55 protein-coding genes and 2 other RNA genes (2 of these 57 cut by a window edge) are annotated in these 55425 nt (G+C 64.9%); 38 read left to right on the top strand and 19 right to left on the bottom strand.

Features of this window, described 5'->3' with window-relative positions:
- Positions 1 to 779 carry the 3' portion of a polyhydroxyalkanoate depolymerase gene (locus tag ABQU90_RS03540; protein WP_005993627.1) on the top strand. The gene continues 565 nt to the left of window position 1, outside the view, so the window shows 779 of its 1344 coding nt (coding positions 566-1344); the start codon falls outside the window, past its left edge; it ends in the stop codon at positions 777 to 779.
- 132 nt (positions 780 to 911) lie between these two features.
- On the opposite strand, the gene ABQU90_RS03535 is transcribed toward ABQU90_RS03540, so the two are convergent.
- Positions 912 to 1829, bottom strand: coding sequence for a sensor domain-containing protein (locus ABQU90_RS03535; protein WP_407078737.1), 918 nt, complete (start codon positions 1827 to 1829; stop codon positions 912 to 914).
- Positions 1826 to 2188: a PadR family transcriptional regulator gene (locus ABQU90_RS03530; protein ID WP_055845177.1), complete on the bottom strand. Its 363-nt coding sequence runs from the start codon at positions 2186 to 2188 to the stop codon at positions 1826 to 1828. The genes ABQU90_RS03535 and ABQU90_RS03530 overlap by 4 nt, the downstream gene beginning before the upstream one ends.
- A gap of 378 nt (positions 2189 to 2566) precedes the next feature.
- Here ABQU90_RS03530 and ABQU90_RS03525 point away from each other — a divergent pair, with 378 nt between their 5' ends.
- From ABQU90_RS03525 to ABQU90_RS03505, 5 genes are all read left to right on the top strand, one after another.
- On the top strand, positions 2567 to 4120 hold the full coding sequence (locus tag ABQU90_RS03525) for an alginate export family protein (protein ID WP_055845180.1): 1554 nt from the start codon (positions 2567 to 2569) through the stop codon (positions 4118 to 4120).
- A 225-nt stretch (positions 4121 to 4345) separates the two neighbouring features.
- Positions 4346 to 5020 (top strand): DUF502 domain-containing protein, encoded by a 675-nt coding sequence (locus ABQU90_RS03520; RefSeq protein WP_055845184.1) that lies wholly within the window; start codon positions 4346 to 4348, stop codon positions 5018 to 5020.
- 4 nt (positions 5021 to 5024) lie between these two features.
- On the top strand, positions 5025 to 5801 hold the full coding sequence (locus ABQU90_RS03515) for a queuosine precursor transporter (protein ID WP_055845187.1): 777 nt from the start codon (positions 5025 to 5027) through the stop codon (positions 5799 to 5801).
- A gap of 60 nt (positions 5802 to 5861) precedes the next feature.
- Positions 5862 to 5938: non-coding RNA, sX9 sRNA (locus tag ABQU90_RS03510), on the top strand.
- A gap of 218 nt (positions 5939 to 6156) precedes the next feature.
- On the top strand, positions 6157 to 8106 hold the full coding sequence (locus tag ABQU90_RS03505; protein ID WP_323522004.1) for a DUF885 domain-containing protein: 1950 nt from the start codon (positions 6157 to 6159) through the stop codon (positions 8104 to 8106).
- A 205-nt stretch (positions 8107 to 8311) separates the two neighbouring features.
- Here the strand turns inward: ABQU90_RS03505 and mmuM are convergent, their stop codons facing one another.
- Together mmuM and mmuP are read right to left on the bottom strand one after the other, a co-directional pair.
- Complete coding sequence (gene mmuM / locus ABQU90_RS03500; protein ID WP_323522003.1) at positions 8312 to 9274, bottom strand: homocysteine S-methyltransferase; 963 nt, start codon at positions 9272 to 9274, stop codon at positions 8312 to 8314.
- Positions 9271 to 10668: an S-methylmethionine permease gene (gene mmuP / locus ABQU90_RS03495; RefSeq protein WP_323522001.1), complete on the bottom strand. Its 1398-nt coding sequence runs from the start codon at positions 10666 to 10668 to the stop codon at positions 9271 to 9273. Before mmuP ends, mmuM begins: the two co-directional genes overlap by 4 nt.
- Positions 10669 to 10807: 139 nt before the next feature.
- On the opposite strand from mmuP, the gene ABQU90_RS03490 reads away from it, so the two are divergent.
- The 19 genes from ABQU90_RS03490 to ABQU90_RS03400 all read left to right on the top strand — a co-directional run bounded on the left by ABQU90_RS03490 (position 10808) and on the right by ABQU90_RS03400 (position 30900).
- Positions 10808 to 10978: a hypothetical protein gene (locus ABQU90_RS03490; protein ID WP_323521999.1), complete on the top strand. Its 171-nt coding sequence runs from the start codon at positions 10808 to 10810 to the stop codon at positions 10976 to 10978.
- Complete coding sequence (gene gloA2, locus ABQU90_RS03485) at positions 10975 to 11364, top strand: SMU1112c/YaeR family gloxylase I-like metalloprotein (RefSeq protein ID WP_323521997.1); 390 nt, start codon at positions 10975 to 10977, stop codon at positions 11362 to 11364. The genes ABQU90_RS03490 and gloA2 overlap by 4 nt, the downstream gene beginning before the upstream one ends.
- A gap of 151 nt (positions 11365 to 11515) precedes the next feature.
- Positions 11516 to 12409 (top strand): ABC transporter ATP-binding protein, encoded by an 894-nt coding sequence (locus ABQU90_RS03480; RefSeq protein ID WP_323521995.1) that lies wholly within the window; start codon positions 11516 to 11518, stop codon positions 12407 to 12409.
- Between the two features lie 12 nt (positions 12410 to 12421).
- A complete protein-coding gene (locus ABQU90_RS03475; protein WP_323521993.1) occupies positions 12422 to 16012 on the top strand; it encodes an ABC transporter permease/M1 family aminopeptidase in 3591 nt (1196 codons plus the stop codon).
- Between the two features lie 395 nt (positions 16013 to 16407).
- Positions 16408 to 16857 (top strand): DUF2147 domain-containing protein, encoded by a 450-nt coding sequence (locus ABQU90_RS03470; RefSeq protein WP_055845208.1) that lies wholly within the window; start codon positions 16408 to 16410, stop codon positions 16855 to 16857.
- A 258-nt stretch (positions 16858 to 17115) separates the two neighbouring features.
- The gene (gene metG / locus ABQU90_RS03465) at positions 17116 to 19206 is read left to right on the top strand and encodes a methionine--tRNA ligase (protein WP_323521992.1); all 2091 of its coding nucleotides are present in this window, start codon (positions 17116 to 17118) and stop codon (positions 19204 to 19206) included.
- A gap of 477 nt (positions 19207 to 19683) precedes the next feature.
- Positions 19684 to 20274, top strand: a complete 591-nt coding sequence (locus ABQU90_RS03460; RefSeq protein ID WP_323521990.1) for an HAD family hydrolase — start codon at positions 19684 to 19686, stop codon at positions 20272 to 20274.
- 6 nt (positions 20275 to 20280) lie between these two features.
- On the top strand, positions 20281 to 20700 hold the full coding sequence (rnfB, locus tag ABQU90_RS03455; protein ID WP_323521988.1) for an Rnf electron transport complex subunit RnfB: 420 nt from the start codon (positions 20281 to 20283) through the stop codon (positions 20698 to 20700).
- A gap of 340 nt (positions 20701 to 21040) precedes the next feature.
- Positions 21041 to 21829: a hypothetical protein gene (locus ABQU90_RS03450; protein ID WP_323521987.1), complete on the top strand. Its 789-nt coding sequence runs from the start codon at positions 21041 to 21043 to the stop codon at positions 21827 to 21829.
- Positions 21830 to 21914: 85 nt separating this feature from the next.
- The gene (locus tag ABQU90_RS03445; RefSeq protein ID WP_055845219.1) at positions 21915 to 22280 is read left to right on the top strand and encodes a hypothetical protein; all 366 of its coding nucleotides are present in this window, start codon (positions 21915 to 21917) and stop codon (positions 22278 to 22280) included.
- A gap of 58 nt (positions 22281 to 22338) precedes the next feature.
- Positions 22339 to 22902 (top strand): sigma-70 family RNA polymerase sigma factor, encoded by a 564-nt coding sequence (locus ABQU90_RS03440; protein ID WP_055845222.1) that lies wholly within the window; start codon positions 22339 to 22341, stop codon positions 22900 to 22902.
- Positions 22899 to 23735, top strand: coding sequence for an anti-sigma factor (locus ABQU90_RS03435; RefSeq protein ID WP_323521985.1), 837 nt, complete (start codon positions 22899 to 22901; stop codon positions 23733 to 23735). The genes ABQU90_RS03440 and ABQU90_RS03435 overlap by 4 nt, the downstream gene beginning before the upstream one ends.
- 339 nt (positions 23736 to 24074) lie before the next feature.
- Positions 24075 to 25070 (top strand): acyl-CoA desaturase, encoded by a 996-nt coding sequence (locus ABQU90_RS03430; RefSeq protein WP_082473372.1) that lies wholly within the window; start codon positions 24075 to 24077, stop codon positions 25068 to 25070.
- Positions 25067 to 26317, top strand: coding sequence for an NAD(P)/FAD-dependent oxidoreductase (locus ABQU90_RS03425; protein ID WP_323521984.1), 1251 nt, complete (start codon positions 25067 to 25069; stop codon positions 26315 to 26317). Before ABQU90_RS03430 ends, ABQU90_RS03425 begins: the two co-directional genes overlap by 4 nt.
- Entirely contained in the window at positions 26317 to 27201 is an 885-nt protein-coding gene (locus tag ABQU90_RS03420; protein WP_161963872.1) for a DUF1365 domain-containing protein, read from the top strand. Before ABQU90_RS03425 ends, ABQU90_RS03420 begins: the two co-directional genes overlap by 1 nt.
- Positions 27198 to 28484 carry a class I SAM-dependent methyltransferase gene (locus tag ABQU90_RS03415; protein WP_323521982.1) on the top strand — a complete coding sequence of 429 codons (1287 nt, stop codon included), beginning with the start codon at positions 27198 to 27200 and terminating at the stop codon, positions 28482 to 28484. Before ABQU90_RS03420 ends, ABQU90_RS03415 begins: the two co-directional genes overlap by 4 nt.
- Before the next feature lie 3 nt (positions 28485 to 28487).
- A complete protein-coding gene (locus ABQU90_RS03410; RefSeq protein WP_323521981.1) occupies positions 28488 to 29033 on the top strand; it encodes a DUF2878 domain-containing protein in 546 nt (181 codons plus the stop codon).
- A complete protein-coding gene (locus tag ABQU90_RS03405; RefSeq protein WP_323521979.1) occupies positions 29030 to 29812 on the top strand; it encodes a DUF1295 domain-containing protein in 783 nt (260 codons plus the stop codon). Before ABQU90_RS03410 ends, ABQU90_RS03405 begins: the two co-directional genes overlap by 4 nt.
- A gap of 17 nt (positions 29813 to 29829) precedes the next feature.
- Positions 29830 to 30900, top strand: a complete 1071-nt coding sequence (locus ABQU90_RS03400; RefSeq protein ID WP_115553347.1) for an SAM-dependent methyltransferase — start codon at positions 29830 to 29832, stop codon at positions 30898 to 30900.
- Positions 30901 to 31275: 375 nt separating this feature from the next.
- On the opposite strand, the gene ABQU90_RS03395 is transcribed toward ABQU90_RS03400, so the two are convergent.
- Positions 31276 to 31623 carry a RidA family protein gene (locus ABQU90_RS03395; protein ID WP_115527410.1) on the bottom strand — a complete coding sequence of 116 codons (348 nt, stop codon included), beginning with the start codon at positions 31621 to 31623 and terminating at the stop codon, positions 31276 to 31278.
- 10 nt (positions 31624 to 31633) lie between these two features.
- Positions 31634 to 32341 carry a DUF998 domain-containing protein gene (locus ABQU90_RS03390; RefSeq protein WP_323521977.1) on the bottom strand — a complete coding sequence of 236 codons (708 nt, stop codon included), beginning with the start codon at positions 32339 to 32341 and terminating at the stop codon, positions 31634 to 31636.
- Between the two features lie 261 nt (positions 32342 to 32602).
- On the opposite strand from ABQU90_RS03390, the gene mprF reads away from it, so the two are divergent.
- Positions 32603 to 35167 (top strand): bifunctional lysylphosphatidylglycerol flippase/synthetase MprF, encoded by a 2565-nt coding sequence (gene mprF, locus ABQU90_RS03385; protein ID WP_323521976.1) that lies wholly within the window; start codon positions 32603 to 32605, stop codon positions 35165 to 35167.
- A gap of 266 nt (positions 35168 to 35433) precedes the next feature.
- On the opposite strand, the gene ABQU90_RS03380 is transcribed toward mprF, so the two are convergent.
- From ABQU90_RS03380 to ABQU90_RS03350, 7 genes are all read right to left on the bottom strand, one after another.
- On the bottom strand, positions 35434 to 36807 hold the full coding sequence (locus ABQU90_RS03380; protein ID WP_115561676.1) for a virulence factor: 1374 nt from the start codon (positions 36805 to 36807) through the stop codon (positions 35434 to 35436).
- A 69-nt stretch (positions 36808 to 36876) separates the two neighbouring features.
- Positions 36877 to 37059 carry an oxidoreductase-like domain-containing protein gene (locus ABQU90_RS03375; protein ID WP_115512170.1) on the bottom strand — a complete coding sequence of 61 codons (183 nt, stop codon included), beginning with the start codon at positions 37057 to 37059 and terminating at the stop codon, positions 36877 to 36879.
- A 64-nt stretch (positions 37060 to 37123) separates the two neighbouring features.
- Complete coding sequence (locus tag ABQU90_RS03370) at positions 37124 to 37729, bottom strand: HD domain-containing protein (protein ID WP_055845253.1); 606 nt, start codon at positions 37727 to 37729, stop codon at positions 37124 to 37126.
- Between the two features lie 47 nt (positions 37730 to 37776).
- Positions 37777 to 38379 carry a 2'-5' RNA ligase family protein gene (locus ABQU90_RS03365; RefSeq protein ID WP_323521974.1) on the bottom strand — a complete coding sequence of 201 codons (603 nt, stop codon included), beginning with the start codon at positions 38377 to 38379 and terminating at the stop codon, positions 37777 to 37779.
- A 278-nt stretch (positions 38380 to 38657) separates the two neighbouring features.
- Positions 38658 to 39113 carry a PA2169 family four-helix-bundle protein gene (locus ABQU90_RS03360; protein ID WP_055845257.1) on the bottom strand — a complete coding sequence of 152 codons (456 nt, stop codon included), beginning with the start codon at positions 39111 to 39113 and terminating at the stop codon, positions 38658 to 38660.
- A gap of 213 nt (positions 39114 to 39326) precedes the next feature.
- Positions 39327 to 39503, bottom strand: a complete 177-nt coding sequence (locus tag ABQU90_RS03355; protein ID WP_115514409.1) for a hypothetical protein — start codon at positions 39501 to 39503, stop codon at positions 39327 to 39329.
- Between the two features lie 269 nt (positions 39504 to 39772).
- Positions 39773 to 40981 carry an MFS transporter gene (locus ABQU90_RS03350; RefSeq protein ID WP_323521972.1) on the bottom strand — a complete coding sequence of 403 codons (1209 nt, stop codon included), beginning with the start codon at positions 40979 to 40981 and terminating at the stop codon, positions 39773 to 39775.
- Between the two features lie 244 nt (positions 40982 to 41225).
- On the opposite strand from ABQU90_RS03350, the gene ABQU90_RS03345 reads away from it, so the two are divergent.
- The 3 genes from ABQU90_RS03345 (at position 41226) to ABQU90_RS03335 (ending at position 44579) form a co-directional block, all read left to right on the top strand.
- Positions 41226 to 42320 carry an alkene reductase gene (locus tag ABQU90_RS03345; protein WP_323521970.1) on the top strand — a complete coding sequence of 365 codons (1095 nt, stop codon included), beginning with the start codon at positions 41226 to 41228 and terminating at the stop codon, positions 42318 to 42320.
- Positions 42321 to 42554: 234 nt separating this feature from the next.
- Entirely contained in the window at positions 42555 to 43604 is a 1050-nt protein-coding gene (locus ABQU90_RS03340; RefSeq protein WP_323521968.1) for a L,D-transpeptidase, read from the top strand.
- A gap of 174 nt (positions 43605 to 43778) precedes the next feature.
- Positions 43779 to 44579, top strand: a complete 801-nt coding sequence (locus ABQU90_RS03335) for a hypothetical protein (protein ID WP_323521966.1) — start codon at positions 43779 to 43781, stop codon at positions 44577 to 44579.
- 115 nt (positions 44580 to 44694) lie between these two features.
- Here the strand turns inward: ABQU90_RS03335 and ABQU90_RS03330 are convergent, their stop codons facing one another.
- Positions 44695 to 45030, bottom strand: a complete 336-nt coding sequence (locus ABQU90_RS03330) for a zinc ribbon domain-containing protein YjdM (protein WP_311239362.1) — start codon at positions 45028 to 45030, stop codon at positions 44695 to 44697.
- 114 nt (positions 45031 to 45144) lie between these two features.
- On the opposite strand from ABQU90_RS03330, the gene ABQU90_RS03325 reads away from it, so the two are divergent.
- The 5 genes from ABQU90_RS03325 to ABQU90_RS03305 all read left to right on the top strand — a co-directional run bounded on the left by ABQU90_RS03325 (position 45145) and on the right by ABQU90_RS03305 (position 49027).
- The gene (locus tag ABQU90_RS03325; protein ID WP_407078736.1) at positions 45145 to 46191 is read left to right on the top strand and encodes a cation diffusion facilitator family transporter; all 1047 of its coding nucleotides are present in this window, start codon (positions 45145 to 45147) and stop codon (positions 46189 to 46191) included.
- A gap of 166 nt (positions 46192 to 46357) precedes the next feature.
- Positions 46358 to 46434, top strand: a non-coding RNA gene (locus ABQU90_RS03320) — sX9 sRNA.
- Positions 46435 to 46679: 245 nt separating this feature from the next.
- On the top strand, positions 46680 to 47153 hold the full coding sequence (locus tag ABQU90_RS03315) for an FKBP-type peptidyl-prolyl cis-trans isomerase (protein ID WP_055845266.1): 474 nt from the start codon (positions 46680 to 46682) through the stop codon (positions 47151 to 47153).
- Positions 47154 to 47276: 123 nt separating this feature from the next.
- Positions 47277 to 48653, top strand: a complete 1377-nt coding sequence (locus ABQU90_RS03310) for an Hsp70 family protein (RefSeq protein ID WP_115561669.1) — start codon at positions 47277 to 47279, stop codon at positions 48651 to 48653.
- Positions 48654 to 48841: 188 nt separating this feature from the next.
- The gene (locus ABQU90_RS03305; protein ID WP_010366034.1) at positions 48842 to 49027 is read left to right on the top strand and encodes a hypothetical protein; all 186 of its coding nucleotides are present in this window, start codon (positions 48842 to 48844) and stop codon (positions 49025 to 49027) included.
- Between the two features lie 120 nt (positions 49028 to 49147).
- On the opposite strand, the gene ABQU90_RS03300 is transcribed toward ABQU90_RS03305, so the two are convergent.
- The 3 genes from ABQU90_RS03300 to ABQU90_RS03290 are packed head-to-tail and all read right to left on the bottom strand — an operon-like array spanning position 49148 to position 51176.
- On the bottom strand, positions 49148 to 50038 hold the full coding sequence (locus tag ABQU90_RS03300) for a DUF4097 family beta strand repeat-containing protein (RefSeq protein WP_323521962.1): 891 nt from the start codon (positions 50036 to 50038) through the stop codon (positions 49148 to 49150).
- A gap of 11 nt (positions 50039 to 50049) precedes the next feature.
- Entirely contained in the window at positions 50050 to 50595 is a 546-nt protein-coding gene (locus ABQU90_RS03295) for a hypothetical protein (protein WP_323521960.1), read from the bottom strand.
- Positions 50592 to 51176, bottom strand: a complete 585-nt coding sequence (locus ABQU90_RS03290) for an RNA polymerase sigma factor (RefSeq protein WP_323521958.1) — start codon at positions 51174 to 51176, stop codon at positions 50592 to 50594. The genes ABQU90_RS03295 and ABQU90_RS03290 overlap by 4 nt, the downstream gene beginning before the upstream one ends.
- A 1075-nt stretch (positions 51177 to 52251) precedes the next feature.
- Here ABQU90_RS03290 and ABQU90_RS03285 point away from each other — a divergent pair.
- Entirely contained in the window at positions 52252 to 52845 is a 594-nt protein-coding gene (locus tag ABQU90_RS03285) for a mechanosensitive ion channel domain-containing protein (RefSeq protein WP_115527397.1), read from the top strand.
- Between the two features lie 148 nt (positions 52846 to 52993).
- On the opposite strand, the gene ABQU90_RS03280 is transcribed toward ABQU90_RS03285, so the two are convergent.
- Complete coding sequence (locus ABQU90_RS03280; protein WP_055845280.1) at positions 52994 to 53260, bottom strand: DksA/TraR family C4-type zinc finger protein; 267 nt, start codon at positions 53258 to 53260, stop codon at positions 52994 to 52996.
- Positions 53261 to 53391: 131 nt separating this feature from the next.
- Between ABQU90_RS03280 and ABQU90_RS03275 the strand changes: the two genes are divergently transcribed.
- Positions 53392 to 53646, top strand: coding sequence for a DUF2789 domain-containing protein (locus ABQU90_RS03275; RefSeq protein ID WP_115561666.1), 255 nt, complete (start codon positions 53392 to 53394; stop codon positions 53644 to 53646).
- Between the two features lie 145 nt (positions 53647 to 53791).
- Here the strand turns inward: ABQU90_RS03275 and ABQU90_RS03270 are convergent, their stop codons facing one another.
- Positions 53792 to 53965 (bottom strand): DUF1328 domain-containing protein, encoded by a 174-nt coding sequence (locus ABQU90_RS03270; RefSeq protein WP_003489471.1) that lies wholly within the window; start codon positions 53963 to 53965, stop codon positions 53792 to 53794.
- Positions 53966 to 54360: 395 nt separating this feature from the next.
- On the opposite strand from ABQU90_RS03270, the gene ABQU90_RS03265 reads away from it, so the two are divergent.
- Both ABQU90_RS03265 and ABQU90_RS03260 read left to right on the top strand, forming a co-directional pair.
- A complete protein-coding gene (locus tag ABQU90_RS03265) occupies positions 54361 to 54888 on the top strand; it encodes a M48 family metallopeptidase (protein ID WP_055845286.1) in 528 nt (175 codons plus the stop codon).
- 35 nt (positions 54889 to 54923) lie between these two features.
- On the top strand, positions 54924 to 55425 hold the 5' portion of the coding sequence (locus ABQU90_RS03260; protein WP_323521954.1) for a 2OG-Fe(II) oxygenase. Its footprint extends 755 nt past the window's final position; only the first 502 of its 1257 coding nucleotides appear in the window; the start codon lies at positions 54924 to 54926; the stop codon falls past the right edge of the window.

Below are 55425 nucleotides of genomic sequence, written 5' to 3'. Positions count from 1 at the left end.
TGCATGTGGTGAGCGTGTGTCAGCCCACCGTGCCGGTGTTGGCGGCGGTGTCGTTGATGGCGACCAACGATGAGCCCACGCCGCGCTCGTTGGTGATGATGGGCGGTCCGATCGATGCACGCCGCAGCCCCACCCAGGTCAACAACCTGGCAACGGAAAACGGCATCGAGTGGTTCCAGAACAACCTGATCCACACCGTGCCGTTCCCGTATCCGGGACATGGCCGCCAGGTGTATCCAGGCTTTTTGCAGCACGCCGGTTTCCTGTCGATGAACCCCAATCGGCACGTGATGTCGCACTGGGATTTCTACACCGATCTGGTCAAGGGCGATCTGCAGGATGCGCAGGCGCATCGGCAGTTCTACGACGAGTACAACGCCGTGCTCGACATGCCGGCCGAATACTATCTGGACACGATTCGCGTGGTGTTTCAGGACTTCTTGCTGCCGCAGGGCAAGTGGAAAGTGGACGGCCAGCTGGTCAAGCCGTCGGCGATCCGCAACACCGCCTTGTTGAGCATCGAGGGCGAACTGGACGATATCGCCGGCCTCGGCCAGACCGAAGCGGTGCACGATCTGTGCACCGGTATCGATGCGGCGCACCGCCGCCATCTGGTGGTGGAAGGTGCCGGTCATTACGGCATCTTCAGCGGCCGTCGTTGGCGCGAAGTGGTCTACCCGCAGGTGCGCGAGTTCATTGCGCGCTATGACGCAGACCCCGTCGGCAGCCGCGACCCGGCCACCGTCACTCCCATCCGCAAACGCGGCAAGCGCGCCTGATCTGCACAACAAAAAATCCCCGGCATGTCCGGGGATTTTTTTTATGCTGAAAAATCGAGAGGCAATTTAAACCGTGTCATGCAAAGTGCGCTGCGCTAAGGCCACGCGGGTGTTGCACGCCACTCTCGATCATCACGCCTCCGCATCACCACTTTTGACCAGCAGATGCTTGGCCAGCATGCCGTGCAACGTGCCTATCCCGCGTGCCGCATGCAGGGTGACGAACAGCAACAGCACCCCCAGTAGAGACAACGGCACCACCATCAGCGGCATCACGATCACCTGTCCGTCCCAGGTGATGGACATTCCTTGATCGAAGAACAGCGCCAGCGGCGCAGCAGTGAGCGTCAACGACACGCTTAGCAGAGTAGTAAACAGCGTGAAGTAGACACTGCCCAGCGGCAGCATCAACACGAAGTACAGCAGCGTGCTCCAGGTACGCAGGTCGGTAAACATCGCAGCGATGCGCTGTAGCCAGCCGCCTTGCACGCCCGGATGTTGCGGGCGACGCGGCATGCGCACCCCGAGCAGGGTTTCCACCATGCGTCCTTCCACCAGCGACAACACGCGCACCGAGCCGAAGAACAGCACCAGCAGCGGAACGCCGATGATCAGGATCAACAGGCCCAGCGACAGGCTGACCCCGGTGACCACCCAGGTGAAATAGAACACGCCGGTGAGTAGCGACAGCAACATGTAGAACAGTGCGCCATAGGTGCGCGGGTCAGCGGCCACGCCAAAGAACTTGCCGATCAATGAAGGACGCTTGGGCGGCAGTGGCGGGCGCAACGCGCGGCTGACCGTGACCTCGGTTTCGCGATAGATCTCGGCCACTTCATCGGGCGCACCGTAGCTGGCGGCAACCCCTGCAATGACGTCGGCTTCGCTCTTGCCGCTCTGTTCGGCAAGCTCGGCGCGCAGATACTCTTCGGCGTCGTAAAGCGCATCCTGGATCATCGCCGGGTCGGCACCCACCAGCGCCTGCCGCAGCTGCAGCAGGTAGTCGGCAATGGTGGTCGGCAACGGACGTGTCGGTACGGTCGTCATCATGGGTGTGTCCCCTGCAGCACTGAATCAACGGAATCACGGGTGGCGCGCCAGGCGGCGGTCCATTGGCGCAGGCAGTCACGCCCGCTGTCGGTAATGCGGTAGTAGCGGCGTGGCGGCCCCGATGCGGACGGCTCGATATGGCTGTGCAACAGTCCCGCCCCTTCCAGATTGCGCAACACCGGATACAAGGCGCTCTGCTTGCCGCTCAGCACGCCTTCCAGATGCTCGAGCCGCTTGGCAATCAGATAGCCGTACAGCGGTTCGTCGGCCTGGGCCAGCACCGCCAGCAAAGCCAGCGACACGGTGCCGGCGCTCAGCTCCTTCTGAAATTTGCGTAGGTGGACATCCGGCTCGGTCATCGGTCATCTCCGCTAGGTCGAAGGTGATGCTATGTAGAACCTAGCTATAGCGAATGTGCCGGTAGTCATGGGCGGGGTGTGGGGAGTCGGCAGTGGGGATTCGCAAAGGCCAAGGCCGAGGCTTGGTCGGCCAGCCACGCTTGAGCAATTGTTGGTATCGCAATGAAGTCACCGCATCCCGCATCGCCGCCGTTGCGAATCCCCACTGCCCAATCCCCAATCCCCGCTCCACTAGCGCTCGCCTGCGCAAACCCTAGTGCGTTCATGAGCTTAGAACCTTTGGGTTACTGCCTTTCTGGCGCGGCTTTACTACAGTCGACGTCCCCCGTGCCGATAAGTTTCGCTCAGGGGTTTTTCACTTTTCGATGGGGCAACACGATGCAATTGACACGCTTGGCGCAGCCGGCCATGGCTGAAACTTCTTTTGGAGCCACCCGGCGCCTGTGCCTTGCGATCGGGTTGGCGCTGCCGGTACTGGGCTTTGCGCAAACACAACCGGCGCCAGCCAATGCCGAACAGACCCAGCCGGAACCCGCCAAGCCGCCGGTCACCGCCGCGCCCGCCACCGCCAAGGGCTATCCGCTCGAAGCGCAGGGCTGGGGCGCCAAGCAGGGCGGCAACATGTGGCAGGTGCGCTGGGCCGAAGACTGGTCGTATCTGAAGGATCCGTCCAAGCGCAAGAGCCCGTTCGACCCGCTCAAGTACATCCCGCTCAATGCGTCGGGCGATGTCTACGTCTCGCTCAGCAACGAGCTGCGCGTGCGCAGCAATACCATCACCAATCCCGGTCTGATTCCCGGCAGCCATTCGCAGCAGCAGTACCTGTTCCGCGCGTTCTTCGGTGCGGACCTGCATGTGGGCGAGCACTTCCGTTTGTATACGGAACTGGCGCACGGCAGCCTGGATGGACGCAACGAAGGCGCCAAGACCGGCACCCAGGAAAACAACGCGATCCTGCAACAGGTGTTCTTCGACGTGAAGGGCAACATCGGCGGCGCCGACACCGGCCTGCGTGTCGGCCGTCAGGTGTTCGTCGACGGCCCGACCACATTGATGGCGCTGCGCGACAACACCGATATCTTCGTGACCTTCAACGGTGTGCGCGCCTGGGCCATCGGCGAAAAGACCCGCGTGGATGTGTTCGATTTCAACTTCAACCTGGATGGCACCGAAGGATTGGGCGACGACCGCATCGACCGCTCGCGGCATTTCCGCGGCGTGGTGGGTGGCTATCGGTTGCCGACCGCCAAGCCGATGTATCTGGAACCGTTCTTCTACCAGTTCCGCAACGACAATCAGCTCTGGGGCCGCCAGACTGCCGAAGAAAATCGCAACTACTACGGCCTGCGGTTGTGGGGCAACGTGGGCAAGCTGCGCACCGATTCGTTCGTGACCGTGCAGCGCGGCAGTTTCGGCGGACGCGACCTGCGCGCCTACATGGCCAGCACTTCCAATGCGTGGACGCTGAGCGACAGCGGCTGGAAACCGCGCCTGGGCTTCCATAGCGAAATCGCCTCCGGCGGCGGCGGCACGTCCGGCACTGGGACGCTGCGCAATAACAATTTCCTCTATGGCAACACGATCTACTTCAGCTGGGCCACGTTCTTCGGCCCGGTGAACCTGGTCACTGCCGCGCCGACATTCACGTTCTCGCCCACCTCCAAGCTCACCGTGAATTTGGAATGGGAAACCCTGTGGCGCCAGACCACCAGCGATGCGATCTACAACAACCAGGCACGCGCCTACGCACGCACCCAGAGCACCGGCGAGCGTCGCATCGGCACCATGCCGCGTATCAACGCCACCTGGAACATCGATCCGAACTGGTCGGTAACCTTCCGCGCCGAGCACCTGATGGCCGGTCCAGCGCTGGAAAAAGCCGGCTACGGCGATTCGACCTTCGTGATGGGGTGGTTGAACTTCCGCTTCTAAACACGGTGTTTGGTCAGCGCGCTGCACTGCGCTGACTCGATGTGCCTGCGTTTTGTTTTAAAAAGTCGTTGCTCGATCACATGCCGCGTCCCGCAAGGACGCGGCATGTTGGTTTTCAGCGCTGGTGTGTCTGATGACCACGCAGTTTTTTACCAATCCCCACTGCCCAATCCCGAATCCCGGCCTCCCCTGCACCGGACGCGGCCGAATGCCTACACTACGCAGATGTCTGAATCCCCCACTCCGCACACCCGCCCTTCCCTGCAACGCGTGTTTCTGACCGGGTTGCTCACCCTGCTGCCGGTCTGGCTGACCTGGGTGGTGGTGAAGTTCGTCTTCTCGCTGCTCTCTGGCATCAGCAGCCCGTGGGTGGTGCCGCTGTCCGGGCGCATCGCCGCCTCGTTTCCGGATTACCTGGGCTGGATCAAGGCGCTGTGGGTGCAGAACACCATCGCCTTGGTCGCCACGGTGGCGGCGATCCTGTTCGTGGGCATCCTGAGCCGGCGGGTGATTGGCCAGCGTCTGCTGCGCTGGTTCGAGGCGATCATGCGGCGCATCCCGCTGGCCAGCGTGGTCTACGACAGCGCGCGCAAATTGCTCGACATCCTGCAGACCCAGCCCGGCAGCACACAGCGCGTGGTGCTGATCGACTTCCCGCATCGCGATATGAAGTCGGTCGGCCTGGTCACGCGCGTGATCAAGGAGCAAGGCACCGGCCGCGAGCTGGCGGCGGTATATGTGCCGACCACGCCCAACCCCACCTCCGGCTATCTGGAAATCGTACCAGTCGAGCTGCTCACGCCCACCGACTGGACTGTGGATCAGGCAATGAGTTTCATCATCTCCGGCGGCGCGGTTTCGCCGGAGTCGGTTCCCTTCACCCGTACTGCGGATCGCTGACGCCATGACACACACGCGTACCCTCGACGATCGTGCGGTCCGCCTGTTCATTGCCTTGGCGGCGTTCTTCTGCGTCAACGCGGCGCTGGCCGAGTTCATCGGCGTCAAGATCTTCGCGCTGGAAGACACGCTCGGCATCGCACCGCTGAACTGGAACCTGTTCGGCCAGACCGGCTCGCTCAGCTTCACCGCCGGCACCTTGTTATGGCCGGTGGTGTTCATCATGACCGACACCATCAACGAGTTCTTCGGTAGCCGCGGGGTGCGTTTCATCTCGTGGGTGGCGGTGGCGCTGATCGGCTACGGCTTCGTGTTTGCGTTCGCGGCGATTGCCCTGGCACCGGCCGGCTGGTGGGTGACCGCAGCACAGAGCCAGGGTGTGCCGGACTATCAGGCTGCATTCGCCGCGGTGTTCGGGCAGGGCTTGTGGACGATCGGCGGCTCGCTGGTGGCGTTTCTGTTCGGCCAGTTGATCGACGTGTCGGTGTTCCATCGCATCCGCAAGGTCACCGGCGAAAAACACGTGTGGCTGCGTGCCACCGGCTCCACCGCGGTGTCGCAGTTGGTGGACAGCTTCGTGGTGATCTACATCGCCTTCGTGCTTGGCCCGCAGCATTGGTCTATCGACCAGTTCCTGGCGGTGAGCACGCTCAACTACATCTACAAGATGGGCTTTGCGATCGCCCTGATTCCACTGCTGTACGTCGCGCGGCGCGCCATCAGCGCGTATCTGGGCGCCGATCGCGCCGAGCAGCTGCGCGAAGAAGCCGCTGCCGATTAAGCGCAGCTAGCAAAGCAACTGGGCAGCCACCAGGCGGGCGCGGCCGGTGTTCGGTGCGGCATGGACCACGCGTACATGCCGCTTCTGAGCGCGACGTCCACACCCACCTGACGACTGCTCGCTAGGTTTTGTGAGCCGTTCTTAAGGCGGCAACTCGCCCACCCACTGCCTGCCCGTGGCCGGCAGTGCCCGTTGCAGCACGCTGCGCGGTGCGTTATCGCAGCGCACCATTCCAGCGATGCACTGCGCCTGCCCGTGCCGCATCTGAATTGCATGTGCGCCGCATGCCCCGGATAGCTGGCCGTAACGGTGCGGATCGGGCAAGCTCCCCGCTCGCTTGTTTCCGGAGCCGGTAATGCCCCTCAGCTTTTCCCGCCTGCTGTCGCTGGTCCTCGCCGCTGTGTTGAGCCTGTCAGTGGCAGCGCCCGCCGATGCGGCCAAGAAAAAGACCGCCAAGGCACAGACCTCGCAAACGCGCGCGAAGGCGAGCAAAGGCAAGAAGACCGCTAAGCCGGCGGCCAAGGCCTCCAGGACCGCCAAGGGCAGCAAGGCCGCCAAGGCCAGGCCACGCGCGGTCGCCGCGCCAGTGGTGCTAACCAAGGCCCAGCAGCTCAACCTGCTCTACGACCAGTACTGGGACGCCTCGCTCAAGCTCAATCCGCTGCAGGCCACCTTCCAGGGCGAGAGCCGCTACAACGACCAGCTGCCCAACTTCCTCTCGCCAGCGTTCCGCCAGCAATCGCATGATTTCACCGTGCTGTGGCTGGGCAAGGCCGAAGCGCTGGGGCCGGACGGCCTGAGCGGGCAGGACCTGCTCAGCTACCAGATCTTCGTGCGCGATGCGCGCAGTGCGCTGGCCGCCGAGCAGTTCCCCAGCTGGATGCTGCCGATCAACCAGTTCTACAACATCGCCAGCATTGCGGTGGTGCTCGGTTCCGGCACCGGCGCGCAGCCGTTCAAGACGGTCAAGGATTACGACAACTGGTCGCGGCGTGCGCTCGGCATTCCCGACCTGTTCGACCAGGCCATCACCAACATGCGCGCCGGCATGCAGGCCGGCGTGGTGCAGCCCAAGGTGCTGATGCAGAAAGTGCTGCCGCAACTGGATGCGATCATTGCGCGCAGCGCCGAAGACAGCCTGTTCTGGGGGCCGATCCGCAACCTGCCGGCCGATATGCCCGAGGCCGACAAGCAGCGCCTCACCGCCGAGTACAAGCGGATGATCGAGGTGCGCATCCTGCCGGCGTATCGCGCGCTGCGCGGCTTCATCGCCACCGAATACCTGCCCGCCTGCCGCGACACCGATGGCTTGGCGGCGCTACCCAACGGCGCGGCGTGGTACGCCTACGACGTGCGTCAGAGCACCACCTCCGACCTGAGCCCGGAGCAGATCCATCAGATCGGGCTGGACGAGGTCGCGCGCCTGCAGGGCGAGATCGCCGCGCTGGCCAAGCAGGTCAAGTTCCGCGGCAACCTGCCCAAGTTCTACAAGTTCATGCAGACCGACAAGCGCTTCAGCTTCCGCAGCGAGACCGAGCTGCTGGGGTATTACCGTGGCCTGCAGGGACGCGTGCAAGGCGCGGTGCCGCGCCTGTTCGCCAGCCAGGACATGCCGCCGCTGGAAGTGCGCGCGGTGGAACCGCAGCGCGCGCAAGCGGCGGCCAGCGGCTCGTACATGCGCCCCAGCGTCGGTGGCAGCACTGGCGCCACGCCGGGCATCTTCTACGTCAATACCTCCGACCTGCCCTCGCGCAAGACCTGGGAAGCGGAGAGCCTGTACCTGCACGAGGCGATTCCCGGCCACCATTACCAGCTTGGGCTGCAGCAGCAGCTGACCGACCTGCCCAAGTTCCGTCGGCTCGGGGGCGAGACCGCCTACATCGAAGGATGGGGCCTGTATGCCGAGTCGTTGGGGCGCGAGCTGGGGCTGTATCAGGACCCGTACAACACCTACGGCTATCTGCAGAATGCGCTGTGGCGCTCGATCCGGCTGGTCGCCGATACCGGCCTGCACAGCAAGGGCTGGACCCGCACCCAGGCCATCGACTACATGCTGGACAACTCGGCGATGAGCCGCACCGACGCCGAAGCCGAAGTCGACCGCTACATGGCCATCCCCGGTCAGGCGCTGGCCTACAAGGTCGGCGAAATGAAGATCGCGCAGCTCCGCGAGCAGGCGCAACGCGAGCTGGGGCCGCGCTTCGACATCCGCGCCTTCCACACCGAAGTGCTCAAGGATGGCTCGGTGCCGCTGGAGATCCTGCAAGACAAGATCCAGCGCTGGATCGCAGCCCAGAAAGGCTGAGAGCAACGATTGCGGCCGATGCAAGGGTTATCGGCGGTCGCGGTCAGGCCCGTGTTAGGCCCGGGAGCGGATCTGCGCTTGGCATGCGTCGCGCAACGCCGGCATGACGTGCCGGTTGTCTGTTGCCGGTTGGGGTGCCGCAGCGGCCACGCTCGCCAATTGTGAGGCGCGTCCTCAAGGCGCGCCACCGACGACGACGGTGCCCCTAACCCACCGCCCGCGCTGCGGCCAATGCGGCGATATCGCGCGGCGTGGTGCGGCAGCAGCCGCCGATCAACCGCGCGCCTGCGGCCAGCCACTGCGTGTGCTGATCCGCCAGACTGCACGCGGGCGCATCGCCGGCATGCCAGCGTTTGTCGCCAGCGTCGTAGTGCTCGCCCGAGTTGGGATACACCACCAGCGGCAACGCGGTCAGCGCCGATAGGCGCTGCAATACGGCGGTGACCTGATCCAGCGCAATACAGTTGATCCCCACCGCGATCACCTGTGCGCAGGCATCTAGTGCCGGCATCACCTGCGCCAGCGGCGTGCCATCGCTCAAATGGTCGGCATCGCGCAAGGTGAAAGAGAACCACGCATGCAGCTGCGGAAATTCTTCCAGCAGCAGGCGTAACGCCACTATCTCGTTCGCCGAGGGCAGCGTCTCGCAGGCCAATACATCCACACCCGCGGCAGCCAGCGCGGCGATGCGTGGGCGATGGAACTCCATCAGCTGCGCCAGCGGCAACGTGTAGTCGCCACGGTATTCCGAGCCATCGGCAAGATACGCCCCATATGGCCCGACTGAGCCTGCCACCCACAACGGCGCAGCGTCAGGCTGCGCCTGCAGATGATCGGCACGCGCCTGTGCGGCCAGGGCCACGCTACGGGCGATCAAGGCTTGCGATTGCGCCAGATCCAGCCCGCGCGCCGCAAAGCCCAGCGGCGTGGCCTGGTAACTGGCAGTGATCGCGCATTGCGCGCCGGCAGCGAAGTAGTCGCGATGCACCTGATAGATCAGCTCCGGTTGCTCCATCAGCACGCGCGCCGACCACAGCGCGTCGTTGAGATCGCAGCCGCGTTGTTCCAGTTCGGTGGCAAGCGCGCCATCCAGCAGCACATAGCCATCGTGCTGGAGCGCCGCACTGAACGGCGCATCTGCGCGCGGCTGGCGGGGAAGAATCGTCATGTGTGCAGTCTCCTGGCCGCGAGCCATTGGGTCAGTGCATAGGCGCCGTAACACAGCGCCACAAATGGAATGCCGCACCACAGCGCGATGCGCTGTTGCGGATCGAATGCCAACCCGATGCAGGCCAGCAAACACAACGAGAATCCAAGGATCGGCGTCCACGGATACCAAGGCGCGCGATAGGCCAGCGTCTCCACGGCAATCCCGTCGCGGACCAGCTGCTGACGAAAGCGGTAATGCGATGCGCAGATGCTTAGCCACACCACCACCACCGCAAAACCGGACACTGCGGAAATCGCAACGAACACCGTCTCGGCCGCGTACACGCCGGTGAGCAGGGCCATCAGACCGCCCAGCATGCTCAGCAGCAAGGCCGGCAACGGAATGCCGCGCCGGGTCAGGCGCGCAAGGCGTGCCGGCAGCGTGCCTTCGTTGGCCAACGACCACAGCATGCGCGCCGCCGCATACAGGCCGGAATTGGCTGCCGACAGGATCGCGGTCAGGATCACTGCATTCAAGATGTCCGCCGCGTACGGAATGCCCAGCAACTCGAACGCGCGCACGAACGGGCTGGTCTCGACGGCCGCCTGGCTGGCGGGCAGCAAGGCAGCAAGCACCAGCACGGTACCTACGAACAGCACCACCAGCCGCACCAGCGTCGTGCGGATCGCCAGCGGAATGGCGCGTGCCGGCTGCGCGGTTTCGCCCGCAGCCACGCCGATCAATTCGGTGCCGGAAAACGCGAAGTTCACCGCCACCATCGTCATCAAAATCGGCAACGTGCCGTGCGCAAACCAGCCATCGGCGCGCAGATGGCGCAACCCGGGCGCAGGCGCGCCATCGGCCAACGGCAGCAGGCCGATCACCGCCGCGCCGCCCAGCACGATGAAGACCAAAATCGTGATCACCTTGATCAACGAAAACCAGAATTCGCCCTCGGCAAACCAACGCGCCGACACCGTGTTCAAGCCGAAGATCAGCGCGCAGAACAACAGACACCATGGCCATGCCGAGCTCTGCGGAAACCAGTACTGCATGCAGAACGCAGCGGCAGTCAGGCTCGACCCCAGCGCCACCGTCCAGGTCAGCCAATACAACCACGCCACCACATACCCGGTGGCCGGCCCCAGATAGCGCGCCGCATACACATGAAACGCCCCGGTCTGCGGCATCGCCACCGCCAGTTCGCCCAGGCATTGCATCACCAGATATACCACCAGCGCACCGATCAGATACGCGATCACCGTGCCCAACGCACCGGTGCTGGCGATGATGTAGCCGGTGTTGAAGAACAGCCCGGTGCCGATTACCCCGCCCAGCGACAACATCACCAGATGGCGCACCTGCATGCTGCGCTGGAACTGCGGTGCGGCGCTGGAAGAAGGGTCTGGCATGTGTCGGTCTGATGGACGGCACACCATCCTGCCACGCGCATGCAGGCGAGCACAGTCATGCGGTGGCGAGCTGTGACGCTGTACAAGCACTTCAGGCAGGCGCGGGTATGCTCGCGTGCCGATCCTGCGGAGCACCGTCATGTCTGACACACGTTACCCGCGCCTGCCTGCAGCGTTGCCGCCCCGCGCACGCTGCTTGCTGCCTGCGCATGCGCCACACCGCCGCGCGCTGGATCTGCGCGAAGCGGTGACGGCGGTTGATCGCAGCCAGCAACACGATCTGTCGGTATGGCATCGGAGCGCAGCATGAGGCTGGCCGGCATCCACCATGTGGCGATCATCGCGGGCGACTACGCGCGTTCGAAACAGTTTTATTGCGAAATTCTGGGCCTGCGCGTGCTCGACGAGCATTACCGCCAGGCACGCGATTCCTGGAAGCTGGATCTGGCGCTGCCCGACGGCAGCCAGATCGAGCTATTTTCGTTCCCCAACGCTCCGCTGCGCCCCAGCCGCCCGGAAGCACGCGGCCTGCGTCACCTGGCCTTTCGCGTAGAAGACCTGGATAGCGCGGTGGCGCATCTCAACGCCCATGGCGTCATCACCGAAGACATCCGCATCGACGAATACACCGGCCGGCGGTTCACCTTCTTCGCCGATCCGGACAATCTGCCGCTGGAGCTGTACGAGATCGGCTGAGGAACCACCACGCCGGGCATCGGCTCGACGGGCACCGGTTCGACATCCACTCAGCGGCGCTTCGCTAATCGATCCTCCACATGACTTCCGGCCGATGCGGCGCCGCAGCAACGCAATGAAGATCTAAGCATCCCGGGACACAGGAACGTCCATGCTGCAGATCCGTGCGTTGTCCAAGACCTACGCCAACGGCGTGCATGCGTTGCAAGGCGTCACGCTGGATATTCCTCGCGGCATGTTCGGATTGCTTGGCCCCAACGGGGCCGGCAAGTCGTCCTTGATGCGCACGCTAGCCACGTTGCAGGAACCCGATGCCGGCAGCGTCAGCCTCGGCTGCGCCGACGGCAGCAGCATCGACGTGCTCAGGGACAAGGACGCGTTGCGCCGCCGGCTGGGCTATCTGCCGCAGGATTTCGGCGTGTATCCGAAGGTCAGTGCGCTGGACATGCTCGATCACTTTGCGGTGCTCAAAGGGCTGACCAACCGTGCACAGCGCAAGGAGGTGGTCGAACGTTTGCTGCAACAGGTCAATCTGTGGGACGCGCGCAAGCGCAAGCTCGGCACCTACTCCGGCGGCATGCGCCAGCGCTTCGGTATCGCGCAGGCGCTGCTGGGCAACCCGCAACTGGTGATCGTCGACGAGCCCACCGCCGGGCTGGACCCGGAAGAGCGCAACCGTTTTTTGAACCTGCTGGCCGAAATCGGTGAGAACGTGGTGGTGATCCTGTCCACCCACATCGTCGAAGACGTCACCGACCTGTGCCCGACGATGGCCATCATGAACAAGGGGCAAGTGTTGCTGACCGGGAAGCCAGCCGATGCGATCGACATGCTCAACCAGCAGGTCTGGCGCAAACAGGTCAGCAAGCCCAGCCTGCCCGATTACGAAGCGCGCTTTACCGTGTTGTCCACGCGGCTGATTGCCGGCCATCCGGTGATCCACGTGTTCAGCGCCGACTGCCCGGAGCCGGGTTTCGAGCAGGTCGCACCCGATCTTGAGGATGTCTATTTCCAGCGCCTGCGCAAGCAAGCGCTGGCTGCCTGACGGAGCGCCGCGATGATCCTGGCGTTCCTGCGCTTCGAGCTGCGCGAACAGCTGCGCTCGCCCTTTTTGTGGTTGCTGGCCGCGCTATACGCATTGCTGGCCTTCGCCGCACTCTCCAGCGATGCCGTGCAGATTGGTGGCGGCATCGGCAATGTGCTGCGCAACGCGCCGACCGTCATTGCCAGCGTACTGGCGATCTTCAGTCTGCTCGGTCTGCTGGTGGCTGCCTTGTTCGTCAGCAACGCGTTGCTGCGCGATTTCGAGCTGGGCACTGCGGAGCTGGTGTTTTCCACACCGGTGCGCCGCCGCGATTACCTGGTCGGCCGCATCGGTGCGGCACTGATCGCCGGCACGGTGATGTATCTGGTGATCGCGCTGGGCATGTTCGTGGCGCAGTTCATGCCGTGGATCGACCAGGCGCGGCTGGGGCCAGTCGCGCTGTTGCCATACCTGTGGTCGCTGCTGGTGCTGATACTGCCCAACCTGCTATTCACCACCGCGTTGCTGTCGGTGCTGGCGGTGACCACACGCAGCATCCTGTGGGTCTACATCGGCGTCATCGTGTTTTTTGTGTTGTATGGCGTGAGCCGTGCGCTGCTGGCCGATCTGGATAACGTCTGGATCGCCACCCTGGCCGATCCACTCGGCATCCGCGCACTGTCGCAGACATTGCGCTATTGGTCGGCCGAACAACGCAACCTGCAGCTTCCTCCGCTAACCGGTTACCTGCTCGCCAATCGCGCCCTGTGGCTTGGCATGAGCGGGCTGTTGTTCACTGCGACCTTCGCACTGTTCCGTACCGAACGCAGCGGCACGCGTCGTCGACGCGGCGCGGCGCCTGCTGCATCCACCAGCGCACAGGCAGCCAGCGTGCGCGTCACCACCACCCGCCTCACCGTGACACCTGCCTTCGCGGCTAGCACCGCTTTTCAGCAACTGCTGCGCCAGATCCGTTTCGATACGCTCGGCGTGCTGCGCAGCGCGCCGTTCGTGGTGCTGCTGATCCTGGGCCTGGCCAACTTCATCCCGACCGCACTGTTCAATGCGCGCATGTACGGTACCGCCGTGCTGCCGGTCACCTCATTGATGCTGCAGGCACTGCAGAACAGCTACAGCTTTCTGCTGATCATCGTGGTGCTGTTCTATGCCGGCGAACTGGTGTGGAAAGAACGCAGCAACCGCATCGACGGCATCACCGATGCCATGCCGGTGCCGGACTGGGTTCCCCTGCTTGGCAAGTTTGTGGCCTTGCTGGCAGTGATCGCCAGCTTCCAGCTCGCCGGCGCGTTGACCTCGATCGCGCTGCAACTTGGCCGCGGCTACACCACGATCGAGCCGCTGCTGTATCTCAAGACCCTGGCGCTTGGCTCGGTGCTGTATGTGCTGATGGGCGGCATGGCCCTGGTGCTGCAGGTACTGAGCAACAACAAGTTCGTCGGCTACGCATTGCTGATGCTGGTACTGATCGGGCAATCGGCGTTGTCGCTGCTCGATTACACACAGAATCTGTACAACTTCGGAGCCTGGCCCAACGCTCCGTATTCGGACATGAATGGCTTCGGCCACTTCCTGCCCGGGCAGTTGTGGTTTCAAGGCTATTGGGGCGTGTTCCTGCTGGCCTTGTTGCTTCTGTCTTCGGCGTTGTGGCCACGCGGCGTCGGCCACGGACTGCGTCAGCGGGTGCGCCTGGCATTGCAGCGCTTGCGCGGCGCGACCGGCGTGGCATTGGCGGTCAGCCTGCTTGGCTTTGCAGCGATCGGCGGCTGGCTGTACTGGAACACCAACGTCTACAACAGTTTCCTGTCGCCGGAGCAGCAGCTAGACCTGCAAGCGCGCTACGAGCGTGATTACAGCAAGTACAGGGACCTGCCGCAGCCGCGCATCATTGCCGTGGATAACCATGTCGACCTGCATCCGGAAACGCAATCGGTGGTGATCGATGCCACCTGGACCGTGCGCAATCCTCATAGCGCGCCGATCAGCGAAGTGCATATCGGCATGCAGGGACGCACTGGCGACCGAAGCCTGGTCAACGTGGATCTGGGCGGGCAGACGCTGATCACCCACGATCGTGCGGCCGGCTACCGCATCTACCGGTTGCAGCGCCCGCTGCAACCAGGCCAAGAGCGCGTGTTCCGCTTCCGCGTGGACCAGCACCCGCATGGCATTACCGCCGGGCAGGCACAGACCGATCTGGTCGCCAACGGCAGCTTCTTCAATAGTCAGGTATTGCCCTGGTTCGGCTACAACAGCCAAACCGAGATCATCGACCGCAACGATCGCCGCAAGCGTGGTCTGGGTGAGCCCACGCGCATGCCTAAATTGGAAGACCAGGCCGCACGCGCCAACACCTACGTCAGCAACGATGCCGACTGGCTCAGCTTCGCCAGCACCATCTGCACCGCACCGGACCAGATTGCGCTGGCACCGGGCTATCTGCAGAAAGAGTTCCAGCAGGCTGGCAGGCGCTGCTTCCGCTATGTGATGGATCGCCCGATGCTGAACTTCTATGCCTACCTGTCGGCGCGCTGGCAGGTACGCAAGGCCTACTACAAAAAGATTCCGATCGAGATCTATTACGACCCCAAGCACCCGTACAACGTGCAACGCATGATCGAGAGCGTGCAGAAATCGCTGGCCTATGACGAGGCCAATTTCACCCCGTACCAGCATCACCAGGTGCGCATCATCGAGTTTCCGGGCTATGCGGGGTTTGCGCAGTCGTTCGCCAATACCATTCCTTATTCCGAATCGGTCGGTTTCATCGCCGACCTGCGCGACAAGGACGACATCGACTACGTGTTCTACGTCACCGCGCATGAAGTGGCGCACCAGTGGTGGGCGCATCAGGTGATCGGTGCGAATGTGCAGGGCGCCACGATGCTGTCCGAATCGCTGGCGCAGTACTCGGCGCTGATGGTGATGGAGCGCGAGTACGGGCGTGCGCACATGCGCCGCTTCCTCAAGTACGAACTGGACCGCTATCTGGAGGGCCGCGGCGGCGAGATCGTCGAAGAACTTCCGTTGTACCGGGTGGAGAACCAGCAGTACATCCACTACCGCAAGGGGTCGCTGGCGTTCTACCGCCTGCGCGAAGAACTCGGCGAGCAGGCGCTCAATCGCGCGTTGCAACGCTTCCTGCAGGCCAAGGCGTTTCAGCAACCGCCGTACACCACCTCGGCCGAGCTGCTGCAGGCGATTCGTGCCGAGGCACGCCCGGACCAGCAGGGAATGATCACCGACTTGTTCGAAAAGATCACCTTCTACGACAACCGTGTGGTTAGCGCACAGGCCCGCAAGCGCCCGGATGGACGCTTCGATGTGACCGTGCAGACGCAGGCAGCCAAGTTGCAGGCCGATGGCCGCGGCAAGGAACATGCGGTGCCGATGGACGACTGGATCGAAGTCGGGATCTACGGTCTGCCCGCGGGCAAGAACGCGCAGACGCCGGTACTGGCGCTGCAGCGCCAGCACGTCACCAGCGCCACGCCCAGCTTCACCCTGACCGTCGACGCCCTGCCCATCGAAGTCGGCTTCGATCCCGACAACAAGCTGATCGACCGGGTGCCGGACGACAATCGCAAGCGGGTGACGCTGCAATAGCGGCAATCGCGGTCACTGGCCGATGATCGCTGCTCGGCCAGGACCGGCGACGAGTACAGCCAACGACTGCAAGCGAGCCGAATGATTCCGCGACGGCCGACCTGACGACGCGCCCTGCGCGCTTCGTCGACTCAGCCACATCGAACGGACTGCGTTCGCCCGTCCTCCCGGATGTCGGACCACGCGCGTCGCACGACGGGATTTACCGACTCGGCGCCGGACCGCAAGCAGTCAGCCTGCGCAGCCGGCGTTCTCAGTGGAGCGGCTCGGCGACGGCACCGCAGCCGCGCGGCATGAACACATCCCGCAGTGCGGCTTTCCGCCACCATACCCCACGGTATACATTCGCCAACAGGCCGCCGACGGCGGCCACAGCAATCCCTGGGAGGGGAATCATGCGCAAGACCTTCAAGACCCTGATGGTGGCCCTGCCGCTGGCGGCCGCCTCGCTGCTGGCCCAGGCATCCGATTCGCCGGTGGGTCGCTGGAAGACCATCGACGACGAGACCGGCAAGCCCAAGTCGGTGGTGCAGATCGAACAGGCCGCCAACGGCACGCTGAGCGGCAAGGTGGTCGAGATCCTGCAGTCCAACAATGGCCCCAATCCGATGTGCGACAAGTGCGACGGCGCGCTGAAAGGCAAGCCGATCAAGGGCATGACCATCCTGTGGGGCCTCAAGGCCGACGGCACCGCCGTGTGGGGTGGCGGCTCGGTGCTGGACCCGGCCAAGGGCAAGACCTACAAGGCCAAGATCACCCTGACCGAAGGCGGCAAGAAGCTGCAGATGCGCGGCTACGTCGGCATCGAGGCGCTGGGCCGTACGCAGACCTGGGTGCGTGAGTAGCCGGGATTGGGGAATCGGGATTAGGGATTCGCAAGAGCAGGCGCCCGTGAGGGCGCCTTTTTTATGTGTCGACGCATCTCCGCAGGCTGGAGCCCTGTTAGGCGGGATCATTGGCAGCTGGTGCCTCAAAGACGGCTATCGCCGCGCGCCCGGAAAATCAGGCGGCCTGATCCTGCTTTGACGAATCCCCAATCTCCATGCCCCAATCCCGGCTCTCGACTAGTGCGATAATCGCGTGTCCCCCGCATCACGCCTGCCATGACCCGCACCGCACTTGTCACCACCGCTCTCCCGTATGCCAACGGTCCGCTGCATCTTGGCCACCTGGTCGGTTACATCCAGGCCGATATCTGGGTGCGCGCGCGCCGGTTGCGCGGCGACAAGACCTGGTTCGTCTGCGCCGACGACACCCACGGCACGCCGATCATGCTCGCGGCCGAGAAGGCCGGCGTCACCCCGGAAGCCTTCATCGCCAACATCCAGGCCAGCCATGAGCGCGATTTCGCCGCGTTCGGGGTGACCTTCGATCATTACGATTCGACCAATTCGCCGGTCAATCGCGAGCTCACCGAGGCCTTCTACAACAAGCTGGAAGCAGCCGGCCATATCAGCCGGCGCTCGGTGGCGCAGTTCTACGACCCGGCCAAGGGCATGTTCCTACCGGACCGCTACATCAAGGGCACCTGCCCCAACTGCGGCAGCGCCGATCAGTACGGCGACAACTGCGAAGTGTGCGGCGCCACCTACGCGCCAACCGAGCTGAAGGAGCCCAAATCGGTAATTTCCGGGGCCACGCCGGAGCTACGCGATTCGGAGCACTTCTTCTTCGAGGTCGGCCATTTCGATGGCTTCCTGCGTGAGTGGCTGGCCGGCGATGTGGCGTTGCCGGGCGTCAAGGCCAAGCTCAAGGAATGGCTGGATGCCGAAGGCGGCCTGCGCGCGTGGGACATCTCGCGCGATGCGCCGTATTTCGGCTTCCAGATTCCCGGCCAGCCGGGCAAGTATTTCTATGTGTGGCTGGATGCGCCGATCGGCTATCTGTGCAGTTTCAAGACGCTGTGCGCGCAGATGGGCGAAGACTTCGACGCGCATCTGGTGGCCGGCACGCAGACCGAGCTGCATCACTTCATCGGCAAGGACATCGTCAATTTCCATGGCCTGTTCTGGCCGGCGGTGCTGCACGGCACCGGCCATCGCTCGCCCACGCGCCTGCATGTCAACGGCTATCTGACCGTGGACGGCGCCAAGATGTCCAAGTCGCGCGGCACTTTCGTGATGGCGCGGACCTTCCTGGATGTCGGCCTGGAGCCGGAGGCGCTGCGTTATTACTTCGCCGCCAAATCCTCAGGCGGCGTGGACGATCTGGACCTCAACCTGGGCGATTTCATCGCACGGGTGAATGCCGATCTGGTCGGCAAATTCGTCAACCTGGCCAGCCGCTGCGCCGGCTTCATCGGCAAGCGCTTCGACGGCAAGCTGGCCGACACGCTGCCCGATCCGGCGCAGTACGACCGCTTCGTCGCCGCGTTGGCGCCGATCCGCGAGGCGTATGAGCGCAACGATGCAGCCAGCGCGATCCGCCAGACCATGGCGCTGGCCGACGAGGCCAACAAGTACATCGACGACACCAAACCGTGGGTGATCGCCAAGCAGGACGGCGCCGATGCGCAGCTGCAATCGGTCTGCACCCAGGGCCTGAACCTGTTCCGCATCCTGGTCGCCGGACTCAAGCCGATCCTGCCGCGCACCTGTGCCGAAGCCGAGGCGTTTTTGTCGGCGCCTATGACCAGTTGGGACGATGTGCAGCGCCCGCTCACGGCGCACACGATCCAGCCCTACACCGCCCTGTTCACCCGTATCGACCCCAAACAGATCGACGCCATGACCGACGCTTCAAAAGACACCATGGCCGCACCTGCGGCTCCGGCTGCGACCAACGCCAGCAGTGCAACGGTAGCCAAGACCGATGCAAAAGCAACTACGCCGGCCAATTCCCCTGCCTCCGTCTCGAATACAGGTCTTATTGGCATCGACGATTTCGCCAAGCTCGATCTGCGCATCGGCAAGGTGCTGGTGTGTGAGTTCGTGGAAGGCTCGGACAAGCTGCTGCGCTTCGAGCTGGATGCCGGCGAGTTGGGCAAGCGCCAGATCTTTTCGGGCATTCGCGGCAGCTACGGCGAACCGGAAACACTGGTCGGCCGCAGCGTGGTGTTCATCGCCAACCTGGCCCCGCGCAAGATGCGTTTCGGCATCAGCGAAGGCATGATCCTGTCGGCCGGCTTCGACGGCGGCGCGCTGGCGCTGTTGGATGCCGATAGCGGCGCCCAGCCGGGTATGCCTGTCAGGTGAAGCGGGAGTGGGGAGTCTGGCTTGGGATTCGGGATTCGGGATTCGGGATTCGGGATTCGGGATCAGTAGAAGCCAGAGCTGATTGTTGAGGGAGACCTGACACGAGTGCTTGGCGTGTCCCCTCATCCGCCCCTGCGGGGCACCTTCTCCCGCGCGCGGGAGAAGGAGTTAGATCAACGCTGGAGCAACCCCTCTCCCACCGGGAGAGGGGTTGGGGTGAGGGTACGTGGCGAAGCCCTGGTACCGTTGCACTTGCACGTGGCTCCGTCCGCCCCCTCATCCGCCCCTGCGGGGCACCTTCTCCCGCGCGCGGGAGAAGGAGTTAGATCAGCGATGGAGCAGCCCCTTTCCTGCATGCGGGAGAAGGGAGATAGATCAACGCTGGAGCAGCACCTCCCCCGCATGCGGGAGAGGAGAACAACCAGTCACCGCGCCCTCACCCCATCCCGAATCCCAACTCCCCAATCCCAGCACCCCATGCACCTGGCCCTGTTCGACTTCGACCACACCGTCACCACCTGCGATACCTATGCGCGCTTTCTGCGCAAGGTCGCGACGCCCGCGCAGTTGGCGTCGGCAAAGTGGCAGGTCGGTCCGTGGGTGCTGGGTTATCGGCTGGGCCTGGTGTCCGCTGCGGCGTTGCGTGCACGTGTGACCCGCATTGTCTTCAGCGGCCGCACGCTGGATGAGATGGCCGCACACGGCGTGGACTACGCGCGCAGCGCGCTGCCGGGCGTACTGCGTGCAGAGATGATGCAGCGCATCGACTGGCATCAGGCGCAAGGGCACGAGGTGGTACTGGTGTCGGCGTCGGTGGATCTGTATCTGCAGCCGTGGTGCACACAGCACGGGCTGTCGCTGATCTGCAATCGGCTGGAGCACAGCGATGGCCGCCTGAGCGGGCGCTATGCCGACGGCGATTGCGGCCCGCACAAGGCCGCGCAGATTCGCGCACGCTACGATCTGTCGCAGTACGCATGCGTGCATGCCTACGGCGACAGCCGCGAAGACACGCCGATGCTGGCACTGGCGCACCAGCGCTGGTATCGCGGCAATCCGGTGCACTGAGCGCGCATGCCCAACCCCGCGCCCACGTTGGTCGAACGGCTCGACCGCCTGCTGCCACAGACCCAATGCGGTCAATGCGGCTACGACGGCTGCCGCCCCTATGCGCAGGCCATGGCCGATGGGCTGGCCGGTGTCGACCACTGCCCACCCGGCGGCGATGCCGGCGCGCGGGCCCTGGCGCAGGTGCTGGAGGTACCGGCACGCCCCTTCGATCGCAGCCGCGGCGCGCACAAACCACAACAAGTCGCCTGGATCGTGGAGGCCGATTGCATCGGCTGCACCAAATGCATCCAGGCCTGTCCGGTGGATGCGATCGTCGGCGGGGCCAAACACATGCATACGGTGATCGCGCCGTTGTGCACCGGCTGCGAGCTGTGCCTGCCGGCGTGCCCGGTGGATTGCATCGAGCTGCACGCCATCGGCTAGGCGCCGCAAGCGCGAGCCGCTGCGCCGCGAGCCCAGCACGGCCGGCGCCGGATGTCGCAACTGTCGCAGGTGGTTCTGCGGCTGCCGCGCGCAAGCACCCAACCGATGACACGCGTGCCGCGGTGTGCCAGTTACCCGAATGCACGCAGCAAAGATGGCGCGGTCTTGCGGCGTGATCGCAGGCAGGTTCCACGCGCAACGCCCGGCATCGCGGCACCGCCCAAACCACCAGCCCGCGCGACCGCGTCCTACATTCCGTCAGGAACGTCCTGACGCCGCCGGCGCATCCATGCTGCGGCGGCGCCCGTATGAGTAGGCACTCCCATCGAGGAATCGGCCGATGCGCCCATTTGCTGCTGTCGTTGCTGCGCTGGCACTCCGCTGCCGGCCGATTCCGCCATTATTGCTGCTGGTGCTGGGCAGCCTGCCGCTCAACGCGGTGGCGGTCACGCGGGTGGATGGCGACGTCTTCGATGCCGACAAGGGCGCCCTGCGCTACCGCGAATCGCACTGGCTGCTCGACGGTGGCGGGCGGCTGGTGCTGTACCGCTGCCCGAATGGGCAACCGTTCGCACGCAAACAGGTCGATGGCGGCAGCAGCTCGCCCGACTTCAGCCTGATCGATGGGCGCGATGGCTACCGCGAAGGCGTGCGCACGCGCGGCGGCGTGCGCGAGATGTTCCAGCAACAGCCCGGTAAACCCGAACGCAGCACGGCATTACCGGCCGGCAAGGACGAGCGTGTGATCGATGCCGGTTTCGATGCCTACCTGCGCAGCCACTGGGAGGCACTGGCCAGCGCATCGCAACGGGTGGACTTCGTGCTGCCCAGCCTGCAACGGCAGTTGGCGTTCCGGGTCGAACGTCTCGACGACAGCGCCGGCCAACGTCGCTTCCGGATTTCGCTCGATGCCTGGTATGGCGCAGCAGTGCCATCGCTGGAGGTGCGTTACTCCATCGCCAACAAACGCCTGCTCGAGTTCCGCGGCGTGGGCAATCTGCGCGATACGCAAGGGCGCTACCCGCGCGTGCGCATCGTGTTTGCGGACACCGCTGCGCGTGCTGCCAGCGCGGACGACCTGCGCCAGGCACGCGAGCAGCCGCTGACCAAGAGCTGCAACGCATCGTGAGCCAGGCCCGCGCCATCTTCACGTTCGACCACGCGCCGTTGCGTACAACGGCCCGGGCACCCATTGCCCGTACAGGAGCACCTCCATGGCAAAAGCTTATCTCTGGCTCAACGCAGTGCTCTACGTCGTCCTGGCGATCTGGTGCACGCTGTCGCCGGCCAAGACCGCAAACGCAGTCGGCTATACCCAGCTGTCGCCGGCCGGGCAATCGGAGTATCTGGTCATCTATGGCGGCCTGCAGTTGGGCATGGCGTTCCTGTTCGGTTACTTCGCCTGGATCAATCAACCGCGCACCGGGCTGCTGGTCGCGCTGGCGTTCTACGTCCCCATCGTGCTGTTCCGCAGCGTCTCGCTGTCGCGCTTGTGGCCGGTTTCCGCACCAACCGTCGCGCTTGCCGGTGTCGAGATCCTGTTGCTGCTCGCCGCCGTGCTGTTGTGGCTGCGCAAGTGACAGACAGCGCCTGCACAGTCCGGTAGCATCGCCCCCACCTTACCCAACGCCCGATCGCATGAGTGCCATTCCTGGCCAGGACGACGATGAAACCGGACGCCTGCTGACCGCAACTGCGGGCGGCGACCGGCATGCCTTCGAAGCGCTGTACCGGCAGACCTCGCCCAAGCTGTTCGGGGTCTGCCTGCGCATGATCCCGCAACGTGCCGAGGCCGAAGAGGTGCTGCAGGACGTGTTCACGCTGATCTGGCACAAGGCCGGTCAGTTCGATCCCAGCCGTGCCCGCGGGCTGACCTGGCTGGCGATGATCGCGCGCAACAAGGCGATCGATCATCTGCGTGCCAACGCGCCGCAGCGCCGCAACGTGGCGCTGGACGATGCCGGCGAACTGCGCGATGGCGATGCGTCTCCGCTGGAACGCACCGAGCGCGCCAGCACGCGTCGTCGCATCGACCACTGCCTGGCCGAACTCGAACCGCCGCGCAGCGAACTGATTCGCACCGCGTTCTTCGAAGGCATCACCTACGAAGAGCTCGCCGCGCGCACCGACACACCGATCGGCACGATCAAAAGCTGGATCCGTCGCGGCCTGGCCAAACTCAAGGCATGTCTGGAACGATGAGCACGCCCTTTCCCATCGACCAGGAACCGCCGCGCGACGTGTTGGCCGGCGAGTACGTGCTCGGCCTGCTGAGCGCAGAAGAACGTCTGGCGGCAGAACAACGCATTGCGACCGACGGCCAGTTCGCCCAGGCGGTGCTGCAGTGGCAGGATCTTCTGGCCCCGTTGCTGGAAGAAATCTCCGCCGTGACCCCGCCCGATCAAGTGTGGGCGCAGGTGCGGCAGACGCTTGGCTTCGACACGCCGCTCCGTGCGGTGACATCGGCCGCGCCTGCAGCCACCACCGGCAAGCCGGCCGCGCCATTGTGGAACAACGTGCGCGTGTGGCGTTGGGCCAGCGCTGGGGGTCTGGCGACCGCTGCAGTGTGCGTGCTCGCGTTGTTGAACCTGCGCACGCCGCCTGCACCGGTACCGCCTGTTGGTGATACGCCGGTGGTACAGACCCCGGTCACTCCGCCTGCGACCACCACACCGCCGGCCACCGGCATTGCAATGACCTCCACGCTGGCCACCGAAGACGGGCGTCCGGGCTATGTGGCGCTGATGGATGCCGACAAGCACACCATCACGGTGACGCCGCTGGATCGCACCGCAACGGCCGACAAGGTACCCGAGCTGTGGCTGATCACGCCGGACGGCAAGGCGCATTCGATGGGCATCTTCGACGATCAGCGTGCGCGTCGCGCGCAGATCCCGGATCAGCTGATGCCCATGCTCAGCAACGAGGCGATTCTGGCGGTGACGCTGGAACCGCCGGGTGGTGCACCGGGTGGCGTGGCCACCGGCACCGTGGTTGCCAAGGGCGGCATCAGCACGCTGGCAATGGCGCCCTGATCGGGCGCATGAGCACCTGCTGCGCGGCCGCGAGACGCGGCGCAGCAGGTGCTTGAGAGGGCCACCTCTCCTCACTGGCAATGCGTGCCATCCGTCCGGGATGAGCACGGCTGCGTAGCGCTGCTCCTGCACGCTCGCCTGCGCCGCCCACGCAGGCAACTTCACAAGCCACCTCATCAGCGTCAGTGATACTGAGCGCACACATCCGGGTGCGCGGTTGCGTCATTGCGCTGCGCAAACGCGCCAATCCTGTCCTTGCATGCGACGATCAAGCGACCTGGTGCATCTGTTTGCCGGCAGCTTGCGTAAAGGGTGTCGATAACCTACGGAGAACCACGCGTGCCGAGCACTGGACTCGACCCCCGCGCCGCAACGCCTCAACCCTCGCCCACACGTCGTGGCTGGGTTGCATCGCGCATCGGTAGCCTGCGTCGCTGGGTAGATTCGCAAACCGATGAGCCATTGGACGAGGCGCGCGCCGATCGTATCGACTGGCTGCGCGCCCTGCCCTTCATCGCGCTGCATGTGGCCTGCCTGTCGGTGATCTGGGTGGGCGCATCGTGGTTTGCGGTCGCCCTCGCACTGGCGCTGTATGCGCTGCGCATGTTCGCGCTCACCGGCTTCTATCACCGCTATTTTTCTCATCGCGCGTTCAAGACCTCGCGCGTGTTGCAGTTCGTGTTTGCCGCCATCGGTGCGACCTGCGTGCAGCGCGGGCCGCTGTGGTGGGCGGCGCATCACCGCAACCACCACCGGCATACCGACACCGGCCGCGACCCGCATTCGCCGGCCCAGCACGGGTTCTGGTGGAGCCACACCGGTTGGTTCCTGACCCCGCGCAACTTCCGTACCGATTGGGAGGTGATCCCGGACCTGCGCCGTTTCGGCGAGCTGCGTTTTATCGACCGCTTCGACATCGTGATGCCGGTGCTGCTCGCGCTTGGCCTGTATCTGCTTGGCGACTGGCTGGCCGACGCTGCGCCCGCGTTGCACACCAACGGCCCGCAGCTGCTGGTCTGGGGATTCGTGCTGTCCACCGTGGCCCTGTTCCATGCCACTTTCACCATCAATTCGCTGGCACACCGCTTCGGTAGCCGGCGGTTCGAGACGCGCGACGACAGCCGCAACAACTGGCTGCTGGCGCTGATCACCTTCGGCGAAGGCTGGCACAACAACCACCATTTCTTCCCCGGTTCGGCGCGGCAAGGCATGCGCTGGTGGGAGTACGACGTCACCTGGTACGGCCTCAAGGCGATGTCGTGGGTGGGGTTGGTGTGGGATCTCAAGCCGATGCCGGCAATGCTCACCCGCCGCGCGCAACGGGTGGCGCGATGAGCGAGGGCAGGATTGCCGTGGTCGGCAGTGGAATCGCCGGCCTGGGCGCAGCGTGGCTGTTGTCGCGTCGCTATGAGGTTTCCCTGTTCGAGGCGGCCGATTATCTCGGTGGCCACACCCACACGCACGACATCCAGCTGGATGGTCAGCGCTATGCGGTGGACAGCGGCTTCATCGTGTTCAACCCGCAGCACTATCCGTTGCTGACCCGCATGTTTGCCGAGCTGGACGTGGCATCGCAGCCGACCACGATGAGTTTTTCGGTGCACGATGCAGGCAGCGGGCTGGAATACAACGCCGGCAGTCTGGATGGATTGTTTTGCCAGCGGCGCAATCTGCTCAGCCCGCGCTTTTGGCGCATGCTGGCGGACCTGCGGCGTTTTTATCGGCAGGCACCGGCCGTGCTGCACAGCGACGAGCGTTTCAGCACGCTGGGCGCGTATCTGCAACGGCATGGTTACTCGGCAGCGTTTCGCGACCAGCACCTGGTGCCGATGGCGTCGGCGCTGTGGTCCTCGCCGTCGCAGACCATTCTTGAATTTCCGATGGGCCAGCTGATCGGCTTCATGGCCAACCACCACATGCTGCAGATCAGCGGCCGGCCGCAGTGGCAGGTGGTGCGCGGCGGGTCCAACAGCTATATCCGTGCATTGCGTCGGCGCTGGCAGGTGCTGGAGCGCCTGTCCACGCCGGTGCATGCGATCCGGCGCACGCCCGATGGCGTCATGCTCGCCTCGCTGCGCGGCGAAGAGTACTTCGACGAGGTCGTGCTGGCCTGCCATGCCGACGATGCACTGGGATTGCTGAGCGATGCCACCCCGGCCGAGCGAGAGATCCTGGGCGGCATCACCTACCAGGACAACGACACCGTGCTGCACACCGATGCACGCGTGTTGCCGCGCGACAAGCGCGCCTGGGCAGCGTGGAATGCACATGTGCCGGCCGACCCGCAGGCGCCCTGCACGGTGAGTTACTGGATGAACGCGCTGCAGTCGATCGATGCGCCGCAGCCCTTCATCGTCAGCCTCAATCGCGACCATGACATCGACCCGGCCAAGGTGCTGCGGCGCATGCGCTATCGCCACCCGGTGCAGAATGCTGCCGCGCTGGCGGCGCAGGAGCGCAAGGCGGAGATCCAGGGCCGCCACCACACCTGGTTTGCCGGTGCCGCATGGGGCTTCGGCTTCCACGAAGACGGCCTGCGCAGCGGTGTGGACGTGGCCCACGGCCTGGGAGTGACCTGGTGATGCAGCTGCTGCGCGAAGCCAGCACCGACGCCGTGCCGCTGCCTCCTGGTGAGGACAGCGGCACCGGCAGCGTGGCGGGCGGCTTGCGCAGCGCGATCTATACCGGATGGGTGCGGCATCGCCGCTTCGCGCCCAAACCGCTGGATTTCCGTTACCGCCTGTTTTTGATGTACCTGGACCTGTCCGAACTGGATCAGGTGTTCGCCCATCGCTGGCTGTGGTCGGTAGGTCGCGCCAATCTGGCGCAGTTCCGCCGCAGCGATTATCTGGGCGACCCCACCGTTCCGCTGGATCAGGCAGTGCGTGATTGCGTGCAGGCGCAGACCGGCGAGCGCCCGGACGGCGCCATCCGGCTGCTGACGCATCTGCGCTACTTCGGCCATGTGTTCAATCCGGTGAGCTTTTATTACTGTTTCGATCGGTATGACGGTTTGCGCTGGATCGTGGCGGAAATCACCAATACACCCTGGCAGCAACGGCACACCTATGTGCTGCCGGTCGCGCAAGCGCGCACCCATCGCGACGTGCATGCATGGCGGTTCGACAAACGCTTCCACGTGTCGCCGTTCATGGGCATGCAGCACCGTTACGACTGGCGCTTCAGCGTGCCGGATGCGCAGCTGCGCGTGCACATGGATGTCCTGGACGCCAATGACGACGACGCTGCCGGCGCAATCGACAACAGCGGCACGCGCCGCTTCGATGCCACGCTGGTCCTGCAACGTCAGCCGCTGACCGCACGCACGTTGGCGCGCACCTTGCTCGCCTATCCCTTGATGACCGTGCAGGTGGTGCTCGCCATCCACTGGCAGGCCTTGCGCCTGTGGCTGCGCGGCAATCCTGTCCACGATCACCCCCATCCGCCTGTGCGAGATCCCCGATGAACGCCACGTCCCTGCCCGATACTGCTGCGCCACGCGCGGCTTCCTGGACGGACCGCCTGCTGCGCAAGCGCCTGCTGGCCACCTTGGGCGAACTGCGCGACGGGCAGCTGCAGCTGCACGAAGGCGATGCGGTGACCACGCTAGGCAATGCCAGCGGTGCGCACGCGCTACAGATGCAGTTGCGCGTCATCGACCCGGATTTTTATCGACAGGCCGCACTCAACGGTAGCGTTGGCGCGGGCGAGTCGTACATGGATGGTCAGTGGCAGTGCGACGATCTGGTCGGGCTGATGCGCCTGCTGCTGCGCAATCGCGACCGGCTGGATGCGATGGAAACAGGCACCGCGCGCCTGGGTGGCTGGGCGATGCGTAGCCTGCATGCATTCGCCCGCAATACCCGTAATGGCAGCCGACGCAACATCGCCGCGCATTACGACCTGGGCAACCCGCTGTTCAAGCTGTTTCTGGATGACAACCTGATGTACTCGTCGGCGATCTTCGTCGATGGCGAAGAAGCGCAGGGCGAAGCGGCGCTGGAACGTGCGGCCACGCGCAAGCTCGAACGCATCTGTCAGAAATTGCGCCTGGGGCCGCAACACCACGTGGTCGAAATCGGCACCGGCTGGGGCGGTTTTGCACTGCATGCGGCGCGCGAACACGGTTGCCGGGTCACCACCACCACCATCTCGCGCGAGCAGTTCGACCTGGCGACGCAGCGTATCGCCGATGCCGGCTTGAGCGACCGGGTCACGGTGTTGCTGAGCGACTACCGCGATCTACAAGGCCGCTTCGATCGCGTGGTGTCGATCGAGATGATCGAGGCGATTGGCCACCAGTATCTGGACACCTACTTCGCCAAGGTCGGCAGCCTGCTTGCCGATGATGGCGAGGCGCTGATCCAGGCCATTACCATCGAAGATCACCGTTACAAGCAGGCGCTGCATTCGGTGGATTTCATCAAGCGGCATATCTTTCCCGGCAGTTTCATTCCGTCGGTCGCGGCGATGACCGGCGCGGTGGCGCGTGCCAGCGATCTACGTCTGTTCCATCTGGAAGATATCGGCCCGAGCTATGCGTTGACGCTGCGCGCCTGGCGGCAGCGCTTCATGGCGCAGCTGCCGCAGGTGCGCGCACTGGGCTACGACGAACGCTTTATCCGCATGTGGGAATTTTATCTGGCGTATTGCGAAGCCGGCTTTCTGGAGCGTTCGATCGGCGACGTGCACCTGTGGCTGAGCAAGCCCGGCGCGCGCCCACCGCAGTTCGTACCCGATCTTGCGTGACGTATGAAGCAGCTCGGTAACTATCTCGGCTTGCAGGTGCTCTGGGTGGTGGCAGTGGCCGCCGCCGCGGACGGGCGCGTGTGGCCGCCGCTGCTGGTACTGGCGCTGTTTGCGCTGTATCAACTGTGGCCTTCGCGACGCGCGATGGGCGATGTGCCGTTACTGATCGCGGCATTGGCGCTGGGCTTGCTGCTGGACACCACGTTGGCGGCCGGAGGCTGGGTGCGTTATGCCGCACCCTGGCCTGGCAGCGTGCTCGCCCCGCCTTGGATCCTGGCGCTGTGGCTGGGCTTTGCGCTCACGCTCAATCATTCGCTGCGCAGCGTGATGCAACGCCCCTGGCTGGCGGTGTTGCTGGGCGCCATCTTCGGCCCGTTTTCGTACTGGCTGGCGCAACGCAGCTGGCATGCGGTGGAACTGGGGCCACCGTTGCTGCATGCGGTCCTCGCGGTCGGCATCGGCTGGGGCGTGGCCTGCGGTGTGTTGTCGCTGTATGCACGGCGTCTGGCGCGACCATTGCCACACCATAAGACCGGAGAACTGCAATGACTGTGTGGCCGCTGCTGCATGTGGGCGTATTCGCAAGTGGGGTGATGGTGCTGGGCTGGCTCTGGCAGCGCCGCAGCGGCAATGCCGGCCCGGTCGACGTGTTGTGGGCCGCCTGCCTGGCGGTAGCTGCGCCGTATTGCGCGTGGATGTCCGACGGTGCGCCGCTGCCGCGCGTGTTGGTGGCAGTGCTTGGTGGTCTATGGGGCGCACGTCTGGCCTGGCATCTGGGTGTCCGCGTGTTCGGCGACCCGCACGAAGACGGCCGTTATCGCGCGCTACGTGAGCATTGGAACGGCGACCAGCGCAAGTTCCTCGGCTTCTTCCTGGCCCAGGCGGTGGTGGTGGTGCTGTTTGCGGTGCCGTTCCTGGCTGCGGCCAGCAACCCGAACCCGGCATGGAGCGTGTGGAGCACGCTGGCGATCGTGGTGTGGTTGATTGCGGTCGGTGGCGAGGCACTGGCCGACCGGCAGTTGTCTGCGCACAAGGCCGACCCGGCCAATCGTGGCAAGACCTGTCGCACCGGGCTGTGGCGGTATTCGCGCCACCCCAATTATTTCTTCGAGTTCGTGCACTGGTTCGCCTATCTGGCCCTGGCGGTCGGCGCCGGGCCCTGGCCGGTGGCGCTGTGCGCGCTCGGGCCGGTGGTGATGTTCGTGTTTTTGTATCGCTTCACCGGTATTCCCTACACCGAGCAGCAGGCCCTGCGCTCGCGTGGTGAGGATTACGCGCAGTACCAGCGCACCACCAGTGCGTTTTTCCCGCTTCCCCCTTCGTCCTGAGTTGCCTGGAGAGTTGCATGTCCACCGTCACCGCCCCGCCCTCCGCGCTGCCCGAAGAAGCTTTTGCCACCCGTCTGGCCGAATCCGGCGTGCTGCCCGACGCCGCGTTGCGTCACGGCATACGGCGTCTGTGCGCGCAGCGTCTGCGCGATGAGCGCGGCGGCGATGCCGATGCCAACGGCGAGCGGCAGCGCGCTTTCATCGACAGCCTGCGCGCCAGCGCGATCGCGATCGAAACCGATGCCGCCAATCGCCAGCACTACGAATTGCCACCGCAGTTCTTCACCCTGTGCCTGGGCAAGCGGCTGAAATACAGCAGCTGCTATTGGGACGCGAGCACGCCGAACCTGGACGCGGCCGAAGAACGCATGCTGGGGCTATACGGCGAACGCGCCGAGCTGGCCGACGGCCAACGCATTCTGGAGCTGGGCTGCGGCTGGGGCTCGCTGACCTTGTGGATGGCCGAGCGCTACCCCAACGCCACCATCACTGCGGTGTCCAACTCGCGCCCGCAGCGCGCGCATATCCTGGAGCAGTGCCGCGTGCGCGGCCTGGGCAACGTGCAGGTCATCACCGCCGACGTCAATGCGCTGGCACTGCCGCCGGGTAATTTCGACCGCGTGGTGTCGGTGGAGATGTTCGAACACATGCGCAACTACCGCGATCTGCTTGCACGCGTGGGCAGCTGGCTGGCGCCCGGCGGCAAGTTGTTCGTGCACATCTTCTGTCACCGCGATCTGGCCTATCCGTTCGAGGTGGCTGGCGAAGACAACTGGATGGGGCGGCATTTCTTCACCGGCGGGCTGATGCCGGCGGCCGATACGCTGCTGCATTTCCAGCAGGACGTGGTGATCGAACAACGCTGGGTCTTGTCGGGCGAGCATTACGAAAAAACCGCCAATGCCTGGTTGGAAAATCAGGACCGCCATCGTGCGCAGATCATGCCGCTGTTGAAGCAGACCTACGGCGACGACGCGCAGCGCTGGTGGCAGCGTTGGCGCATGTTCTGGCTGGCCTGCGCAGAACTGTTCGGCTACGACCACGGCCGCGAATGGGGTGTGGCGCACTACCGCTTCGTCAAACGCTGAGCGCACAGCGCGTTCAAACGCCTGCGTGGCGATGACTGGCAAGCAGGGGCGCACCTCGATAGGCATCCGCGTCTAAACATCACGCGAGCCGTCGCAATGGTTGGCATGCAGCGTAGGCGCAACCCGCTAGGCGCACCGATCGCGCGATGGGCGCAACGCGTCGCAAGCCAGGTCAGCGGCCAACGCGCTTCAAACCGCCGACGGTGAAGCGCGCCCTGCACAACGCGGCTGACCCAATGCCATGCAGCGTCATCGGTGCCAGGCGCATACGGCGTTCACGAAAACCCAGTGCGCGGGGATGACAAACCGATACTGGACACGGCCGCACACCCTATCGGATGCGCGGCCGTGTTGGTTACCGCATGGAGTGCGCGATCAGCCCGCCGCGGCGGTGATCACGATCTCCACCTTCCATTCCGGCCGCGCCAATTTGGCTTCGACCGTGGCGCGTGCGGGCGTGAAGCCGTGCGGCACCCATTCGTCCCATGCGACGTTCATGCCGTCGAAATCGGCGATATCGGCCAGGTAGATTTCGGCGCGCAGGATCTTGGTCTTGTCGCTGGCCGCCAGCGACAGCAGTTTGTCGATCTCGGCCAGCACCTGGCGGGTCTGCCCGGTGATGTCTTCGCTGGTGTCATCGGCAATCTGGCCGGCCAGGTAGCACACGCCGCCATGGACGGTCATCTCGGACATACGCGGACCCGCATCGAATCGCTGCAGCATTTCAGACTTCCTACGGTTGATTGACCCGGCCATTGTCACGCGAATGCGCGATGCGTGCAGCACTGCCCCGTACGGTGCGCGTCAGCCACAGCCCCACCCGCACCATCCAGACCACGATCAGCACGATGGCGATCTTCTGGCTGATCCCCAGCGGTGCACTGGTAACCGTGACGTGGAACAGCAAGGCCGCAAATGCCGCCCAACCGAGCACGCATGCGCTGAAAACATGTGCGCGCCACGCGCGATCGCGGCGGAAGTACCACGACTGCAGCAACACCGCTGCGATCACGCACAGAAACGTGGCATCGGCCGACAGCACATGCACCAGCTTTGCCGCGTTCGGCGCCAGCACCGGCATCCAGCTGTCGCCGATGGAGACCGCACACAAGCCCAGCGCTGCCAGCCAGAACAATCCCAGCACCGTGCGGCTGCGTGCCGTCGGTGCCAGCGCCGCATACAGACCAGCGGCCAGCCATGCCATCGCCGCAGCCAACAGGCAGTAGGCGGTGCGCAGCAGCAGACCGTAGGCGCCATGCAGATAGGCGCTGAGTTGCGCATCGATCCACCACAGATCGCCACGCAGCCATTGCAACGCGAATACCAGGCCGATAAAGGCCATGCCGGCAACTGCCGCCACCCCACCGGCATGCCCGCTCCAGCGTGGCGCGCGTCCCGGCAGGGTCTGCGCAACATGCGTGCGAAAGTCGGTCGTGCGCATCAGCAGCCTGTCTGCCTTGCAACGGTGACGCCGTCCATCGGGTTCGCCTGCGGCACGCATATGCGTCTTTGCCCTATGATGCGCGCGGCCGTCCCGGACCGACACGTGTCGGCTCTTACGAGCCTGCGTTCACCCCCGTTTCGGCACATCGCGATCACGCTGCATGCTTCTTCAACCCGCCTGGCACATGCAGATCTTTGCGCACGCGGCACGTATCGTGCATGCGTCCTTCTTCCCTCTTATGCAGATCCCGTTGCCCTCATGACGGATACCCCCGTGTCTTCCGAAGCGTCTGCCAGCGGTTGGCGTCGCGCCCTGCCGGTCATCATCAGCCTGGCGATCCTGGCGATGGCGCTGCACGCGCTGTCCTCACAGTTCACCGACCATGGGTACCGCCAGATCCGCCAGGCGTTCCGGGCGTTGGGGGCGGGGCAGATCGCACTGACCTTGCTGCTCGGGTTGAGCAGCTACGCCTGCCTGGTGGGCTTCGACTGGGTCGGGCTCAAGCGCACCGGTAAGCGGCTGCATCCGGCGCGGGTGGGCATCACCGCCTTCATGGCGCATGCGGTCGGCCAGACCCTGGGCTTTGCCGCGCTGACCGGGGGCGCGGTGCGCTTGCGCGGCTACGGCAGCGTCGGGCTGACCCTGGCCGAGATCGGCCAGGTGGTGCTGATGAGCACGCTGGGCTTCATCTTCGGTGCCTGGGTGCTGCTCGGGCTTGCCCTGATGCTGGAACCGGAAGCGGCCGCACGTGCCCTGCCGATCGCTGCCCAAGGCATCCGCATTGCCGGCATCGCCTTGCTGGTCGGCTATGTGGCGATGCTGGTATTGGTCGGCAAACAGGGCCGCGAATTCGGCATCCGCAGCCATCGCTTCTGGCTGCCCGACCGCACCACCGTGCTCGGCGTCACCGCTCTCAGCCTGGTCGAGTTGGGCCTGGCTGCAGCGGCGTTCTACGTGCTGCTGCCGCCGGACCCGGGCACCGGCTACTTCGGTTTTATCGGCATCTGGCTGGTGGCAGTGGTGGCCGGCCTGATCTCCACCGTACCTGCCGGGCTGGGCGTGTTCGAGTGGAGCCTGCTCAAGCTGCTGCCGCATGTAACGCCTGCCGCCGTGCTGGCCGCGGCGCTGGCGTATCGCGTCACCTATTACATCGTGCCGTTGCTGATTTCAGTGGCGATGGCGGCTGCCTCCGGGCTGGGGGCACCGGTCCGCGCCAGCGCCAGCACCGCACGCACGGTGTGGAAGGCGCTGCGCCCGTGGCTGCCGCAGATTCTGGCGTTGGCGGTGTTTGCGGTGGGCGCGGCGCTGGTCATCGACGGCACCCTGCCAACGCCCCGCGCGCGGCAGCAGGTCGCGCCGCTGCCACTGATCGAAACCTCGCATCTGCTGGTCAGCCTGGGCGGCATGCTGCTGCTGTTGATCGGCCAGGGCCTGCAGCGCCGCAGCCATGCGGCCTGGATGCTGGCGCTGGGCGTGTGCGTGCTGCTGCCGCCACTGTCGCTGCTGCGCGGCAGCCATATCTCGGTGTCGTTGTCGGCGGCGCTGGCAGCAGTCGCGCTGTGGGCCGCGCGGCGCGAGTTCTACCGCCAGGGGGCGCTGCTGGACGAAGCTTGGTCATGGCGCTGGTTGAGCAATCTGGGCCTGGTGCTGGTGGCCACCTTCTGGCTGCTGTTCTTCGTCTACAGCCATGTCGAATACAGCAACGACCTGTGGTGGCAATTCGCCACCTCGGCCAATGCGCCGCGTGCGCTGCGCGCGGCGTTGATTCTATGCGTGGGCGTGATCGTGTTCGGCATGGCGCGGCTGCTGCGTGGCGGGCGCCGACCGATGCCGGCCGCCGATGCGCAAACCCTGCAGACGCTGTCCCCGATTCTGGAGATCAGTACCGATACCCAGGCCTGCCTGGCGTTGACCGGCGACAAGGCGTTTCTGTTCGATGCGCAGGGCCGTGGCTTTGTGATGATGCAGCGCTACGGCGGCTCGCTGATTTCGATGGGCGACCCGGTCGGCCCGCCGGAGGTGGCACGCGCACTGATCTGGCGCTTCCGCGAGGAGGCCGACCACATGGGCCTGCGCCCGGTGTTCTACCAGGTCGGCGAAAAATACTGGCAGACGTATCTGGACATGGGCCTGACCCTGGTCAAGCTTGGCGAAGAAGCGATCGTGCCGCTGGAGGGCTTCACCCTGGAAGGCCGCGACCGCGCCGATCTGCGCCAGGCCTGGAACCGCGGCAAGCGTGGCGGCCTGACCTTTCGCATGCTGCAACCCGAGCAGGTGGACGCGGTGTTGCCGCGCCTGGCCGAGGTGTCCGAACAGTGGCTGGAAGAAAAATCCGGCGAAGAAAAAGGCTTCTCGCTCGGCAGCTTCGATGCGGAGTATCTGCGCCGTTTCCCGGTGGCAGTGGCCGAGGCAGAAGGGCAGATCGTGGCCTTCGCCAATGTGTGGTGGGCACCGGCCGGCGGCGAGCTGTCGGTGGACCTGATGCGGCATAGCGCCGAGGCACCCAAGGGCACGATGGATTTCCTGTTCATCGAGCTGTTCCTGTGGGGCCAGGCCAATGGCTATACGCGGTTCTCGCTGGGCATGGCGCCGTTGTCGGGGTTGGCCGAACACCGCCTCGCTGGTCGCTGGAACCGCTTCGCCAGCCTGGTCGCACGCCATGGCGAGCGCTTTTACGGCTTCAGCGGGCTGCGTCGGTTCAAGTCGAAGTTCGCCCCGACCTGGCGCCCACGCTACCTGGTCGCACCCGGCGGCATGCATCTGCCCGCCGCGCTGCTGGACGTGACCCGGCTGATCTCGGTGGACCCCGGCCGGCAGGAGTAAGGCCGCTGACGCACCTGTGCCCTCTTCGGCGCAGGTGGGTTCATCGCTCGCACAATGTGGTTGCACGGCTTGGAGCGGCTGGCAGCACGTAGCGAACCGCCGTCGGGTTGGCGCACGCAGAACCAGCGCGTGCGGCTGGCACCTGTCATACCGAAGACCGGCCCCGCCCGCCTGGCGGTGAGCGCAGGCGTGTTGTCAGCCGCTCTTGATTGCGTGCTTGCCGCAGCGACGGATCAGCAGGGGGCATCCTCGCGACGCCCCGCACTTCAGGGTTTGGACAGGCCGTGCATCTGCTCCATGATCACCTTGGCCAGGGTGGCGTAGTCGCCCTTGAAGTGGTGATCGCCAGGCAGCGCCACGCGCTTGGCGGCCTGCGCAGGCAGGCTCGGGCACAACGCATCGTCGTCGTCCTGGCCGTAGATGCACACCGTGGTGCCGGCCGGCAGACGCTGTACTTCCGGCGCGATCGGCAGGCCTTCGTCGTCCGAGCCCAGCCAGTTGCTGACATGGAATTCGTAGTCGGCCAGCTTGCCCACCGACAACAGCGCGGTCATGCGGATGTTCTGCTTGGTCTCAGTCGGCAGCTTGTTGATCGCCGCCGGCAACACATCCGCGCCTTGCGAGAAGCCGATCAGCACCACGCGCTTGCGCTGCCAGCGCTGCGCATAGACGCGCGCAATGCGGTCCAGGTCGGTGGCGAAGCCTTGCGGCGTGCGCTCGGTCCAGAAGTAGCGCAGCGAATCCAGCCCGACCACCGGGATGCCTTGCGCGGCAAGCGCGTCGGCCACTTCTTCGTCCAGCCCGGCCCAACCGCCATCGCCGGACACGAAAATCACGAACGTATCGTCGTCGCTATCGCCGTCGGGTTTGGCCGGCAACTCGACCACCGGCAGGTCGGTCAGACCGCCCGGTGGCGGTGGCAGGGCCACCCCCTTCTGTTCGCCCAGCGAACGGGCGGCGGCGCGCAAGCCAGGCACGATGTCGCCCTGCGCAGACCGCTTGAAGGTGCGGGCCTGCGGAATCTGTTTGAGAAAGGCGTCTTCGGCTGCCGCAGGGCAGCGCTTGTCCTGGCTGCCGGCCAGCACCCAGGGAATCTGTAGCGTCACCGGAACCAGACTATTGCTGCCCGGGCGCACACCCGGCTGACAGATCGCCTGATCGGACACCGTGGCCGGGCACAGGCCGTCGGTGAGCACGCCAGCCAGCACATGCGGCTTGGCCTGCGCACCGATGGCGTAGGCCAGCGCCGCACCTTCGCCATCGCCCACCAGCAACGGCAGCCGATACGTGGGGATGTGATAGAAGGCCTGCAGATAGCGCGAGAAATTCTCCACATCGCCTACCGAAAACGTGCACGTGCCGCCGGCCTTGCGCAGGACCGCGTACAGATGCGCGGTATCGACCACCGCTACCATCGCGCCATCGTCGCGCAGGGCTTGCGCCTGAGCCTGACGCGTGCCGGCATTGCCCGCGCCCGCCAGCCAGATCACCACCCGCTGCGGCTCGCCCTTGGGCATCAACACCGGGATCTGTTCAAAACGCCCGTGGCTGACCGGTTCCGGAGCCTGTGCGGCGGCCACTCCCGACAGCGTCAACACCGCCGCGCCGCAGAGCGCGCTCCATCGTTCAAGTCGTCGCATGTCGCACCATCGGGAAAAGTGATCCAAAGATAATCGTTCCGGCAGTCGCCGCGAAGCGCGACGTTTCGCTCATCGCGCCTGTGCCGCCTGACGTTCCTCCCAGGCGGCCAGGGCCTGGCGGTAACGTGTCAGTTCCTCGGCATACAGATCGTGCACGCACAACGGGCAGCCGCTCTCGCAACACTCGTTGGGCGCGGGTGCCTGCGGCGCTTGCGGACGTGGATCGGAGGCGGAACTGGCGCTGTCGTGCATGCGGCCATTGTAGCGTGCGCATCCGCAGCATCTGGTTGACGCGGCGCGCGGCAGAAGCGCCGGCTCAGCGGCCCAGCCGGCGACGCAGGTTGTCGCGCGCTGCCGAATCGATGCGTGCGTGAAAATACGCGCTGAGAAAGATGCGCGGCCGCTTGAGCAGCCCGGCCAGGAAGCGGCGGCGATTGAGCCGGAACAGCAACGCGGGGACATGGCCGCGGTATTCCTCTGCGATCGCCCGGTCGTAGGCATCGAAAATGGCGGCGGGCGCGGCCAGAATTGCCATGTCGCAATCGAGGAACAGCGCCGCCTCCTCGTCCACATCCTGGGGTTGCAGTTGCCCATGGCGCGCGGTGAGCAGGATCAGCGCCTGCACGCGTTGCAGATCCACCTCGGCCTGCGGCCACCAGCGCGGGATGCAGTCCATGGCCCACTGCGCAGATTCGGCTTCGTTATCGCTGCGCCCGGGCTGATAGATCGCATCGTGGAACAGTACCGCCAGCCAGACCTCCACCGGCTGCTGCCACCCCGGCCCGGCAGCCACCTCGGCATAGTGCTGCAGCAGTGCGCGCACATGGCCGAAGTGATGGTAAGCGCGCGGCGGCGTGGCATAGGCCTGCTCCAACGCGGCCAGATGGTCGGCATGCAACGGCAGGGGTGTGGTGGCATCCATGCGCGCAGGCTACCGCGTGTGCGCGCGTCTGCACACACCGTTGCGGCTCAACGGAGCGGCCAGCGGCCTTCGATCTGGTAACGCGACTGGCCCAAAAAGCTGCGCACCAACGCAAAGTCGCGCACCGTCCAGGCAAGCGCATCGCAGCGCCGTTGCGGCAACGTCTGGTTGCAATACAGCAGCGTCATATGCGGCGTGTACTGCGCATCGCCGGCGATGCCCACATGCGCCAGCTGACGGCCAAGCGCCCCTTGCAACGCATACAGTCCGCGCACGCGCTCTTCGCCACGCAGCACGCACGGCAGTTGCGAGCGTCGCCCGCCGAAGGTGACGACGCGATCGAACTCGACGTCGAAGGCTTCCATCGCCACACGCTCGGCCGCTTGACTGGCACGGCTCACCAACGAAGGCGGCAGCCCACCGGCGTAATCGCCCAGATGGTGCAAGGTCACATGCAGCCGCTCGCGCCCCAGCGGTTTGCCATCCACCTGACCGCTCTGCAGCAGCCCCTCGGCGATGCCCGCCGCGTGCACGGCGGTGGCCGCATCGGCCATCACCGCAAAAAACAGCCGCTCGGTGGTCTTCTCTTCCCCCAGGCCCAGCGACAACTGCGCCTCGGCCGATGACAGATATAGAAACTGCTGCTTCATGGGTAATTCCACGACCGCCTGCGCGGGCCTGGCTGAAGAAGGGCGGCGGATACTAGCAGACCTGATGCGTGTGCGAATACGCCGCGCAACCCCGCGCCCACGTGGAACACTTCGTCAGCGTGGAACGGGACTGCCGCCGTGGTGATTTGTTCGCCAGCTGGCGCGCGGCATGCTGCACGCACAAAAAGAAACGGGCAGCTTGCGCTACCCGTTTCCCGCCTGTATCGATTTACTCCGAGAGCTGCATCAGTGCAAATGCACTTCGGTCTTGCGACGCCTTACGCGGCGTTTTTCATCGCATGCTTGCGGTTGCGCATCACGTCGTGACATGCACGCACCTCCGGCAACAGACGCAGTGCAGCATCGCGTGCGGCAGCCGGCGTGTCGGCATCGGCGATGGTTTCATCGAAGGCCTTCAGTAGGCGATCTTCGGATTCTTCCAGCTCGGCCACGTAGCCGTACTTTGTATCGCCCAACGTTGCGCGCACCTTGCCGTAGAACTGCTGCATGCTGCCGACCATGGTGCCGTGCTTTTCCGGCGTGCCGCCGGCCGATGCGACCACGCTGCTTAGGCTGCTGACGATGTCGGTCTTGACCCCGGCAATGCGGCGGAACAACGTCGCCAGCTCTACATCGCCCACTTTGGCAGCGGCTTCGTCGTAGAAGTCCTTGCCGTCGCGGGAGATGGCGATGAGGTCGTTGAGGCTATGCTCGGTCTTGCTCTGAATGCTCATGTGTCGCTCCTTGTTGGATGCACCAGCGTCGCGAGGGATGCAATGCGCTGGCTTTCGGGGAGAAGCGCAATCGATGGTTTGATTGCGATGCCGTGACCTTGTGTACGGCTGCATCCTGGCGGCGCGACCATAATCGGCATGTGAGCGATACGGGCATCGTCCTCACGCCATCGTGCGGCCGATGAATTGCGATTCATCGTTGGCAACGACGCATCAAGATCCCTTCGGCTGGCGACTCGCCCACATGTTGTCGACCAGATTCGGATAGGGGCGCCCGGCCTCTTCTGCACGCTGCTTCGCGGCGGCCTTCTGTGCGTCGGTCAACGGTGTGGAGGCGGCCTTTCGCTTGGGATTGGGACGCTTCCACGGCGGTGGAGTGAAGTCGGTCATGGCGCTGTTCGGTCCGGTTGCAGTGCGGGCAGTCTCGACGCGCGGCCGTGAGTTGTTTGTGGATGCGATGCTCGCACGCAGTCGCCACTTGCATCTGCAGCGAACGCGAGCGCAGTGTGTCGCTGCTCAACCACTCGTGCTGTCAGCGAGCACGCGCCGTGCACGTCACAGATGCAGGGATGGCACGTAAATCACCAGGATCTACAAAGCGCTGCGATCGGCGGCGCAGCGCACGCCCATCAGCGCACGCAGCTAAGTCGGTCAGCCACTCAGCCGTTGGTCGCAACACTGTGCTGACGTTGCTCTTGCCACACCGCCAGCGCGTAGACCAGCAACCCGCCGAGTGCGGTGGCTGCACCCACATACCCGGTAGAGGTCCAGCCCCAGCCTGCGGTGATCGCCATGCCGCCCAGCCAGGGGCCCAAGGCATTTGCGGTATTGAAGGCGGCGTGGTTGGACGCTGCGGCCAGCGTCTGCGCTTCGGCTGCCACGTCCATCAGGCGGGTCTGCAACGCCGGCGCCAGAGCGCCCATCGTGCCGACCGCCACAATGGAAACGAACACCCACAGGCCCGAATGCGCAGCCAGCGGGAAGGTCAGCATCACTACGATCGACCACACCAACAGCACCGGCACCGCGCGGAATTGCATGCGGTCGAACAACCATCCGCCAAGGATGCTGCCGAGCACGCCACCGACGCCGAATGCGGCCATCGCCAACGGAATGCGCGCAGGCGCTACGCCAGTGACCGCGGTCAGGGTCGGCGCCAGATAACTGAAAACGCAGAACATCCCGGAAAACCCCACAGCGCCGATCGCCAACGCCAACCACACCTGCGGCTGGTTGAACGCACGCAACTCGCGCAATGGCTGCTGACGTGGCTCGTCCGGCGCAGGCGGCAACAATGCAGCCACCGCCGCGACCGTGCCTAGCGCAATCACCGACACCGACGCATACGCCCAGCGCCAGCTCACGATCTGCCCCAGCCAGGTCGCCAGCGGGTTACCCACCAGCAAGGCAACGCTCAAGCCCAGCAGCACGCGCCCCACCGCAGTGGCACGTTGATTGGGCGGGCTGATCGAAGCGGCAACCAACGAAGCGACGCCAAAATATGCGCCGTGCGGCAGCCCGGCGATGAAGCGACACAACAACATCGTGTGGTAGCTCGGCGCCAACGCACTGGCAAGGTTGCCCAGCGCGTAGAACACCATCAGCAGCAACAACAAGGTGCGACGCGGCCAGCGCGCGCCCAGGATCGCCAGCAACGGCGCGCCGACCACCACACCCAGCGCATACGCACTGATGACATGGCCCACCTGCGGCTCGCTGATCTGCAGGCCCTGCGCGATCTGCGTCATCAGGCCCATTGTGGAAAACTCGCTGATGCCGATCGCAAAACCGCCCATCGCCAGCGCAAGCAGGATCAGCACGTAATCGCGCCGTGGCACGCGCGGCGTTGAGAGATCGATATCGGACATGCCCGACTCCAGGATGACGGGGCGGCTTATTATTGTGCAATGCAGCAATTAGCGAAAGGCGTGTTCTTGCAGCGATTCAGCGCCAACCCTCAGCACATCACGGTTCGCCGCGCGTTGGCGCACTGGAGACGCAGTGTCCTACTGGCATCGCTCGAATCTGCTTGGGTCCGCCACCATCGCTGTGGAGCACCGCGATCGGCGTGGTGCCGCGCCTGGCGCGCGATCCAACTCGAACTGGTTGCTGATGTCCAAATCCACTGAATCTCCGTTGTTCTCCCCGGTGCGCCTGGGCGCATTGGATCTTGCCAACCGCGTGATCATGGCGCCGCTGACGCGCAACCGCGCCGGCGCCGGCCAGGTGCCCTCGCCGCTCGCCGCCGAGTATTACGGCCAGCGCGCCACCGCCGGCCTGATCGTTGCAGAAGGCACGCAGATCAGTCCGCTCGGCCAGGGGTATCTGGACACCCCCGGCATCTACACCCAGGCGCAGGTCGAAGGCTGGCGCGTAGTCACCGACGAAGTGCATCGCCGTGGCGGCAAGATCGTGCTGCAGCTATGGCATGTCGGCCGCGTCTCGCACACCAGCGTCTTGCCCCCTGGCGAAGTGCCGGTTGCGCCCAGCGCCATTCGCGCCGAAGGCAAGACCTACACCAAGAGCGGCTTTGAAGATATATCCGAGCCGCGCGCCCTGGCACTGGATGAAATTCCCGCACTGATCGAGGATTACCGTCTCGCTGCGCGCAACGCGATCGATGCCGGTTTCGATGGCGTGGAGGTGCATGCCGCCAACGGCTATCTGCTCGACCAGTTCCTGCGCGATGGCTCCAACAAGCGCACCGACGCCTACGGCGGCGACATCGAAAACCGCACACGCCTGCTGAGCGAAGTGGTGCAGGCCATCGCCGACGAGATCGGTGCCGAGCGTACCGGGGTGCGGTTGTCGCCGGTGACCCCGGTGTACGGCGCACACGACTCCGATCCGCAGCCGTTGTTCGAACGTGCGGTCGAGCGGCTCAACCTGATCGGCGGGCTGGCCTTCGTGCACGTGATCGAAGGCGCCACCGGTGGCGCGCGCGACAACATCGCCTTCGACTACGCTGCATTGCGTACCAAGTTCGATGGTGCATGGATTGCCAACAACGGGTACGACCGTGGCATGTCCGAACACGCCATCAGCAGCGGCTACGCCGATGCGATCGCTTACGGCCGCCCCTTCATTGCCAACCCGGATCTGGTGCGTCGCCTACACGAGAAAGCACCGCTGGCAGCCGTCGACCAGGCCACCCTGTACGGTGGCGGTGCCAAGGGTTATACGGATTACCCCGCACTGGCGGACTGATTCCGACCACAGCTCGCCCGATCACCGCTGCAACGAAGCGGCGGTGATCGGGCAGCGAATGCATCGCGCGTACAACGCGCGACGCCGTGCAGCGCGGCGACCGCAGACAAGCCCGGTTGATCAGCCTGCGTGCAAGGCCACCCTTCGCGTGTCGCGCCGACACCACAGCGTCGCTACATGACGCGCCCGTTGCATCCGGATAGCATCCAGCCAGCCCTTGCTGCTGGAATTCCAATGCGCTGCTTTCTCTCGTTTGCCCTGTGCTGCACGTTGCTGATCGGCGGGCAAGCGCTTGCCGTGCCGTTCTGGGGCGCGCGCCAGTCCAGCCCTGCCGATACCCTGCCCACGCAACTCAAGCCGGGCGAATGGATCTGGGGTGGCGTCAGCAAAGGCTGGGGGCCGATGGCGGTGATTGTCAGCCTGACCGAACAACGCGCCTATGCATATCGCAACGGCATCCTGATCGGCGTGTCCACCATCAGCTCCGGCAAGCCCGGGCACGAAACGCCGACCGGTGTGTTCACCATCCTGCAGAAGGACAAGGACCATCGCTCCAACATCTACAACGCCGCCCCCATGCCGTATCAGCAGCGGCTGACCTGGGACGGCGTCGCCCTGCACGCCGGCGGCCTGCCCGGCTATCCGGAGTCGCACGGTTGCGTACATCTGCCGTCCGAATTTGCGCGACTGCTGTTCGACAATTCCAACATGGGCATGGTGGTGGTGGTCGCGCAGGCCGGCATCAGTGCCGACGATGTGGTGCATCCGCGCGCGCTCAGCCCGATCGATCCCACCACCGGCGCCGAGCGCGCCCTGCTGCCGCTACCCAACGGCCAGGCATTTGCCTGGCAGCCGGATCTGGCGCCGGCCGGCCCGATCTCGATGCTGATCAGCAGTACCGACCAGCAACTGGTGGTCTACCGCAACGGTGTGGAAATCGGGCGCGCGCAAGTCGCCTTGCACGCAGAGCCCGGCGCCGCACCGCTGGGCACGCAGGCTTTCATCGTCGGCCAGGGCTTTTTGCCGGGCGACCTCCCCGGGCTGCCTGGTCAGCGCATGCCCAACTGGATGCGGATCGGCATTCCCGGCAGTACCGCCGCGGCAGGGCAGGCGCTGGACGCCAGCACCGTCGCGCGCCTGCAGGTGCCGCCCGCATTTCTGGCCGGGCTGCTGCCGCTGCTGACCCCTGGCGTGGTGTTGGTCGCCACCGACCAGCGCATCCTGCCCGAGACCACCGGCGCCAAGCTGCAGGTGCTGGATTCGGATCCGCCTGAAACACCATGAGCGCGCTATCAGCACTCTGCCTGGACAGGCAGGCACCTGCGGCGTTAGCTGCGTACTGCATGCCGGCATCCTCAGCGCGCGGCGTGTCCTTTCGACTGGGTGCTCCTTCGCTGCCGATGCGCGATTGTCAGCACAGCGCTGCTGGCACATGATGCGGTTACCTCATTGCCAAGGATGTGCGTGATGCGCCTGCTCGCTGCGGTTCTGTTCGGCATCAACGTGATGGCATGCACCATGGCCGATGCATCGGCACAAGCCACGCGTCCTGCGCCGCCAAGCGCGGACTGCCTGGATGCGCGCCAGGTGACGGAATTGCATCAGGCCGATGCGCGTACGCTTGCTGTAGCACAACACGACGGACGCCTGTTCCGCCTGCAGTTGGCGCAGGACTGCCCACAGCTCGCCGCGCAGGCAGATGCCAATCTGCTCGCGCCGCACGGTTGGGTCTGCAATGGCGCGCAGGCGTATGTCAGCGCCGGGCAGCAACGGTGCGCCATCAGCCAGGTCACCACGCTCAGCGCGCGCGACTACGCCGGCATTGCCCGGCAGCGCGACCGCGACGGTGTGCCCACACTGGAAGGCGTCAGCGTGCGCGAAGCACGTCGTCGCAACTTCGCCGGCTCGTCCAGCTACTGCTTCAATCCCAGCATGCTGCGCGCATGGTCGGAAGACGCGCAGGGCCTGGTGGTGGAAGTGTCGCCACGCCATCCCGGCACGCATCGCCATTATCGCGTCGAGTTGATGGACAGCTGCCGCGAACTCAGCGGCGCACCGCCGATCCGCTTCGTGTCCGGCATGGGCTTGAATGCGATCTGCGGCAATCCCGGCGACAAGGTCGATGTACTCGACGAAATCGGCCTTGCCGGCGCAGGCGTCGGGACGGGCCAGCAAGGCGACCTGAGCACCATGCGCGGCGGGCAGTTTGCGCGGATGCGCCAGAGCTGCATGGTGGCGGCGGTGTATCCGCGCGATTGATGGCGCCTACAAGACAGACGCTGCACTGCGCTGCGGGAGCGCGCGCGGTGCAGCTCTGCTGCACGCATCGCGCACAAGCGCATTCCTGCGCGGGCGACTTACCCGCGAGTGACGCTCACGCCTTGCGCAAGAAGCAGGTCTTCAGCACCAGCCCCTTGATCTTTTCCGAGTTGCCTTCGATATGTTCGGCATCGTCTTCGACCAGGCGGATATTGCGGATCACCGTGCCCTGCTTGAGCGGAATCGACGCGCCCTTGACCTTGAGATCCTTGATCACCGTCACCGTGTCGCCAGCCTGCAACACGTTGCCGTTGCTGTCGCGCACGACCGTCGCGCTCGCGGTGGCCTCGCCTGCAGTCCATTCGAAACCGCACTCCGCGCAGATCGACAACGCGCCGTCGGCATAGGTGTTGTCCTGGCCGCATTGCGGGCAGGCGGGAACGGTAGACATGCAATTCCTTGATCGAAACGGGCGTGGATTGTAGCTCCCCGGCGCTGCGATCACGCACCCGGCACGGCCACGGCGCGATAGTGCAGCGCTTATCGAATACCCCGCAGGTCGCACGTGTCCAACCCGCCAGTGCCCCCCACATCGAGCGCCGCACACGCTGGCAACGCCGAGGGCGGACCCAGCGATGCCGGATCCAGCGGCCCTGCAAAACCCAAGGGCTCGCACCTGGTGGTTTACGTCGCGCTGGCCGGCAATCTGGCCATCGCAGTGGCCAAATTCATTGCTGCAGGCATTTCCGGCAGCTCGGCCATGCTCAGCGAAGGTGTGCATTCGCTGGTGGACACCGTTAACGAGGTACTGCTGCTGTACGGCTTGCGTCGTGCCGCGCAAGCACCCACGCCGACACACCCATTCGGTTACGGGCGCGAGCTGTACTTCTGGAGTTTCATCGTCGCGCTGTTGGTGTTTGCGATGGGCGCCGGCGTCTCGCTCTACGAAGGCATCGTGCATCTGCGTCATCCAGAGCCGGCCAAGAGCCATCTTGTCGCCTACTGCGTGCTCGGTGTCTCGATCGTGTTCGAAGGCATCTCCTGGGTGGTGGCACTGCGCGAATTTCGTGCCAAAAAGGGCCGCATGGGCTACTTCGAGGCGTTTCGCCAGAGCAAGGATCCCAGCACCTTTACTGTCTTGCTGGAAGACAGCGCCGCGTTGATCGGCCTGTTCATGGCACTGCTTGGCCTGGCCGGCGCACAGTTGTTCGACATGCCCGAGCTCGACGGCATCGCATCGATCGGCATTGCCGGTGTGCTCGCTTTCACCGCGTTCCTGCTGGCGCGCGAAACCAAGGGCTTGCTGATTGGCGAACCCGCGCATGCGCATGTCACCGAGTCGCTGCTCCGCATTGCCGCCAGCGACCCGGATGTGCGCGCCGCCAACGGCGTGCTGACCATGCAGATGGGCCCGAACCAGGTGGTTGCCGCGCTCAGCGCCGAGTTCGAAGACAGCCGCACCACGCCGCAGATCGAGGCCTGCGTCGGGCGCATCGAAGCGGCAGCCAAGCGCCAGCATCCCGAGCTCACCGCGTTGTTCATCAAACCGCAGACACCGGAAACCTGGCGCGCGCGCCGCGCACAGATCGAGCGTGGTGCGCAGACGGAGTGAATGCGCACACAGTCGGCTAATGTAGCTGCGCTGCGCGCTCGATGTGCGCGTTTTAGCGCCATGCGTGCTGTACCGTGACGCAGCGAACCGGCGGCAAACGCATTAGAACAGCCAACAAAACCACTGTATTCACCGCCAGGCGAGCACGGCGGGTGCTCGGTGCGACATGGACCACGCGTGCACTCCGGTGTTGAGCACGCCGTCCACACCTCTCTGACGACTGCTCGCTATGTGTTGCTAGCCGCTCTTGCTACACGGGCCGTGTAGCGAGCCGAACCGCACGACCGTCACACACAAGCCTGCGTGGTACCGCATTGGCTTGCAGCAGCGTCGTGCCAGGCAGTGCACCAAGCTGATCCTCGCCCAAACCGCAACGCCTGCTGCGGTTGCATGATCCACTGCGATTGCCTACGGTGTGCAGGCAGCATCTCTTCGCATCGTGAATCAGCCGATGCACTCCCCTCGATCACCCGTCATGGAGGTTTCCAATGGAAATCAGCCAAGGTCGCGTTGCGACCATTCACTACACGCTGTCCGATGACAGCGGCCTGGTACTGGACCGCTCCACCCCGGACACCCCGCTGAGTTATTTGCACGGTGCCGGCAACATCGTTCCCGGCCTGGAGCAGGCACTGGACGGCAAGCGCATCGGCGACACGCTCACTGCCGATGTTGCGCCCGAACAAGGCTATGGCCCACGTCACGAACAGCTGATCCAGCACGTGCCGCGCGATGCCTTCCCCACCGATGTTGACGTCGTGCCCGGCGTGCAGTTCGAAGCCCGCACCCAGCAGGGCCCGGTCCTGGTGACCGTGACCGACGTTGGCCCGGAGCAGGTGACTGTGGACGGCAATCACCCGCTGGCCGGGCAGACCCTGCACTTCGCAGTCGAAGTGGTTGAAGTGCGCGAAGCCACTACCGATGAATTGAACCAGGGCCACGTCGACGACATCGCGGCCTGATGCAAGATGCCGCGTGCCGCCCGGCACGCGGCACATCGGCCCGGGCGCAATGCCTGCGCGCCGGTCTGGACGGTGGACGCGGCAGCCGTAGTAAAGTGCGCGGCCCGCTCTCAGGCACTCTGCATGAAACTCGGCATCGACTTCGGTACTAGCAACTCCGCCGCCGCGGCGATCGTCGACGGGCAGGTGCAACCGGTGCGCTTCGGTGAGGCCTTGCAGTTCCGCACCACGGTGTATTTCCCCGACACCATGCGCGATCCGGAGAATTTCAGCCTCACGCCCGCGCTGGAATACGAGATGGAGCGCTTGATCGACTCCGCCCGCCGCGATGCGACTGCCGCCGGCCGTACCCCAAATCAGGACAGCCTGCGCCGCGAGGCGTTGCGCATCGTGCGCCGGCAATGGATGGAAGAGCAGGTGCGCGAGCCGCGCAGCTCGGCGGCGCTGCTGCAGAACGCGGTGTACGGCGACGATGCGCTGGATGCCTACTTCCTCGAAGGCGAAGGCAATCTGGTGCAAAGCCCCAAGTCGATGCTGGGCTACAACCTGCACCCGCGCGCGCGTCAGACCATCACCGGCATCGCCACGCACGTGCTGGAACATATCCGTCTCACCGCCTCGCGCCAGTTCGATCTCAACATCCGCAACGCCGTACTCGGCCGTCCGGTGCAATTTCGCAGTTCGATCGGCGAAGCCGGCAATGCACAGGCGCTGGAGATTTTGCAGACCGCCGCCATCGCCGCCGGTTTCGACAGTGTGGAGTTTCTCGAAGAACCCGCAGCGGCCGCGATGCACTATCACGTCAGCCACGACACCCGGCACGACACGGTGGTGGTGGACATCGGCGGCGGCACCACCGACATCGCGCATGCCAGCGTCGGCGGCAGTGCCCCGCCGCAGGTGCACCGCGCCTGGGGCATTCCGCGCGGCGGTACCGATATCGATCTGGCGCTCAGTCTCGCCGCCTACATGCCGCTGTTCGGCCGCGGCATCACCCGCGTGCCGGCGCACCACTATGTGGAAGCGGCGATGGTGCAGGACATGACCCGTCAACGCGAATTCCGCCTGCACAAATACCAGGACGTGCCTGCCCCGTTCGACAAGCGCCTGCAGGCATTGCAGGACACCGGCAATACCGCGCGCCTGTATCGCGGCGTGGAAGCCTGCAAGATCGCGCTCAGCGAGCTCGACCAGCACCAGGCATCGCTGGAATTCATCGAACGCGGGCTGGGCGTGGACGTGCAGGCCAGCGCACTGGTGGCGTCCGCTTCCAGCTATCTGCGCGAGCTGGAAGGTTTGCTTGCGCAGGTGCGAGCCGACATGGCCGCAGCGCCGGCCACCCTGTTCCTGACGGGCGGCATGTCGCGCGCCGGCTATATCCGCGACACCGTGGCGGCGGCCTTTCCGGAATCGCGCATGGTGCATGGCGATCCCTCGTTCGGCGTGGTGCAGGGCCTGGCTTGGGCGGCGGCTCAGGGCGCCCGCCCGTCGGACGGTTAACACAAATCGGCGCTCAGCGCCTATAATGCGCGGTTGCTGCCTGACGCTCAGCCGTCTCGCCTGCAAGGCACGCCCGTCGTGCCGCCGCGATTGCGCACCGAACGCGATCGCACTTCTCGACACCGCTTTCGCGCGCACCACCCTCGCCGCACGCGGTGTCATTGCACTTCCCCGCTACAGGAGGCCACATGGCACGTCCCGCGACCAAGCAGAAATCCCAGCCCAGCATCGCTCGCAGCGAAGGCAAGTCGCAGCCGCTCAGTCGTGAGCGCATCGCTGCCGACATCGCCGCGTTCCGCAAGACCGGCGGCCGGATCGAAGTGCTCACCACCAACTTCGGCCCCGCCCGCAACGACGGCGACAAGATCGCTTAAGTAGCGAGCACGCTGTCACTTGCGCCCGCATCGCAGCGCGCGCTTGCGACAGTTGCCGCCAAGGGTTGCCTTGAAGTGTTACCGACGTGCCACCGCAAGGTGGCACGTCTGTTTTCGGCGTCAGTTGCTGTAGTCGATACGCACCGAACCCGAGTGCGACTCCAGTTTGATATCGCCGTTACCGGCCCCCAGCGTCGCGCGCAGGCTCTTGCCAGGGCCGTACTCAGGCCGCTCCACCCGCCCGGCCACCGAGTGGATGTCGCCACTGAAGACCTCCACATTCAGCGCCGCCGAGACGTTGCGCGGTACGCCCAGCGTGATCGTGCCGCTGACACTCTCTGCAGAGATGCTGCCACCCGGCGCCAGCCCGGCTACTGTGACCGAGGCCGAGCCAGACACGCTTTGCGAACGCAACTGGGAGACCTGTCCCGCGCCGATCCGGATATCACCGGAAACGGACTCGGCCGACACCACGCCGCTGGCACCGGCTTGCGCGTCGATTTGCCCACTGACCGTGCCCAGCGTCACCCGCCCGCTGCTCACCGTGCTGCGCAACGTCCCGCTGACCGTCTCCAGCTGGGCTTCCTTGGCGCGGCCGCGTGCCACTACGTCGCCACTGACGGATTTGAGCCGCAGCTGCGCAAGATCGACCTGGTCCACGTCCACCGAGGCGCTGACCGCAGCCACCTGCAGCATGGCGCCGCGCGGCACGCGCAACTCCAGCTGCGCCCCCTTGCTACTGCGGCTGGTATGCGGATAGATCACCTCCAATTGCAGACGGTTCGAACTCGCATCGACCTCCAGCCGCTGGCCCTCGCCCAAGGTGCCGGTCAGCGCCACCTCGTCGCGGTCCCACCCACGCACACGGATCTGACCGGCGATGTTTTCCAGCTCCACGCGCCCGCCACGTGCCAACGGATGACTCTGATTGACCGCAGTTTGGGCCGCCGCCGGCGCAGCGCAAACCGCAGCCAACAGCAACAGCAACAGGGAAAGATGTGCGTAGCGCATGAACATGCTCCTCAACTTGGGAAGGATGTCTCGCCCTGAGAGGCAAGACGGGTCAATTGCAGCCGTTTGGCGTAGGTGCGCTGCAGTTGCGACAACAAAAAGGCAGACTGCGGGCTCTGCGCGATGGCCGCGTGGATGGCCCGCGCGCTTTGATCCAGCTCGTCCAGCGCAGGCCGCAGATCGGCCGGCACCTGCTGCAGCGGAACCTGGGCGATGGCCTGCTGGTATTGCCCGGCCATCGCCTGCGCCTGCGCCACGAGCGCCGGCTGCGCAGCACGCGGCGGCGATGTGTGCTGCCTGATGCCGGGCACGACAGCGACCAAAGCCACGACCGCTGCCAACGCAACGCCAAGCACCGGCAGCGCCCAGCGACGACGACCGGGCCCACGTGCCACCACAGTGGCATGCGGCACCAGCGCTGGCGCGATGCGCTCCCACAGCTGCGCAGGCGGCAAGCGCTGCTGCGGCAATGCCTGCAAGCGCGCAACCAGCGCAGCGTCTTCGGCCCGGGACTCGGCTTCGATGCGATCAGGGTGGTCGGGGTGGTCGGGGGTCATGCGTGTTCTCCAAGCCGCGCGCGCAGCAGACCGCGCGCGCGATGCAGTTGTGCCTTCGAACTGCCGACCGCCATCTGCAATTGATCGGCAATTTCCTGGTGTTTCCAGCCTTCGATATCGTGCAGCACCAGCACCGCCCTGGCGCGCGGCGGCAACGTTTCCAAGGCGCGCTCCAGATCCATCCGGATCGAGTGACAACCCGCTGCGTCGGGAACTGCCGTAAGCATCGCATCGGTGTCGTCACTGGCCTGATCGCCAAACGCCGCACGCGCGCGCAGCTCCATCAACGCGGTATTGACGGCAAGCCGATGCAACCAGGTGGCCAAGGCACTCTGGAAGCGAAACTGCGGCAATGCCTTCCACGCGGCGATGAAGGTGTCCTGCAATACGTCGTCGGCGCGCGCGGCATTGCCGCCGCACAAACGCCAGACCAGCGCATACAACCGCGGCGAATGGCGACGATAAATCGCCTCATACGCAGCGCGTTCGCCAGCCGCAGCCGCACGCGCCAACGCCGCATCGTCGCGGTCGGCGGGGGTGGCACACGGCAGGGCATCGATGGGCACGGAGGTGTCGAGCATAGCCAGTTGGATGCACCGAACAGCGCAATGGTTTAAACCCGCGCAAACTTTTTTGGAAGCCCGCAGAACGGCGCGAGCCCTGGCTGGTGTGCTGGCGGTGCCGCATGGCTGGATCCGTGGCGAACAGCCGTCTCACCACTGCAATCGCTGCAGTGCTCGCTAATCCTCAGCGCAGCAGCCGATCACCACTGCGAGAGCGGCCGATAAAGCGTAGCGAGCAGTCGTCAGGTGAGCCCGGGCAACGCACTCAGAACCCGGCGTACGGGTAGTCCCTGTCGATTCCCAGCCACGACCGCCTGCCGGTAAGCGCAGTACGCATGTTCGCGGCTCTAAACCTTTCGGCCGGCCGCCGCATCCAAGTCTGCAATGGCGCACTCCCGCGCCGCATCGCCGCCCGCCGACGCTACTGCGGCGTAGCACCTGGTTTACGTTGGAGATCGTCATGCCACACCTGCTTGGGCTGGCTCTGGCCTTGTGCACGCCCCACTGCCCCCAAGTGCAGCGACTGGACGCAGTGCAGCTCAGGATGACGCCTGCCCGGATCGACGTCTGCCTACTGCATGCCACCTTGGAGCAGGACTCCTGCATCGGTGCCAGTAGACCGGATCAGTGGGCACCGGTCCACGCGATCGCGCAGACCTGGCGGCGCTTGGCGGTCTTGGTCGCGCATGACGTGCATATCGGCACTGAATGGCAGCGATCGGATACAGCGAAGACGAGTTGGCTCCCAGCCAGCGCGCCTCCGCCATCGGCAAGACGCGACTGCCTCAAGGTCCGATCACCAGCGCATCTATAGAGCCGCTCGGCAAGCGTTGTACGGCGCTGTAATGCCAGGCACTTGGTTCGGCGCGTCTGGCGTCGCCGCGGCCTTGAGCAGCGCTGCGTCGCAGGAATACCGTCGGTTTCGCCAGTCCGCATCCACCTCACTCCCCTTAAAACACAGCGCGAGCAAGCGGTGTAGTGACAGCACCTGCTGCAGCCGGACGACCCAGACGCGCGAACGTTCATCCCCTGCACCTGTCGCGTGCAGGTTGCGCCGTTACAATGGCGGTCCACCCCGCTTTTGTCTGATCTGATGTCCGCGTCCGACCCCTTGCCCGCCATGATCCGTAGCCTGTTGCCTCACTGGAACCCGGAGTGGCTGGCAGTCGCAGTGCCAATGATCAAGATCGTGCTGATACTTGCCTTGGCGGGCTTGCTACGCCTGTTATTGCGGCAACTGCTGCGGCGCGTATGCACGCGCTACAACGTGCCCGCCGAGATGATGATCGGTATTCGCCGCGTTGGCAGTTTCATCATTTCGACCAGCGCGTTGCTGATGGTCTTGCATGTTGCCGGTGTCTCTAGCGAAACGCTGTGGACGGCATTCACCGGCTTTGCTGCGGTTGGCGCGGTGGCGTTTTTCGCCGCATGGAGCGTGCTGTCCAATATCTTCTGCACCTTCCTGATCATCACCACACGTCCGTTCCGCCTGCACGATCACATCGAGCTGCTCGAAGGTGGCGACAAGCCCGGCCTGAAGGGACGCGTGATCGATATCAATGTGATCTACACGACATTGGAAGAAACCGGCGACCATGCGGGCAGCGTGCTGCAGGTTCCCAACAGCCTGTTTTTCCAGCGCACCACGCGCCGGTGGCGCGAAAGCAGCGGTTTCAACGCGAACTGAGCACGCAGTGGCGTTGAGGACATGCGGCCACCGCTCTTGCCGACCGCAAAGCTCCCGAACGTCCGCACCGCTGCCGGAACAATGTGCTCTCGGCAACGCATGTTTGAGGTCAACAAGACACCCGCCGTTCGCGAGCTCACCAACGCACTCAACGCAGTTGGCTGTCTTTGCTGCCGCGACGGTTGAATCCGCCTTGCGCGCCCTGTTCCAGGTCATGCGCCTCCTGACAGTTCACGCACAACTGCACGCCAGGCACGGCCTTGCGTCGCGCTTCGGGAATCGGCGCATCGCAGGCTTCGCAATGGGTCAGGCTCGGCCCCTGGTGCAGCTGACTGCGCGCACGCTTGATCGCGTCTTCGACGGTGGCATCGATCTGGTCCTGCACTGCCCCATCACCCGCCCATCCGGTCGCCATGATCGTCTCACCCTTATCTGGTCAGGCTGGATAGATGGTCATTGGCGCAGGCAAATCCAAGCCGGCCGTGCACAGTGCCCTCAAACTGGGTGCTCTAACATTCAGTCATCCGCACCCACGAGGGATTTGCAATGGAACACCCTGTCCACCCGTTCTCCGAATTGTTCGCCCAACTTGGCTTGGCATCCGATGAGGCAAGCATTCGCACCTTCGTCGCCGAACATTCGCCCTTGCCTGGCGATATGCGCCTGGAAGAAGCCCCGTTCTGGACGCCCGCACAAGCGCAGTTGCTGCGTGAAGAACGTCTCGACGATGCCGACTGGATCGTGACCATCGACCAGCTCAATATCGCCCTGCATACAACCGCTGACGATACCGGCGTCTGACTCAGGCCCGCTCGATGCTTACGGTCGAGATCGCCTTCAGCGATCGCGCTGTACAACGCGCTGATAGAAAAAGAGCGGCCAATGGCCGCTCTTTTTTGCAGCAGTGCAGCTGACAGCGCAACACTGTCCAGCTGCACACTGCGCGTCAGGTCACCTTCTTGGCGATCGTCATGCCCAGCACAAACAGCACGATGGCGATGATGATGCCGGCCCAGAACAGGAACTTGGCAATTCCCATCGCAGCGCCTGCCATCCCGCCGAATCCGAGCGCACCGGCAATCAGTCCGATGATGGCGAAGATAATGGCCCACTTGATCATGTTGTTGTCTCCTAATCCGGCACGCTGCCGTTGTTCGATCGTGTGCTTGCGACACATCGCCGCAAAACATGCGCTGCACGCTACCCATCCACATGTGCCGCATTCGTGAATACACCTGACACACGCCGCCACACGCAGGCGGCGTTCAGCGCTAACGGCGCGCAGGTTCTCTGCAAAGACACTGCACGTTGACGCTTCGTCGACGTCACCAGGCAACTCTCGATCGATGCTGTTTTCAAGACTGATCGAGTCGATAGCGACCACGCAGCAGGCGAGCTGATCGCGCTTGCCTGCATGAAACTGATGTCATTGACCGCAATCGTCGGGAACCATCCGAACGCTCTGCAGCGCGCCCGTTCTTCTCGGATAAGACAGATTCGCCAGCATCGGCGATCATGCAGCTCTTGCAGCAGTCGATCGCCATGGACACTCTTCGCTATCTCACCGGTTACCCGCCCGCCGTCCTGGATCAGGTGCGCGAGCTGATCGCACAGGACAAGCTCGCCGCGGTCCTGGCGCGGCGCTATCCGGAGCGGCACAGCATTCGCACCGATCGCCATCTGTACGATTACGTCAAGGCGATGAAGGAGCGTTACATGCGCTCCTCGCCCACCTTGCACAAGGCGATCTACGACAACCACCTGCAGGTGGTGAAGCATGCGCTGGGCACGCACACGGCCATCTCGCGCGTGCACGGCGGCCGGCTCAAGGCCAGTCGCGAAATCCGGATTGCCTCGGTGTTTCGCGATGCACCGGAGCCCTTCCTGCAGATGATCGTCGCCCACGAGCTGGCGCACTTGAAAGAGGCCGATCACAACAAGGCCTTCTATCAACTGTGCAACCACATGACCCCGGACTACCACCAGCTCGAATTCGACCTGCGCCTGTATCTGACCCACCTGGCACTCGCAGCAGACAGCTGATCGCGTTGTGCGGGGTCACCGATTAGGATGCAGCCATGCACGCCTCGTCCCTCGCGCAACTCACCCTCGCCGCACAAGGCCGACAGCCCGCGGCCATCAATGCGTTGGCGCAGGCGCTGGTGCGCGCCGGTGAGACAGAGCAAGCTCTCCTCTGGTACACCCGTGGCGCAACCGCAGGCGATGCCACCGCCCAGATCGAAGCCGGCCGCATGCTGGCCTACGGCATCGGCGGTCCAGTGGATGTGGCTCAGGCCATCGCGCACTGGCAACACGCCGAACACAACGGCGTGGCTGCAGCGTCGTATCTGCTGGCGACGCTGGCTATGGGCGAGGACCCTGGGCAGTTGGGAACACAAGCGCATGCGCGGTTGCACGCTGCAGCAGACGCACACTACCCGCCGGCGCTGCGCGCGCTAGCCATTCAATACGGTCGAATCGATCACCCGCATCAGCAACAACACTGTGTGCGCCTGCTGGAGCAGGCTGCATCGGCTGGCGACGTGCCAGCTGCGGTGCTGCTCGCCGAGCGCCTGCTGC

It is taken from the genome of Xanthomonas sp. WHRI 10207 (assembly GCF_040202975.1).
Classification (GTDB): domain Bacteria; phylum Pseudomonadota; class Gammaproteobacteria; order Xanthomonadales; family Xanthomonadaceae; genus Xanthomonas.
This window is presented reverse-complemented; position numbering and strand designations above follow the sequence as displayed.

Coding starts and splice junctions, on each gene's coding strand:
- ABQU90_RS03515 (WP_055845187.1), top strand. CDS start 5,025: ATGACACACACGCGTACCCTCGACGATCGTGCGGTCCGCCTGTTCATT.
- ABQU90_RS03405 (WP_323521979.1), top strand. CDS start 29,030: ATGACTGTGTGGCCGCTGCTGCATGTGGGCGTATTCGCAAGTGGGGTG.
- ABQU90_RS03420 (WP_161963872.1), top strand. CDS start 26,317: ATGCAGCTGCTGCGCGAAGCCAGCACCGACGCCGTGCCGCTGCCTCCT.
- ABQU90_RS03290 (WP_323521958.1), bottom strand. CDS start 51,176: ATGCTCGACACCTCCGTGCCCATCGATGCCCTGCCGTGTGCCACCCCC.
- ABQU90_RS03370 (WP_055845253.1), bottom strand. CDS start 37,729: ATGGATGCCACCACACCCCTGCCGTTGCATGCCGACCATCTGGCCGCG.
- ABQU90_RS03460 (WP_323521990.1), top strand. CDS start 19,684: ATGCACCTGGCCCTGTTCGACTTCGACCACACCGTCACCACCTGCGAT.
- ABQU90_RS03475 (WP_323521993.1), top strand. CDS start 12,422: ATGATCCTGGCGTTCCTGCGCTTCGAGCTGCGCGAACAGCTGCGCTCG.
- ABQU90_RS03360 (WP_055845257.1), bottom strand. CDS start 39,113: ATGAGCATTCAGAGCAAGACCGAGCATAGCCTCAACGACCTCATCGCC.
- ABQU90_RS03305 (WP_010366034.1), top strand. CDS start 48,842: ATGGCACGTCCCGCGACCAAGCAGAAATCCCAGCCCAGCATCGCTCGC.
- ABQU90_RS03490 (WP_323521999.1), top strand. CDS start 10,808: ATGTCTGACACACGTTACCCGCGCCTGCCTGCAGCGTTGCCGCCCCGC.
- ABQU90_RS03270 (WP_003489471.1), bottom strand. CDS start 53,965: ATGATCAAGTGGGCCATTATCTTCGCCATCATCGGACTGATTGCCGGT.
- ABQU90_RS03335 (WP_323521966.1), top strand. CDS start 43,779: ATGTGCGTGATGCGCCTGCTCGCTGCGGTTCTGTTCGGCATCAACGTG.
- ABQU90_RS03530 (WP_055845177.1), bottom strand. CDS start 2,188: ATGACCGAGCCGGATGTCCACCTACGCAAATTTCAGAAGGAGCTGAGC.
- ABQU90_RS03300 (WP_323521962.1), bottom strand. CDS start 50,038: ATGCGCTACGCACATCTTTCCCTGTTGCTGTTGCTGTTGGCTGCGGTT.
- gloA2 (WP_323521997.1), top strand. CDS start 10,975: ATGAGGCTGGCCGGCATCCACCATGTGGCGATCATCGCGGGCGACTAC.
- mprF (WP_323521976.1), top strand. CDS start 32,603: ATGACGGATACCCCCGTGTCTTCCGAAGCGTCTGCCAGCGGTTGGCGT.
- ABQU90_RS03450 (WP_323521987.1), top strand. CDS start 21,041: ATGCGCCCATTTGCTGCTGTCGTTGCTGCGCTGGCACTCCGCTGCCGG.
- ABQU90_RS03525 (WP_055845180.1), top strand. CDS start 2,567: ATGCAATTGACACGCTTGGCGCAGCCGGCCATGGCTGAAACTTCTTTT.
- ABQU90_RS03410 (WP_323521981.1), top strand. CDS start 28,488: ATGAAGCAGCTCGGTAACTATCTCGGCTTGCAGGTGCTCTGGGTGGTG.
- ABQU90_RS03535 (WP_407078737.1), bottom strand. CDS start 1,829: ATGATGACGACCGTACCGACACGTCCGTTGCCGACCACCATTGCCGAC.
- ABQU90_RS03330 (WP_311239362.1), bottom strand. CDS start 45,030: ATGTCTACCGTTCCCGCCTGCCCGCAATGCGGCCAGGACAACACCTAT.
- metG (WP_323521992.1), top strand. CDS start 17,116: ATGACCCGCACCGCACTTGTCACCACCGCTCTCCCGTATGCCAACGGT.
- mmuM (WP_323522003.1), bottom strand. CDS start 9,274: ATGACGATTCTTCCCCGCCAGCCGCGCGCAGATGCGCCGTTCAGTGCG.
- ABQU90_RS03275 (WP_115561666.1), top strand. CDS start 53,392: ATGGAACACCCTGTCCACCCGTTCTCCGAATTGTTCGCCCAACTTGGC.
- ABQU90_RS03365 (WP_323521974.1), bottom strand. CDS start 38,379: ATGAAGCAGCAGTTTCTATATCTGTCATCGGCCGAGGCGCAGTTGTCG.
- ABQU90_RS03355 (WP_115514409.1), bottom strand. CDS start 39,503: ATGACCGACTTCACTCCACCGCCGTGGAAGCGTCCCAATCCCAAGCGA.
- ABQU90_RS03315 (WP_055845266.1), top strand. CDS start 46,680: ATGGAAATCAGCCAAGGTCGCGTTGCGACCATTCACTACACGCTGTCC.
- ABQU90_RS03350 (WP_323521972.1), bottom strand. CDS start 40,981: ATGTCCGATATCGATCTCTCAACGCCGCGCGTGCCACGGCGCGATTAC.
- ABQU90_RS03440 (WP_055845222.1), top strand. CDS start 22,339: ATGAGTGCCATTCCTGGCCAGGACGACGATGAAACCGGACGCCTGCTG.
- ABQU90_RS03400 (WP_115553347.1), top strand. CDS start 29,830: ATGTCCACCGTCACCGCCCCGCCCTCCGCGCTGCCCGAAGAAGCTTTT.
- ABQU90_RS03480 (WP_323521995.1), top strand. CDS start 11,516: ATGCTGCAGATCCGTGCGTTGTCCAAGACCTACGCCAACGGCGTGCAT.
- ABQU90_RS03435 (WP_323521985.1), top strand. CDS start 22,899: ATGAGCACGCCCTTTCCCATCGACCAGGAACCGCCGCGCGACGTGTTG.
- ABQU90_RS03415 (WP_323521982.1), top strand. CDS start 27,198: ATGAACGCCACGTCCCTGCCCGATACTGCTGCGCCACGCGCGGCTTCC.
- ABQU90_RS03390 (WP_323521977.1), bottom strand. CDS start 32,341: ATGCGCACGACCGACTTTCGCACGCATGTTGCGCAGACCCTGCCGGGA.
- ABQU90_RS03265 (WP_055845286.1), top strand. CDS start 54,361: ATGCAGCTCTTGCAGCAGTCGATCGCCATGGACACTCTTCGCTATCTC.
- ABQU90_RS03505 (WP_323522004.1), top strand. CDS start 6,157: ATGCCCCTCAGCTTTTCCCGCCTGCTGTCGCTGGTCCTCGCCGCTGTG.
- mmuP (WP_323522001.1), bottom strand. CDS start 10,668: ATGCCAGACCCTTCTTCCAGCGCCGCACCGCAGTTCCAGCGCAGCATG.
- ABQU90_RS03310 (WP_115561669.1), top strand. CDS start 47,277: ATGAAACTCGGCATCGACTTCGGTACTAGCAACTCCGCCGCCGCGGCG.
- ABQU90_RS03295 (WP_323521960.1), bottom strand. CDS start 50,595: ATGACCCCCGACCACCCCGACCACCCTGATCGCATCGAAGCCGAGTCC.
- ABQU90_RS03345 (WP_323521970.1), top strand. CDS start 41,226: ATGTCCAAATCCACTGAATCTCCGTTGTTCTCCCCGGTGCGCCTGGGC.
- ABQU90_RS03340 (WP_323521968.1), top strand. CDS start 42,555: ATGCGCTGCTTTCTCTCGTTTGCCCTGTGCTGCACGTTGCTGATCGGC.
- ABQU90_RS03445 (WP_055845219.1), top strand. CDS start 21,915: ATGGCAAAAGCTTATCTCTGGCTCAACGCAGTGCTCTACGTCGTCCTG.
- ABQU90_RS03285 (WP_115527397.1), top strand. CDS start 52,252: ATGTCCGCGTCCGACCCCTTGCCCGCCATGATCCGTAGCCTGTTGCCT.
- ABQU90_RS03470 (WP_055845208.1), top strand. CDS start 16,408: ATGCGCAAGACCTTCAAGACCCTGATGGTGGCCCTGCCGCTGGCGGCC.
- ABQU90_RS03395 (WP_115527410.1), bottom strand. CDS start 31,623: ATGCTGCAGCGATTCGATGCGGGTCCGCGTATGTCCGAGATGACCGTC.
- ABQU90_RS03380 (WP_115561676.1), bottom strand. CDS start 36,807: ATGCGACGACTTGAACGATGGAGCGCGCTCTGCGGCGCGGCGGTGTTG.
- ABQU90_RS03280 (WP_055845280.1), bottom strand. CDS start 53,260: ATGGCGACCGGATGGGCGGGTGATGGGGCAGTGCAGGACCAGATCGAT.
- ABQU90_RS03520 (WP_055845184.1), top strand. CDS start 4,346: ATGTCTGAATCCCCCACTCCGCACACCCGCCCTTCCCTGCAACGCGTG.
- ABQU90_RS03375 (WP_115512170.1), bottom strand. CDS start 37,059: ATGCACGACAGCGCCAGTTCCGCCTCCGATCCACGTCCGCAAGCGCCG.
- ABQU90_RS03425 (WP_323521984.1), top strand. CDS start 25,067: ATGAGCGAGGGCAGGATTGCCGTGGTCGGCAGTGGAATCGCCGGCCTG.
- rnfB (WP_323521988.1), top strand. CDS start 20,281: ATGCCCAACCCCGCGCCCACGTTGGTCGAACGGCTCGACCGCCTGCTG.